The following is a 55191-nucleotide window of genomic DNA, read 5'->3' on the forward strand; positions in this document are numbered from 1 at the left end:
CCGCACTGACCTTGGGCCCGTTACGCGCATTACCATCTGCGCCCATAGGGGTCCCCCCGCCCGCCCCTCCCCGCAGAAGGACTGACATGGCGAGCAAGTCCAGCAACACCCAGGACCACTCCCGCAAGGCGCGCATAGCCGACATGCGCCGGGCCGAGAAGTCCCGCGACCGGCGCAACAAGATCCTGGTCATCACCGGCTCCACGGTCCTCGTCGCGGGCCTGCTCGGCTTCGGCGGGTACATGCTGAAGAACCAGGCGGACAAGGAATCGGCCAAGAAGAGCGCCCCGCTGGCCGCCGTGACCGACCCGGTGACCGGCGTGGCGAGCTGGGACGCGAAGAAGCTGGGCCGCCAGCACGTGGAAACCCCGGTGAAGTACCCGATGAACCCGCCGGTCGGCGGGGACCACAACCCGCGCTGGATGAACTGCAACGGCGACGTGTACAAGAACCCGCTGCCCGAGGTGAACGCGGTTCACTCGCTGGAGCACGGCGCGGTCTGGGTCACGTACAGCGACAAGGCCGCCAAGGCCGATGTGGACGCGCTCGCGGCGAAGGTGGCCAAGACCCCGTACACGCTGATGAGCCCGGACAAGGAACAGTCCGGCGCGATCATGCTGAGCGCGTGGGGCAAGCAGCTCACCGTGGACAAGGCGACGGACCCGCGCGTGGACACGTTCTTCAGTACGTACGTCCAGGGCGCGCAGACCCCCGAACCCGGCGCGGCCTGCACGAGCGGCCTGGACCAGAAGTGAGCCGCACGTACTGGGCGGCGCTCGGCGCGGTCTTCCTGGCCCTGATCTTCGCGGCCGGGGCGACGATGATCGCGGCGGCGAACGGGAACTCCCCGGGCGGGACGGACGACGGCGGCCGGGTGCCCGCCGTGTCCTCCCCGGACGCGGGGTTCGCCCGGGACATGGCGGTGCACCACCAGCAGGCGGTGGAGATGTCGTTCATCGTGCGCGACCGGACCCAGGACGAGGCCGTGCGCGGCCTGGCCTACGACATCGCCAACACGCAGGCGAACCAGCGCGGGATGCTGCTGGGCTGGCTGGACATGTGGGGGCTGCCGAAGGTGACGCCCGCCGATCCGCCGATGGCCTGGATGAGCGGCGGCGACACGGCCGGCATGGCGGGCATGGAGGGCATGGGTGACATGCCGGGGCACGCCATGGGCGGGGTCCCGGCCAAGCCCGGCGCGCTGATGCCCGGGATGGCCACCAAGGAGGAGCTGGCGCAGCTGACCGGCGCCCAGGGCCGGGACGCGGAGGTCCTCTACCTCCAGCTGATGACCGACCACCACAAGGGCGGCGTCGCGATGGCGCGCGGCTGCGCGACGCTGTGCCGGACCCCGGCCGAGCAGAAGCTGGCGCAGGGCATGGTCGAGTCCCAGCAGTCGGAGCTGTCACTGATGGCGGACATGCTCCGCCGGCGCGGGGCCGCGCCGCGCCCGTAGGGGACGGGCCGTGCGGCCGGGCCGCGGGACGGGCCGTACGGGCGCGTTATCACCCGTACGGCCGCGTGCGCTCGCGCCCGCCGAACGGGTGACCCAGGATGGACGGGCGGCGCCGCTACGGACGCACCCGCGCCCGGCGAACCGGCGCGCTCAGGAGGTTGACGCGATGACCACCGCCGGAGAGATCATGCACGCCGGGGCCCAGTGGATCCCCGCCACCGAGACCCTTGACCGGGCCGCGCAGCTGATGGCCCGCCTGGGCGTGGGCGCGCTCCCGATCAGCGACACCGACCAACGGCTCTGCGGCATCCTCACGGACCGGGACATCGTGGTGGGGTGCGTGGCCAAGGGCCACGACCCGGCCAGGATCACGGCCGGGGACATGGCCCAGGGCACTCCCCGCTGGATCGACGCGGGCGCGGACGTGTCCGAGGTGCTGGACGAGATGCAGAGCCACCAGATCCGGCGGCTGCCGGTCATCAAGGACAAGAAGCTGGTCGGGATGATCAGCGAGGCCGACCTGGCCCGGCACCTGTCGGAGGAGCAGATAGCGCTCTGGGCCGAGAAGGTCTACGCACGCGGCTAGTGCCGTGACCGGCCACAGCACTAGGCCGTCGACGCTGCGCGGACCGCCCGGGCCACCTGGTCCGGGCGGTCCAGCATGACCAGGTGGCCCGAGGGGTCCGCGACCTCGAAGCGGGCGCCGAGGCGGTCGGCGAGGGCGGCCTGGCGGGCGAGCCAGCGCAGGGCGCCGGGGCGCGCCGAGCCGTCGTAGCCCGCGAGGACGGTGACGGGCGCGCCCAGCGGGCGTTCGGCGCGCAGGGCCAGGACCTCGGCGGCCAGGTCGGGGTAGCGGGAGTTCTCCAGCAGCGCCCCCTGCCAGACCCGGCCGGTGCGGTAGCAGCGGCGTACGAGGTCCCGCGCGGCCGGGTCGGCGCCGCCGGTCCGGGAGGCCCTGATCCCGGCGCGGCGGACCAGCGGGCCGAGCGCGGCGGGCAGCCCGGCGGCGGTCAGCGCCCGGCCCAGCGCGACGGCGGCGCGCTCGCGCACGGCGGCCGGGAGCCGGGGCGGGCGGGGGTCCTCCTCGACGCTGGTGTCGACCAGGACCAGGGCGGCGGTCCGGGCCGGGTACAGCCGGGCGAAGGCCTCCGCGTGGAACCCGCCCATCGAGTGGCCGACGACGGTGACGGGATCCCGGCCCGCCGGGCCGAGGGCGTCCAGCAGCCCGGCGACGCGACGGGCCTCGCCCGTGGCGGTCGGCGGCGCGGCGGCGGGCCCGCTGAGCCCGTGGCCGGGGCGGTCGTAGCGGACGACGGTGCGGTACGGGGCCAGCAGCGCCACCACCGGGTCCCAGTCGAACCAGCCGAGCCCGAGCCCGGCGCCGAGCACGCAGACCGGGCCCCGGCCCTCCACGACCAGGTGCACCGGGACCCCGTCGGCGGATCGGACGAACCCCTCGTACGCGGACGGCGCCGCTCTCCCCGCTCCCCGCGCGCCGCTCACGTGCGGCGCTCCTCGTGGACGGAGTGCGCGAGCAGGCCGAGCCAGACCGCGACGAACAGCACCTGGAGCCGCTGGCCCGCGCCGAGCGCCCAGGTTCCGCGCCCGGCGGTGAACAGGGCGATGGCGCCCAGGGTCCAGACGGTGGCCAGGAGTTCGAGGGCGACGAGCACCGGCCCGTACCGGGCGAGCGGGGCCCACCAGCCGTAGCGGCGGGCGGCGACGGTGAGCGCGACGATGCCGACGAGGGCGCCGGTCATGGCCAGGCTGCTGCTGATGGCGTGGGCCTGGTGGGTGGCGGGGACCAGGCCGGCGGTCTCGCGGGCGGCGCATTCGGGGTCCACGGTGGGGGTGCAGCTGAGCGGCAGCCAGGCGTCGGCGGCGGTGGCCGCGCCGAAGAGGGTGACGCCCGCCCAGCCGACGACCGCCCAGGGGCGGCGGGACGCGGCGTGCGCGCGGAGCCGGAGCAGGGCGAACAGGCCGCCCACGAAGGCCAGGAGGCCCGCCGTGAAGTCGGTGGCCCGGAAGAGGCCGCCGAGCGGCTGGTCCTGGGCGGCGAGTTCGCTGACGTAGGTCTCGATGGGGTTGAGGCCGGTGGACAGGACGACTTCGAGCACCCACGCCGTGTAGGCGGCGGCGCCGAGGCCGATGAGGGCGGCTACGCGCCGTGTGCCATGGGGGGACATAGTGGGACCAATCCTAAACAAGGGCGGAGCCGATCCGATCATCGGATACCCACCCGGGGTAGGGTTTCCGGCATGACGCGCCCCGCACCCTCAGCCACGCGAGCCGCCCGGTGGTCCCGGGCGGCGCTGCTCGCCGTGCTGCTGCTGGGCATCGTCACCATGCACACGCTGGGTCATCCGAAGGGCTCGCACACCGGGCAGGACGCACCGGCCGCCCACTCCGTTGCCCACGGGGCGGCGACGACCGCGGCGGCCGGGATGACGGGGATGTCCGCGACAGCCGCGCTGACGGCGGAGCACCGGGTCGCGCCGGACCCCCGGGCCCCCGCCGCCGGGCCCGCGGCCCCCGTGGCCGGGTCCGGGGCCCCCGTGGCCCGGGTGCCGGACGGCCGGATGGCGATGGACCCGATGGCGGTGTGCCTCGCCGTACTGCTGGCCGGGATCACCCTGCTGACCGTGCTCGCCCTCGCCCGTACGGCGGCGGGACCGCCCGCACCCCTCGCGGCCCGGCCGGGCCGGGCCCACGGCGGCCCCGATCCGCCGTCGGCGCGCGAACTCCTCACCCGGCTGGCCGTGCTGCGCGTATAGGGCGGGCCCCGCCGTCCCTCCCGCACGCCCGCGGGACGACGGCAGACGGCGCCCACCACTCACGCGTCACCACACCCACGAGGTGCGTCTCCATGCGCTCCAAGCACTCCACGCAGTCCCCTTCGTCCGCCCGCGTCCCCGCCCCGCCCTCCGCCCCGGCCCCCGCCCGGCGCGCGCTCCTCGGCGCTTCCGTCGCCGTCGCCGGAACCGCGCTGCTCGGCGCCTGTTCCAGCGGCTCCGGTACGGGCTCCGGCATGGACCACGCGTCCATGGGCCACGGATCCGCCGCCGCGCCCCCGCGCACCCCCGGCGGCTACGTCGACCCCGCCGGGCCCGAGGTCCGGGCCGCCGAGGCCGCCCGCAAGGCCACCGGCCCGGTCACCACGGTCCGGCTGACCGCCACCGCGACCCCGCTGGACCTCGGCGCGGGCCTGACCGTACGGTCCTGGGCCTACGGCGACCGGCTGCCGGGCCAGGAGGTCCGGGTCACCGCGGGCGGCACCCTCGCCCTGACCCTGGCCAACCACCTCCCCCAGGCCACCTCCCTGCACTGGCACGGCCTGGCCCTGCGCAACGACATGGACGGGGTGCCCGGGCTGACCCAGCGGGACATCGCCCCGGGCGCGGCCTTCGACTACCGCTTCGCGGTCCCGCACCCGGGGACGTACTGGTTCCACCCGCACTCCGGGGTCCAGCAGGACCGCGGGCTGTACGCGCCGCTGATCGTCGAGGACCCGAAGGAGCCGCTCGCCTACGACAAGGAGTGGGTGGTGGTCCTGGACGACTGGCTCGACGGGGTCGACGGCTCCACCCCGGACGCCGTCCTCGCCGAGCTGCGCAAGGGCATGGGCACGGGTACGGGTACGGGTAGGGGCACCAGCACGGGCGGCGGCGGGCACGCGGGCCACGACATGGGCGCCATGTCGGCGCCGCCCGCCACGCCCGGCGCCCCCGCCGGGCCCTCCCGCATGCTGATGGGCGGCGAGGGCAGCCCCGTGCTCGGCAAGGACACGGGTGATGTCGCCCACCCGCACTACCTGGTCAACGGGCGGGTCCCGCAGGATCCGCCGTCCTTCGCCGCCCGCCCCGGCGACCGGATCCGGCTGCGGATCGTCAACGCGGGCGGGGACACCGCCTTCCGGATCGCCCTCGGCGGCCACGAACTGACGGTCACGCACACGGACGGCTTCCCGGTCGAGCACACGAAGACGGGCTCCCTGCTCATCGGCATGGGCGAGCGGTACGACGTACTCGTCACCGCGGGGGACGGGGTGTTCCCGCTCACCGCGCTGGCCGAGGGCAAGGGCGCGGCGGCCTCGGCCCTCGCGCTGCTGCGCACCGGGACGGGGGCCGCGCCCACCGCCGCGACCCGGCCCGCCGAACTGGCCGGCCCGCCGCTGACCGCCGACCGGCTGCGGGCGGCGGAACCGGCCGCCCTCGCCGCCCGCGAGCCCGACCGGACGCTGCGGATCAAGCTGACCGGCGGCATGGCGGCGTACGACTGGGCCTTCGACGGGCGGCCGTACGCACCGGACCAGCGGCATCCGGTGACGGCAGGTGACCGGGTCCGGCTGGAGTTCGAGAACTCCACCACGATGTGGCACCCGTTGCACCTGCACGGGCACACCTTCGCGCTCGGCGGGCGGCCCGGCGGGGCCCGCAAGGACACGGCGGCGATCCTGCCCGGCGGGACGCTGACGGCCGACTTCGACGCCGACAACCCGGGGCTGTGGATGCTGCACTGCCACAACGTCTACCACTCGGAGGCCGGGATGATGACGGTGCTCGGCTACCAGCGCTAGCCGGTAGCAGCCCGGAATCGGCTTGGGCGGGGGGTGCGGCACGTGGCAGGCTTGAAGATCACGCGCCGCACCTTCACCCGATCACCTGAGGATTTCCGTTGGACCTGAGCAAGCCCTCGAACCCGTCCGAGCCCGAGGACGCGCCCACGTCCGCCCCAGCGCCCGCCCCCGCGCCCGAGCCGACGTCCGGGCCGACGCCCGAGTCCACCATCGCGCCCGCGCCGACGCCCACCGTGACGACGCCGCCGACGCCCGCGCCCTCCCCCTTCGCGCCGCCCTCGCCCTCCCCCTTCGGACCGCCGACGGCGGGCGGCCCGGCCGGGTCCGGCATACCCGGCCGGCAGCCCCAGCCCCAGTCGCCGCCGCAGCCGCCCGCGAACCCGTGGGGCCAGCCGCCCGGCGGCTACGCCCAGTTCCCCTACCCGGGCACCCCGCAGGCCCCTTCCAGCAACGGCATGGCCATCGCCGCACTGGTGCTCGGCGTCATCAGCGTGCCCGTCGGCTTCATCCCCTTCTTCTTCTGGGCGGGCGCCCTGCTCGCGCTGGTCGCCATCGGCCTCGGCATCGCGGGCATGGTCCAGGGATCCAGGGGGGCTCCGTACAAGGCTCTGGCCATCAGCGGGACCGTGCTCGGCGTCCTCGGCCTGTGCGCGGCCGGGGTCGGCGCCTTCCTCACCGTGAAGATCGCCAAGGGCATCGACGACCAGGCCAACAAGGGCCTCCCGCCGTCCCGCAGCGAGCCCTGGTCCCGGCCCCGCACGGACCCGAGCCCCGGCCCGAGCACCAAGCCCGACGTCCCCGGCAAGACCTCGGCGCTGCCCTTCGGCCAGACCTACCGCTACGACGACGGGGTCGAGGTCACCGTCAAGGAGGCCACCGGCTACGCCCCGGAGCCCAACAAGTACGACCCGGACCGCCCGACGTTCGCGGCGAAGGTGACCGTCACCATCGTCAACAACGCCTCGGAGAAGGTCGAGCTGCGATCCGCCCTGCCGTCCGCCCGTGACGAGAAGGGGTTGGAGTCGAAGCGGATGTACGACGTCAGGGTGGAGAAGCCGTTCTCCGGCTCGCTGCTGCCGGGCCAGTCGGCCACCGCCGTCTTCGCCTTCGGCCTGTCCGAGGGCGCCAAGGGCATCCAGTTCGAGATCGCTCCGAACATCGGCGAGTACGAGGGTGCCATCTGGAGCGGCACGCTCGGCTGATCCGCTCGGATCTACTCCGGCCCGATCCGAGGCCGCCGTCCTGGGATGCGCACGGGGGTCCCAGGACATCGCGTCAGAAAGACGATTACACTGGTCCCGTGCCTCAACTTCGCCTCGCTCTGAATCAGATCGACTCGCACGTCGGCAACATCGCCGCGAACGCCGACTCGGTCGTCCACTGGACCCGGCACTCCGCCGAGCAGGGCGCCCACCTGGTGGCGTTCCCCGAGATGGTGCTGACCGGATATCCCGTCGAGGACCTCGCCCTGCGCGGGTCCTTCGTCGACGCCTCGCGCGCCGCGCTGAGCGCCCTCGCGGAGCGGCTGGCCGCCGAGGGCTTCGGCGAGCTGCCGGTGATCGTCGGCTACCTCGACCGGACCGAGAAGGCCGTGCCCCGGTTCGGCCGCCCGGCCGGTTCCCCGGAGAACGCGGCCGCCGTCCTGTACGGCGGGAAGGTCGCGCTCCGCTTCGCCAAGCACCACCTGCCCAACTACGGCGTCTTCGACGAGTTCCGGTACTTCGTGCCGGGCGACACCCAGCCGGTGATCCGGGTGCGCGGCGTGGACGTGGCCCTGGCCATCTGCGAGGACCTCTGGCAGGACGGCGGCCGGGTCCCGGCCACCCGGTCCGCCGGGGCGGGCCTGCTGGTCTCGGTCAACGCCTCCCCCTACGAGCGCAACAAGGACGACCTGCGCCTCGAACTGGTCCGCAAGCGCGCCCAGGAAGCGGGCTGCACCCTCGCCTACCTGGCGATGATCGGCGGCCAGGACGAGCTGGTCTTCGACGGCGACTCGATCGTCGTCGACAAGGACGGCGAGGTGATCGCGCGCGCCCCGCAGTTCTCCGAGGGCTGCGTGCTGGTCGACCTGGACCTGCCCGCCGCCTCGGCGACCCCGGCCGAGGGCGTGGTGGACGACGGGATGCGGATCGACCGGGTGATCCTGTCCGAGGAGCCGGTGGAGCCGTACGAGCCCGTGGTCCCGGGCGGGTACGCCGAGCGGCTCGACGACGACGAGGAGATCTACGACGCGCTGGTCGTGGGGCTGCGCGCGTACGTGAAGAAGAACGGCTTCCGCTCGGTCCTGATCGGTCTCTCCGGCGGCATCGACTCCGCGCTCGTCGCCGCGATCGCCTGCGACGCGATCGGCGCGCAGAACGTGTACGGCATCTCGATGCCCTCGAAGTACTCCTCGGACCACTCCAAGGGCGACGCGGCCGGGCTGGCCGAGCGCACCGGCCTGCACCTGCGGACCGTCTCGATCGAGCCGATGTTCGACGCGTACATGAACTCGCTGGGCCTGACGGGGCTGGCCGAGGAGAACCTCCAGTCCCGGCTGCGCGGCACCATGCTGATGGCGGTCTCCAACCAGGAGGGCCACATCGTGCTGGCCCCGGGCAACAAGTCCGAGCTGGCCGTCGGCTACTCGACCCTCTACGGCGACTCCGTCGGCGCCTACGGCCCGATCAAGGACGTCTACAAGACGGACGTCTTCCGGCTCGCCCGGTACCGCAACCGGGCCGCCGAGGAGCGCGGCGAGACCCCGCCGATCCCGCTCGCGTCCATCGAGAAGCCGCCGAGCGCGGAGCTGCGCCCCGGCCAGGTGGACACGGACTCGCTGCCGGACTACCCGGTGCTCGACGCGATCCTGGAGCTGTACGTCGACCGGGACCAGGGCCTGGAGGCGATCGTGGCGGCCGGGTACGACGCCGGACTCGTCGCGAAGATCCTGCGGATGGTGGACACGGCGGAGTACAAGCGCCGGCAGTACCCGCCGGGCACCAAGATCTCCGCGAAGGGCTTCGGCAAGGACCGCCGCCTGCCGATCACCAACGGCTGGCGCGAACAGGCGTAGGGCCGGTCCAGGACGTACGGACGCCGGTGCCCCCCGGCCGCTTCCCGTGGAGGCGGCCGGGGCACCGGCGTCCGTGTCCGTGCGTCCCGCGGCGGACCGGCTACGGCCTGACCGTGACCCGGGCCGCGATCGGGAGGTGGTCGCTGCCGGTGCGCGGCAGGGTCCAGGAGGCCTCGGGCCTGATCCCGCGGACCATGATCTGGTCGATCCGGGCCATCGGGAACTGGGACGGCCAGCTGAAGCCGAAGCCGTCGCCCGCCGCGCCCTGGGTGGAGCGCATCTGCGAGGTGACCTCGGACAGGGCGCGGTCGTTCATGGTGCCGTTGAGGTCGCCGAGCAGGAGGACCTTCTTCAGCGGTTCACCGGCGAGCGCGGCGCCGAGCGCACCGGCGCTGTTGTCGCGCTGGGTGGCGGTGAAGCCCGCGTTCAGCTTCACCCGGACCGAGGGCAGGTGGGCGACGTAGGCCGCGACCTGGCCGAAGGGGGTGTCCACGGTGGTCCGCATGGCGCGGGTCCAGCCCATCTTGATGTCGACGGCCTTGCTGGAGGACAGCGGGTACTTGCTCCACACGCCGACCGTGCCCTCGACGGCGTGGTACTTGTACGTCCCGGCCAGCGCCTTCTCGTAGACCGGGACCGCGGCCGCCTTCAGCTCGGTCAGGGCCAGTACGTCGGCTCCGGACTTCGCCACGGACTGACCGGTGCCGAGCGGGTCGAGGTTGTCGGCGTCGACGTTGTGGGTGGCGACGGTGAGGTTGCCGCCGGAGCCGGACTTGTCGGTGATCAGACCGCCGAAGAAGTTCACCCAGACCACCGACGTCACCACGATCATGATCAGCGCGGTCGCGGACTTCCGGACGACGCCGATGACCAGCAGCAGGACCACGGGGATGCCCAGCCAGGGCAGGAAGGTCTCGGTGAGGCTGCCGAGGTTGCCGACGTCATTGGGCAGCCGGGCGTGGAAGACCATCACGAGTGCGATCAGGGCGGCGAAGGCCGCGGTCACGATGCCGCGCCTCCAGATCCCCGGGTCCTTGCGCAGGTCGGCCAGTCGGCGCCGGAGTCCGGATCCGGAGGGCTCAGGCTCCGAGCCGCCGTTCCCCGTCTCCGTCATGTACGCCTGTGCCATACCCATGCCCTCACTGCCGTGCTCGCGCTCCGTCCCCGCCCATTGACCCTAGGCGATGTCGGGAGCCATGCATGCCGTCCGTCCCGGCATGTACATCTCGGAGGACGAACGACCGTACGGCGAAGGTTCCGCTTGTCACGAAACGCGCACATTGGCTCGGGCGCGCCTCGCGGGGGGCTGGGGCGCGTCCGCGACCGGGCCGAAGTGTGACGGACCGGTCACCGCGGTACTTCCGCCGCGGGCCGCGGTGGTGCCACCATGGTGGGTGAGTCCGGGGACGCCGTGAGGGCGCCTCGAGATGACACAAGGAGCAGTTGCAATGACGCATGCCGTTTCGCCTGCCCGCGAACCCCGTCAGACGGCCACGCTCTACGGGGGCAAGGGCAGCAGGCGCATCACCGTCCGGGACCTCACTCTCGCCAAGGAGCGCGGCGAGAAGTGGCCCATGCTCACCGCCTACGACGCGATGACGGCGTCCGTCTTCGACGAGGCCGGGATCCCGGTCATGCTCGTCGGCGACTCGATGGGCAACTGTCACCTGGGATACGAGACCACCGTCCCCGTGACGATGGACGAGATGACCCTGCTCTCCGCGGCCGTCGTACGGGGCACCAGCCGGGCCCTGATCGTCGGCGACCTGCCGTTCGGCTCGTACCAGGAAGGCGCGGTCCAGGCGCTGCGCAGTGCCACCCGCCTGGTCAAGGAGGCCGGGGTCGGTGCGGTCAAGCTGGAGGGCGGCGAGCGTTCGCTGGCCCAGACGGAGCTGATCGTGCAGTCCGGCATCCCGGTCATGTCCCACCTGGGGCTGACCCCGCAGTCCGTGAACGCCATGGGATACCGGGTGCAGGGACGCGGGGACGAGGCCGCGCACCAGCTGCTGCGGGACGCGAAGGCGGCGCAGGACGCGGGTGCCTTCGCGGTGGTGCTGGAGCTGGTGCCCGCCGAGCTGGCCGCCGAGGTCACCCGGTCGCTGCACATCCCGACGGTGGGGATCGGGGCCGGGTCCGAGTGCGACGCCCAGGTCCTGGTGTGGACGGACATGATGGGGCTGACCGGCGGGAAGATGCCGCGCTTCGTCAAGCAGTACGCGAACCTGCGGGCGACGATGACGGACGCGGCGAAGGCCTTCGCCGAGGACGTGGTCGGCGGAACGTTCCCGCTGGAGGAACACGCCGTCCACTGACGGTCCCCCGCGGCCACAGGACCGACAGCCCGCCGACAGCGGGCTGTCGGTCGGCTGTCGGTGCTTTGTCAGTGACGTCTGGTCCCATGGTGGACATGACGCGAAACGACAACACCCCCGGCCGTGGGGCACACGGCACCCACGCGGTGGAAGTACGGGGACTGGTCAAGCACTACGGCGAGACCAAGGCCCTGGACGGCGTGGACCTCGATGTCCGCGAGGGCACGGTCCTCGGGGTGCTCGGCCCGAACGGCGCCGGGAAGACCACCCTGGTCCGCTGCCTCTCCACGCTGATCGTCCCGGACTCCGGCACCGCGGTCGTCGCGGGCTTCGACGTGGTCCGCCAGCCGCGGCAGCTGCGCCGCACCATAGGCCTGACCGGCCAGTACGCCTCGGTCGACGAGAAGCTCTCCGGCTGGGAGAACCTCTACATGATCGGGCGGCTGCTCGACCTCTCCCGCAAGGACGCCCGCCGCCGCGCGGACGAGCTGCTGGAGCGGTTCTCGCTGACCGAGGCGGCCAGGAAGGCCGTCATGAACTACTCCGGCGGCATGCGGCGCCGCCTGGACCTCGCCGCGTCCATGATCGGCAGCCCGGCCGTGCTCTACCTGGACGAGCCGACCACCGGTCTGGACCCCCGTACCCGCAACGAGGTGTGGGACGAGGTGCAGCGGATGGTCGCCGAGGGGGCGACTGTCCTGCTCACCACCCAGTACATGGAGGAGGCCGAGCAGCTCGCCAGCGAGCTGACGGTCATCGACCACGGCAAGGTCATCGCGACCGGCAAGGTCGACGAGCTGAAGGCCCGCGTCGGCGGCCGCACCCTGAAGATCCGCCCCGCGGACCCGGCCGACCTGCCGGGCATGGCCCGCTCGCTCGCCGAGACCGGCCTGGACGGCGTCGCCGGTTCCCAGGCGGTGCCGGACGAGGGCGTGCTGCTGGTCCCGATCCTCAGCGACGAGCAGCTGACCGCGGTGGTCGGCCTGCTGGCCTCCCGCGGCTACGCCATCGCCGACCTGGGCACCTACCTGCCCAGCCTCGACGAGGTCTTCCTCTCCATCACCGGCCACAAGGCCACCACCGTCGACGCCCACCAGACCGAGGAGGTCGCGGCATGAGCACCGTCACCACGAAGCCCACCCCCACCCGCACCGCCCCGGTCTCCGGACCGCCCGCCGCGAGCGACGAAGGCCGCCTGGGCCTGCGCGCCCACCTGCGCCACATCGGCGCGCTGGCCCGCCGCAACGTCCTGCAGATCAAGCAGGACCCCGAGTCGATGTTCGACGTCCTGCTGATGCCGATCATCTTCACGCTGCTGTTCGTGTTCGTCTTCGGCGGCGCGATCTCCGGCAAGGGAAACCAGCAGGAGTACGTCAACTACGTCGTCCCCGGCCTGATGGCCATGATGGGCATGAACATCGCGATGGGCGTCGGCACCGGCGTCAACGACGACTTCAAGAAGGGCGTGATGGACCGCTTCCGGTCCATGCCGATCGCCCGCTCCTCGGTGCTCATCGCCAAGATCGTGGTCGAGGTCGGCCGCATGATGGTCGCCATCGCGATCCTGCTCGTCGTCGGCTTCACCCTGGGACTGTCCATCAAGACCTCGGTCCTGGACCTGCTCCTGTCCATCGGTCTGGCGGCCGTCTTCGGCGCCTCCCTGATGTGGATCTTCATCCTGCTCGGTCTCACCATGAAGACCGCGCAGGCCGTCCAGGGCATGGCGATGCTGGTCCTGATGCCGCTCCAGTTCGGCAGCTCGATCTTCGCCCCGCCGACGACGATGCCCGGCTGGCTGCAGTCCTTCACCGACTACAACCCGCTGTCCAACCTCGCCGACGCGGCCCGCGCCCTGATCAACGGCACCCCGATGGGCAACTCCGTGTGGATCACCCTGGCCTGGTCGGTGGGCATCACCGCGGTGACCATGCCGATCGCGGTCCGCAAGTTCCGCAACAAGACCTGAGGACCTGATCCGGGCAGCACCGGATCGCGTCCCGGCTCTGCCGCAGGATCAGACGAGGGCGGTGGCCTCCTCCACAGTGAGGCCGCCGCCTTCGGCGCGCGCCGCCTCGTACGCGGCGTCACCCAGCTCCGCCCGCGCCTTCTCCTCGGCCCTGGCGGAGCTTTCCCGTTCGGTGGAGACGGGCACATGGCCGTCCGGCAGCAGGGCCCGGTAGGCGCCGAGCAGCCGCGCCGCTTCCCGGGCGTGCTCCTCGCCGCCGAGTCCGGCGAGGGCGTCGGCCGCGGTCAGCAGGTGCACCGCGGGCATCTGCGGCGCGACCATCAGGGTGAGCGGGTCCAGCGCGGCGTTCAGCGCCGACCTGACCTGGACCAGGCTGTCCGCGTACTTGCCCTCCTCGTTGTCCAGCCAGGCCAGCATGCCGCGCAGGAACCCGTCGAAGATGGCGTAGGCGCCGTACGCGAACTCCTCGCGCAGCACCTGGAGCTGGGCGCGGGCCTCGGGGACCCGGCCGGTGCTGCCGTAGCGGGTCGCGAGGAACATCCGGGCCGCGGGCTTGGCCTCGTTGCGCACGCTCCGGTTGGCTTCGAGGGCCCCGACGAGCAGTTCCTCGGCCCGCTGGCCCTCGCCGTTCTCCAGGAAGACCCCGGCCATGCGCACCCGCAGCACCAGGACCTGGCCCTTGGCGCCCAGCCGTTCGGCGTGCCCGATGGCGGCCGTGTAGTCCTCGGCGGCCAGGGTGTACTCGCCGCGTTTCTCCCGGGACTCCGCCCGGGCGGAAAGGGCCTCCGCACAGCCCCAGTCGTCGCCCAGGTCCTGGTAGATCGCCAGGCTCTCCTCGGCGTCGCGGGCAGCGTTCCCGGCCCAGTCGGCGCGGTTGGCCAAGATGTTGGCGCGCAGCTGGAGGGCGGCGGCCAGTTCCCAGCGGTAGCCGAGCCCCCGGGTGGCCTCCACGGTCTCGTCGATGCTCCGGCGCAGCAGCTCCGGGTCGCCGTAGATCATCAGGGCGTAGGTCCACAGGGCGCCGGGGTTGCGGCAGGCCTGGGGCAGGCCCGGCGAGTACGTGGCGACGACGGCCTCGATCCCGGGGCGCACCGAGGGCGAGTGCCAGCTCTCGTTGCTGTGGTCGCGGGCGGCGAGCTGGATCAGCCGGATGCCGCGCCAGCCCTCGGTGAGCAGTTCCCCGGTGTAGGGCGGGGGCGTGTCGACGATCTGTTCGTGGACGGGCGGGGCGGGGGTGAACGGCGGCCGGAAGGGGTCGGGTCCCAGGGCCGCGGCGGCGTCGGCCCAGTGGCGCATCTCGACGCGCAGGTCCTGCATCTGCCAGTACCAGGACAGGGAGTGGACCAGGCACATGACCTCGCCGACGTCGCGGGCGGCGACGGCCCGGCGCAGCGCGCTGCGCAGGTTCTCGTACTCGGTGGCGAGCCGTCGGGTGGCGGCCAGCTGGCCGCGGCCGCGCAGCAGCGGGTCGGTGGTGCGGGCGAGTTCGCGGTAGTGGGCGAGGTGGCGGAGTTCGGTGGCGGCGCGGTCGGCGGGGACCTCGGCGGCCCGCTCGGCGGCGTACTCGCCGACGGTCTCCAGGAGCCGGTAGCGCATGTCCCCCTCGGGGGCCGGGGTGGCGACGACCAGGGACTTGTCCACCAGAGCACCGAGGGTGTCGGCGACGTCGATACCGGTGTTGCTGGTGCTGGTGCTGGTGCTGGTGCTGGTGCTGGTGTTGCTGTTGGTGCCGGCGTGGGTGTTGGCCGCGGGGGCGTCGGGTCCGGCGCAGACCGCTTCGGCGGCGGTGAGGTCGCAGCCGCCCGCGAAGACGGAGAGCCGGCGCAGGACCGTACGTTCGGACGCGTCCAGCAGGTCCCAGGACCAGTCGACCACCGCGCGCAGGGTCTGCTGCCGGGGCAGCACCGTACGGCTCCCGCCGGTCAGCAGCCGGAACCGGTTGTCCAGCCGGTCCGCGATCTGGCGCGGGGTGAGCAGCCGCAACCGCGCCGCCGCCAGCTCGATCGCCAGCGGCAGCCCGTCCAGGCGGCGGCAGATCTCGGCGCCGGCGGCCGGATCGTCATCCGCGGTGAAACCGGGGCGCGCGGCGGCGCCACGCTCCGAGAACAGGCGCAGGGCCATCGGGTCGGGCAGCGGTTCCACGGGCCGCAGGACCTCCCCCGGCACCCCGAGGGGTTCACGGCTGGTGGCCAGGATCCGTACGCCCGGGCAGTGCGTGAGGAGCCGCTCGGCCAGTTCGGCGGCGGCTCCGATGACGTGTTCGCAGTTGTCCAGCAGAAGGAGCAGGCGGCGCCCGGAGCAGTGTTCGGCGAGCCGCTGCAGGGGCTGCTCCCCGGTCTGGCCGGTGAGTACGCGCAGTTCCTCGGCGGCGGCTCCGCGCAGCTTGGTCTCGCGGGCGCCGAGCGCGGCGAGGACGACTTCGGGTACGTCCTCGGGGTCCTCGACCGGGGCGAGTTCGACGAGCCAGGCCCCGTCGGGCCAGTCGCTCCCCCCGGCGCCGCCCGCGTGGGCCTCGGCGGCCTCCTGGGACAGCCGGGTCTTGCCCGCTCCGCCGGGGCCGAGGAGGGTGACCAGCCTGGCCCGGGCGAGGTCCTCGCCGATGACCCGGATGTCGTCCTCACGGCCGACGAAGGTGGTGAGGCGGGCCCGGAGGTTGCCCGCCGGGACGGCCGGGGCGGACCTTTCCGGGGCGGTCTCCGGGGCCACCGGGGCGGGCGCGGCGGGCGCCGGGGCCAGCAGTTGGGAGTGCAGGGCGCGCAGCGCGGGTCCCGGGTCGGTGCCGAGCCGGGCGGCGAGGTCACGCCGTACGCCGTCGTAGGCGTCCAGGGCCTCGGCGGTGCGGCCCGCGTCGCGCAGGGCCCGGATCCGCAGGACGTGCAGGGGCTCGTCCAGGGGCAGTTCGGCGCTCAGGGCGGCCAGTTCGGGCAGCGCCCGCTCCGCTTCGCCCAGGGCGAGGGCGGCGGCGAGGCGGCCCCGGCGCGCGTCCAGCCGTACGGACTCCCAGCGCGCGGCCTCGGCGGCCGCGTCCGGCAGGTCCGCGAGGGCGGGCCCGCGCCACAGCGCGAGGGCCTCGTCGTACAGCTCGGCGGCCCGGTCCGGCTCGGCGGTCTCCAGGTGCCGGGCGGCGGCGCGGGCGAGGCGGTCGAAGCGGTAGAGGTCGATGTCGTCGCGTTCGGCGGTGAGCCGGTAGCCGCCGCCCCCGGAGGCGACGGCGTCGTGCCCGGCGGCCCGGCGCAGCCGCCCGATCAAGGCCTGCAGGGCGCCGGAGGCGTCCTGGGGCGGGTCCGCACCCCACACCTCGTCCACCAGGACCTCGGCGGTGACCGACCGCCCCGGGCGCAGCGCGAGCGCGGTCAGGAGCGCGCGCAGGCGTGCTCCGCCGAGGGCGACGGGTGTTCCGTCGCCGCGGACTGCCTGGGCACTGCCGAGAATCGCGTAACGCACCGGCCCATTGTCACCGGCCCGGAGCGCGAACCCACCGGGATTTCGCGGTGGGCCGCCGCGCGGGCGGTGCCGCGGACCCCCTGGGATAGGTTTCGGGGCATGGTTCAACAGGGTGACCGCGGTGAGCGGCGGATCAGTGCGGTGTTCCTCGGGATCGCCGCGGTCATGGGCGTCACCGGCTGGGCCGTGTGGACCGGTTACGCGGCGAGCACGGGGCTCGCGGTGTTCCTCTTCGTCACGTCCGCGTGGATCGTCTCGCTGTGCCTGCACGAGTACGCGCACGCCCGCACCGCCCTGCACAGCGGAGACCTCTCCGTCGGCGCCAAGGGCTATCTGACCCTGAACCCGCTGAAGTACACCCACGCGATGCTGAGCATCGTGCTCCCGGTGATCTTCGTGATCCTGGGCGGGCTGGGCCTGCCCGGCGGGGCCGTGTACATCGAGCGCGGGCGGATCCAGGGACGTTGGAAGCACAGCCTGATCTCGGCCGCCGGGCCGCTGACGAACGTGGCCTTCGCGGTCGTGTGCACGGCGCCGTTCTGGCTGGACGCGCTGGACGGGGTGCCGTTGGCCTTCCGGTTCGCGCTCGGTTTCCTCGCGCTGCTCCAGGTCTCGGCGGCGATCCTGAACTTCCTGCCCGTGCCGGGGCTGGACGGTTACGGGGTGATCGAGCCCTGGCTCTCGTACAAGGTCCGCCGAGAGGTGGCACCGCTCGCGCAGTTCGGCCTGATCGCGGTGTTCGCGCTGCTGTGGATCCCCGAGGTCAACGGTTTCTTCTTCGACTTCGTGAACGCGGTGCTCGGCAAGCTCGGCGTCTCGGACCTGGAGACCTACTGCGGCCGGGAGCTGTACATGTTCTGGCAGGACGGCAGCTCCGTCTGCGACGTCAGCGGCTGACCCGGGCCTTGAGCCGGGCCCTGCGCACGTAGAACCACGCCATGTTGGAGGTCACTCCGGCGAGCAGCACCCAGATGATGCCGAGGAAGCTTCCTTCGACGAAGGCGACGACGGCCGCGGCGACGGACAGGACGCAGACCACGATGGCGAACACGGCAAGGCGGGGCATGGGTCGAACTCCTCGGGAACGCTGATCGGGGTCGAGCCCCTCCAGTGTCCCCCATCGGGACGTGCGGTCATGTCCGGGGCGTACGGGCCGCCGCGACTGACGGCGGCCCGTGCGGCGGACCGTACGGCGGTCCGGCGGACCGGTGGCTCAGACGTCCGTGACGCGCAGGCCCGCGTGCGCCTTGTAGCGGCGGTTGACCGAGATGAGGTTGGCGACCAGGGACTCGACCTGGTGGGCGTTGCGCAGCCGGCCCGCGAACACCCCGCGCATGCCGGGGATGCGGGCGGCCAGGGCCTGGACGACGTCGGTGTCGGCGCGGACCTCGCCGAGGACCATCACGTCGGTGTCGATCTCCTCGACCGACTCGTCCTGGAGCAGGACCGCCGACAGGTGGTGGAAGGCCGCGGTGACGCGGGAGTCGGGGAGGAGCAGGGCGGCCTGCTGGGCGGCGCTGCCCTCCTCGGGCTTGAGGGCGTACGCGCCCTGCTTGTCGAAGCCGAGCGGGTTGACGCAGTCGACGACGAGCTTGCCCGCCAGTTCCTCGCGCAGGCCTTCGAGGGTCTTGGCGTGGCCGTCCCACGGCACCGCGATGATCACGATGTCGCTGCGCCGGGCGCACTCGGCGTTGTCGGCGCCCTCGACGCCGAGGCCCAGTTCGTCGGCGGCGGACCGGGCGCGGTCGGCGGCACGCGAGCCGATGATCACCTTCTGGCCCGCCCGGGCGAGCCGGTAGGCGAGGCCGCGGCCCTGGTCCCCGGTGCCGCCGAGGACGCCGACGACGAGGCCCGAGACGTCGGGGAGGTCCCAGGGGTCCTTCGCGGCGGGCTTCTGGGTGCTGTCTGTGGAAGTCATGGGGGCGAGAGTACTGCCGGGTAGCGAAAGGCCGAACGGGTGAGCCGCCCCCGTCCTCGCCCGCTTGGGCCGTCCGTGGTGCAGGATGCCGCCCATGGACGCCGTCAGGGTCGCGCTGCTGCGCGAGGTGCTCGCCGGTACGGAGTGGCCCGGGGCCGCCCGCCGTTTCGCCGCCTCGCTGCGGCGCTCGGTGGCCCCGGGCGACGGGAAGCTGCTGCTGGTGGGCACGGAGGGGTACGAGCCCTGGCACCTGGCCGCGCACCTGGTGGACGAGGCCGCCTGGTCGGGGCTGCCGCAGCTGGCGCCGACGCTGGTGCGCCACCGGGTGCGGCCCGGGGAGCCGCCGCACCTGTCGGTGGGGCTGGGTCGGCTGGCGGTGGCCGGGCGCGGGCACACCCTGCTGGTGGTGGCTCCGGAGCGGCCCGGTGCGGGGCTGCTGGAGCGGGTGTACGACGCGCGGCGCGCGGGGGCGACCGTACTGTCCCTCGACGGCGGGGACCGGGAGCTGGGCGCGCTGGCGCACGACGCGCTGTCGGTGCCGGTGCCGGTGTCCGGGCCAGTGCCGGAAGGCGCCGGTCCGGCGGGTCCGACAGGTCCGGAGGGGCTGGACCTGGACACGGTGCAGCACCTGGTCAGCGCGGCGGCCGGGGAGAACGGCGTTCCGGCGCAGCGCGGCCCGCGCCGGTTCCGGGACCGGCTGGCGCGGCTGGCCGAACAGCTGACCGCCCCGCCGCCCAGCCGCTGGTAGTCCGGCCCGCACGCCCTCCCCCGCGCCTCCCGCCCCTAAGGAGCGCTCTCGCCTTCTTCGCGGGTCTTGTCGTTCCATTTCGGGTCGTTCTGCCACTCCAGGTTCCGCTCCTGGGCGGTCTCCATCGCGTGGTTCGCCTCTTCGGGCGTGGCGTACGGACCGAACCGGTCCTTCGCCGGACAGTCCGGCCCCTCCTCCACCTTCTTGTGGACGAGGCAGTAGTACCACTCGCCCGGTTTGCCCACCTGGCGCTTCTTGAACAAAGCCATTCGGTGCTCCTTCCTCTGCGGCCATGCTGCCCGATCCGCGCTGGATACACTCGTTCGCATGTCTGGCCAGTCACTGCTCGTTCCCGGCGAGCTCTCCCCCGCCCTTTCCGTTCCCGGCAACATCCGCCGGCCCGAGTACGTGGGCAAGCCCGCTCCCACCCCGTACACCGGACCGGAGGTGCAGACGGCCGAGACCATCGAGGCGATGCGCATCGCCGGCCGCATCGCCGCGCGGGCGATGGAGGAGGCCGCGAAGCTGATCGCCCCCGGGGTCACCACCGACGCCCTGGACCGGGTCGCGCACGCGTACATGTGCGACCACGGCGCCTACCCGTCGACCCTCGGCTACCGGGGCTTCCCCAAGTCCCTGTGCGCCTCCGTCAACGAGGTCATCTGTCACGGCATCCCGGACTCCACGGTGCTGCGCGACGGCGACATCGTGAACCTCGACGTCACGGCGTACATCGGTGGTGTGCACGGCGACAACAACGCCACCTACCTGTGCGGTGACGTAGACGAGGAGTCGCGCCTGCTGGTCGAGCGCACCCGCGAGTCGCTGAACCGCGCCATCAAGGCGGTCAAGCCGGGCCGCCAGATCAACATCATCGGGCGCGTCATCGAGTCGTACGCCAAGCGCTTCGGCTACGGCGTGGTCCGTGACTTCACCGGCCACGGCATCAATACGTCGTTCCACTCCGGCCTGATCGTCCCGCACTACGACAGCCCGCACGCCACCACCGTCATCGAGCCCGGCATGACCTTCACCATCGAACCGATGCTGACGCTGGGCACGCACGAGTACGACATGTGGAAGGACGGCTGGACCGTCGTCACCAAGGACCGCAAGCGCACGGCGCAGTTCGAGCACACGCTCGTGGTGACGGACACCGGAGCGGACATCCTGACGCTGCCGTAGAACGACCCGCTGACAGGGCGGCGGTGAAGGCGTACGGTTTTACCGACAGGACGTCGGTAACCAATTGACTTAGGTAAGCCTAAGTAGAAAGATCGGCCGTACGCCTTCCCGCCCCCGGTCTCTGGAGGTCCGTCTTGGACGCCTTCTCTACGGTCATCCGCGTCGCCTCGCACGAGCAGCACACGGAGGCCGAGACCTCGTCCTTCATGAGCGACCTGCTCGGCGGCCGGCTCGGCGTCGACGCGTACACCCGCTACACCGAACAGCTCTGGTTCGTGTACCGGGCACTGGAGGACGCGGCCGAGTCCCTCCGCGACGACCCGGTCGCGGGCCCGTTCGTCCAGCCGGAGCTGATGCGGGTCGCCGAGATCGAGCGCGACCTGGCCCACCTGCGCGGCCCCGACTGGCGCGGGAGCGCGGTGGCCCTGCCCGCGACCCGCGCGTACGCCGACCGGGTGGCCTTCTGCGCCGCCGAGTGGCCCGGCGGTTACGTCGCCCACCACTACACCCGCTACCTCGGCGACCTCTCCGGCGGGCAGATCATCCGCGACAAGGCGGAGCGGACCTGGGGCTTCGAGCGCAAGGGCGACGGCGTGCGGTTCTACGTCTTCGAGGCCATCGGCAACCCGGCCGCCTTCAAGCGGACCTACCGCGAACTGCTGGACGCGATCGGCGCCGACGACCTGGAGAAGCAGCGCATCGTCGACGAGTGCAAGCGGGCCTTCGACTTCAACGGAGCCGTGTTCCGCGAACTGGGCGCCCAGTTCCCGCTGAGCGCGTAAGCGTCCCGCCCGGCGGCGGTCCGGCCCTCAGGACGCGGCGAGCACCCGGGCGACGAGCACCACGAAGACCAGCACGGCGTACCAGCCGAGGGTGAGCAGGACACCGAGCACACCCACGGTGGTGCGCGGGCCCCGCGAACTCGGCCCGGGTATGTACTCAGTTGCCGCCCGCGCGGGGCGAGGCGAAGCGGACGCGGCCGCCGATGTCGATCGTGCCGTCCGGGCCCGGGGCGGTGAGGATCTGGGAGCCCGCGCCCTGGATGATGTTGAGGGCGCGGTTCAGCTGGGCCGTCAGCAGCAGCGCCGCCGAGCCCGTGGCCTCGTCCTCCACGACGGCCCCGTCCGGACGGCGCGGGAAGCCGCGGGCCCGGATCCGGCCCGCCCGCTCGTCCTCCCAGGCCCACGCGTACAGCCAGCCCTCGCCGGGCGGCGGCGCGGGCAGCGCCTCGACCTCGGCCGCGCTCGCGTACTGCTCGGTCCGCTTGCCCTCGACCCACTCGGCCCGGGCCGTGATCCAGGTGAACTCGCCGTCGTCGCGGGCCCATACGGCGCCCGCGGGCGGCCGCAGTTCCTCGATGTCCAGCAGCCACGCGACCCCGACGAGCGGGTGCCCCGCGAAGGCCATCCGGGTGCCGGGGGTGCGGATGTCGACGACCCCGCGCTCGGGGTCGTCGACGAACACCGTCTCGCTGTAGCCGAGTTCGGCCGCCAGTGCCTGCCGGGACGCGTCATCGGGGCAGCTGCTGCCGTCCCGCACGACGCCCAGGAGGTTGCCGTACCGCCCGTCGCCCGCGCAGAACACCTTGAGCACGTCGAGATCGTTCACGCGGGCATTCAAGCACGGGTCAGCCGCGGACCGTACGCCGCCCGCGCGCGACGAACACCGCGCCCGCACCGGCCGCGATCACCGCGCCGGAGGCGGTCGTCCGCTTGACCTCCACTTGACCTTTACATGGGCAACCCATGGGGAATCTGTGACGGGTCCGTGTCCGGCGCCGGAAGGTGAGAGCTGAATCACTGGACGGGTGGACATCGGTGAGGTAAGCCTCGGTTAAGTTAGGTCCGCCTCACCAGCCTTCGCCCAGCCAGGAGCTTCCATGCGATCCGCCGCCCGCTTCACCGTCTTCACCGCGGCCGCCGCCGTGGCCGCGCTGACCGCCGTGACGGGATGCGCCCAGAAGAACGACGCGGGCGGCGACGGGGCGATCAAGGTCGCCGCTTCGGACACGGCCTGCGAGATCTCCAAGAAGGAGGTCCCGTCGGGCAAGGTCCAGTTCGAGCTGGAGAACAAGGGCTCCAAGGTCACCGAGCTGTACGTGTACTTCCCGGACGGCCGGATCGTGACCGAGAAGGAGAACATCGGCCCGGGCACCAAGGCGAGCATCACCGCCGAGATCAAGCCCGGCTTGTACGAGGTCGCCTGCAAGCCCGGCATGAAGGGCGACGGCATCCGCCAGCCCCTGAAGGTCACCGGCGAGGGCGGCGAGAAGCGCAGCCCCGAGCTGGACGCGGCCGTCGCCGAGTACCGCAAGTACGTCCAGGCGCAGGCCGACGAGACCCTGCCCAGGACCCAGGCCTTCGTGGACGCGGTCAAGGCGGGCGACGTCGAGGCCGCCAAGAAGGCGTACGCGCCGTCCCGCATCGGCTGGGAGCGCACCGAGCCGGTCGCGGAGTCCTTCGGTGACATCGACCCGAAGACCGACGTCCGCCAGGACGGCCTGGAGGCCGGACAGACCTGGACCGGCTGGCACCGCCTGGAGAAGTCCCTGTGGGCCGACAACAAGATCGGTGACGACGAGAAGAAGCTCGCCGACCAGCTGATGACCGACGTCACCGACTGGCAGAAGCGCGTCGGGACGGCCGAGATCACCCCCACCTCGATGGCGAACGGTGCGAAGGAACTCCTCGACGAGGTCGCCACCGGCAAGGTCACGGGCGAGGAAGAGGCCTACAGCCACACCGACCTCGTCGACTTCAAGGGGAACGTCGAGGGCGCGCAGAAGGCGTTCGAGCTGCTGAAGGCGGTCGCCACGAAGAACGACCCGGCGCTGGTGACGCGGCTGGACACCCAGTTCGCCGCGCTGAACACGCTGCTGGACAAGTACCGCGCCGACAAGACCGGCTACGAGTTCACCTCGTACGACCAGGTCGGCGCGCCGGAGCGCAAGGAGCTCTCGGACGGCGTGAACGCGCTGGCCGAGCCGCTCTCCAAGCTCGCCGCTGCCGTCGCGAAGTAACGCGAAGCGATCCGGGAGACTGCGATGTCCGACGACGACATGACGACGCCCACGGCCCACGAAGGCACCGGCACCCCCGGCGACGACACCGCGGCGGGAGCGCCCTCGCGGCGCTCCGTGCTGGGCTGGGGCGGGGCCGGGCTCGCGCTCGGCGCCGCCGCGGCGGGCGGTACGGTCGCCGCCCTCAGCGGCGGCTCCGACCCGGTCCCGGCGGCCGCGTCGGGTTCCGCGGTGCCCTTCCACGGCGAGCACCAGGCCGGTATCGCCACGGCGGTCCAGGACCGGCTGCACTTCGCCGCGTTCGACGTCACCACCAAGGACCGGGCCGAGCTGGTCAAGCTCCTCAAGGACTGGACCGAGGCGGCCCGGCGGATGACCGCCGGTCAGGTCGTCGGCGAGGGCGCCTTCGGCGGTCTCGCGCAGGCCCCGCCGGACGACACGGGCGAGGCCGTCGGCCTCAAGCCGTCCCGCCTCACCCTCACCATCGGTTTCGGCCCCAGCCTGTTCGCCAAGGACCGCTTCGGCCTGGAGGGCAGGCGCCCCGACTCCCTGGTGGACCTGGAGCTGTTCCCCCGCGACAACCTGGACCCGGCCCGCTCCGGCGGCGACCTGTGCGTCCAGGCCTGCGCCGACGACCCGCAGGTCGCCGTGCACGCCATCCGCAACCTGGCCCGGATCGGCTTCGGGAAGATCGCGGTGCGCTGGTCCCAGCTGGGCTTCGGCAAGACCTCCTCGACCACCCCGGACGCGCAGACCCCGCGCAACATGATGGGATTCAAGGACGGCACCCGCAACGTCTCGGGCACCGACACCGCGGCCCTGGACAAGTTCGTGTGGGCGGCCGCCTCCGACGGCAGCGACTGGATGGCCGGCGGCTCGTACCTGGTCGCCCGCCGGATCCGGATGCACATCGAGACCTGGGACCGCACCGGCCTCCAGGAGCAGGAGGACGTCTTCGGCCGCGACAAGGGCGAGGGCGCCGCCGTCGGCAAGTCCAAGGAACGCGACGAGCCGTTCCTGAAGGCGATGAAGCCGACGGCGCACGTGCGCCTCGCGCACCCCGACAGCAATGACGGGGCGACGATCCTGCGCCGCGGCTACTCCTTCACCGACGGCACGGACGGACTCGGCCGCCTCGACGCGGGCCTGTTCTTCCTCGCCTACCAGCGCGACGTGCGCAAGGGCTTCGTCCCGGTCCAGCGTCGGCTGGCGAAGAACGACGCGCTCAACGAATACATCCAGCACGTGGGTTCGGCCGTCTTCGCCGTCCCGCCGGGCGTCCGCGACAAGGACGACTGGTGGGGCCGGACGCTGTTCGCATAGGGACGGGGAGGAACGACCGTGTTCAGCAATTACCTGATCGGACTGCGCGAGGGGCTGGAGGCCAGCCTCGTCGTCTGCATCCTCATCGCCTACCTGGTGAAGACGAACAACAGGGACAAGCTGGGGCCGCTGTGGCTCGGCGTCGGCCTGGCGGCCGCCCTCTCCCTCGCCTTCGGCGCGGGGCTGGAGTTCGGCACCTCGGAGCTGACCTTCCAGGCCCAGGAGGCCATCGGCGGCAGCCTGTCCATCGTCTCGGTGGGCCTGGTGACGTGGATGGTCTTCTGGATGAAGCGCACCGCGCGGAACCTGAAGAACGAGCTGCAGGGCAAGCTCGACGCGGCCCTCGCGATGGGCACCGGCGCGCTGGTGACGACCGCGTTCCTCGCGGTCGGCCGGGAGGGCCTGGAGACCTCGCTGTTCGTGTGGCGCTCGGTGCACGCGGCCGGTGACGGCGCGGGCCCGCTGATCGGCGTGCTCCTCGGCATCGGCACCTCGATCGTGCTGGGCTGGCTGTTCTACCGGGGCGCGCTGAAGATCAACCTGTCGAAGTTCTTCACCTGGACCGGCGGCATGCTCGTGGTCGTCGCCGCGGGCGTGCTCGCGTACGGGGTGCACGACCTCCAGGAGGCCGACATCCTGCCCGGCCTGAACAGCAGGGCCTTCGACGTCAGCGGCACGATCCCGCCGGACAGCTGGTACGGGACCCTGCTGAAGGGGACGTTCAACTTCCAGCCGGACCCGACCGTCCTCCAGCTCTCCGTGTGGGCGCTGTACCTGGTGCCGGTGCTGGCGCTGTTCCTCTTCTCGGCGAAGTCCCCGGCCCCCCGCAAGGCCGCGGTGAGCGCCGAGAAGTAGCGGGTGGGCGGGGGCCGGGTCACCAGAGCCGGTCGACCGTCCCCGGGTACAGGCCGATCCGGGTCCCCGCGAAAGCGGCGGCCGGGTCGGCCCGCGGCGTTCCCGGGGCTGGCCGCGGGCCGGTTCCCGGCCCTGTTCCCCGGCCTGTTCCCCGGTCGCCGAAGAAGGCGGCCAGGACCACCTTGTCGAAGCCCGGCGCGTCCGTGGCCAGCGGCTCCTCGGGGGTACCGCCGACCAGGACCGCCCCGGGCAGCCGCTGGAAACCGGCCGCCTCGTAGAACGGCGCGAGGTCCCGGTCGCAGCTGAACAGCGCCAGGTCCAGACCCGGTACGTCCGCCAGCGCGGCCCGCGCCGCCGCCACCAGCCTGCCGCCGTGGCCGCGCCCGCGCGCGTCCTCCCGGGTCACCACCGCGCTCAGCCCGGCGGCCCGGTACGTCCGCCCCGCGTGCCGGATCTCCTTGTGCAGCAGGGCCAGGGCGGCGGCCACCGCCCCCTCCCCGTCGAGCAGCAGCATCACGCGGGGCGCCAGGGCGGGGTCGTGGCCGGGCCTGGAGCCGGGCCAGGCGTGCTCCTCCAGGGCGGCTACCTGCGCGGCCAGGTGCTCCGGCAGGGCGGCCTCGTCGTACGCGAGCACGTCGTCGGGCGGGGTCACCGAAGGCCGGGTCACCGAATGCCGGGTCACGGGATGCGGACTCCGGCTCCGCCGACCCGCACCCGGGGCTCGCCCGCGCGCAGCTCGACCGTGAGCACGCCGGGGCGGCCGAGGTCCTCGCCCTGGTTCAGGGTCAGCACGGCGTCGGCCGGGACCAGGCCCAGCTCGCGCGCGTACGCCCCGAAGGCCGCGGCGGCGGCTCCGGTGGCCGGGTCCTCGACCACCCCGCCGACCGGGAAGGGGTCGCGGACGTGGAAGACGGCGGGCCCGGCCCGGTGCACCAGCTGGAGCGTGGTCAGGTCCAGACGCACCATCAGCGCGGCCAGCCGGTCGAAGTCGTACGCGAGGTCCGCGAGGCGCTCACGGGTGGCGGCGCCGAGCACGAGGTGCCGGGCTCCGGCGTAGGCGATCTTCGCCGGGAAGGCGGGGTCGAGGTCGGCGGTGGCCCAGTCGAGCGCGGCGAGCGCCTCGGCGAGGTCGGCGTCGGCGACCTCCTCCAGGCGGGGCTCCACGCTGGTGAGGACGGCGCGCAGGCCGCCGCCGTCGGTGGCGGTCACGGTGACGGGCACGGTTCCGGCCGGGGTCGCGAAGACCAGCTCGCCGGGACCGATCCGCTCGCCGAGGGCCACGGCGGTGGCGACGGTGGCGTGCCCGCAGAACGGCACCTCGGCCTTGGGGCTGAAGTACCGGACGGTGAAGGCCCGCCCGGGCTCCCCTTCCAGCCCCTCGGGCGGGGCGGTCAGGAACGCGGTCTCGCTGTAACCGAGCCCGGCGGCGATCTCCAGCATCCGCGCGTCGTCGAGCCCAGTCGCGTCGAGCACCACGCCGGCCGGGTTGCCGCCGGCGGGATCGGCGGAGAAGGCGGTGTAGCTGAGGATCTCTGTAGTCATGCCGCCTCAACCCCCCACCGGTGTCCCCCATTCCCGCAGGGCGGCCCGGCGCCCTCAATCGCCGGGCACCCCAGCCCCGCCGGCGTTTGAGGCACCCCCCGGGAGGGGGCGGTCAGCCGCGCCCGATGTACGGCATCGCACTCGCCATCACCGTCGCGAACTGCACGTTCGCCCCCAACGGCAGCTCCGCCATGTGCAGCACCGTCCGGGCCACGTCCCCCGCGTCCATCACCGGCTCCACCGCCAGCTCCCCGTTCGCCTGCGGGATCCCGGTCCGCATCCGTTCCGTCATGTCCGTCGCCGCGTTGCCGATGTCGATCTGCCCGCACGCGATCCGGTACGGCCGCCCGTCCAGCGACAGCGACTTCGTCAGGCCCGTCATCGCGTGCTTGGTCGCGGTGTACGCGATCGAGTTCGGGCGCGGCACGTGCGCGGAGATGGAGCCGTTGTTGATGATCCGGCCGCCCTGCGGGTCCTGCCCCTTCATCAGCCGGAAGGCCCCCTGCGCGCACAGGAACGCCCCGGTCAGATTGACGTCGACGACCTGCTTCCACGCCTCGTACCCGATGTCCTCCAGCGCGACCCCGCCCGGCCCGAAGGTGCCCGCGTTGTTGAAGAGCAGGTCGAGCCGCCCGTACCGGTCGGCCACGGCCGCGTACAGCGCGTCCACGTCCCCCGGATCGCTCACGTCGGTCCGTACGCACAGGACCTGCGCCCCCTCCCCGGCCGCCGCGGCCGTCTCGTCCAGGGCTTCGCGGCGGCGGCCCGCCAGGGCCAGGTTCCAGCCCGCGCCCGCCAGGGCGAGGGCGACGGAGCGCCCGATGCCGGATCCCGCGCCGGTCACCACGGCGGTCTTCCTCATGCTTGCGTTCATGAGGCCGCAGGCTACGTCAGAGTCCGCGCCGGTCCCGGGGCGTTCCGATAGCTGAGAGCATGGGTCGGTCAGGGGTGTGAAGAGAAGATAAAAGGACTGGAGTTTCGTATGCCGGAGAGAGGTCCCGCGACGGCCCCCACCCCCACCAGCGGCACCACGGGATCCGCGCCGGCCACCGTCACGGCCGCCCGCCGGACCGGGCTGCTCGTCACCTTCGTACTCGGCGGGCTCACCGCCCTCCCGCCGCTGTCCATGGACATGTACCTCCCGGCCCTGCCCGCCGTGACCAGCTCCCTGAACAGCCCGGCCGCCACCGTCCAGCTCACCCTGACGGCCTGCCTCATCGGCATGGCCCTCGGTCAGCTCGTCATCGGGCCGATGAGCGACAAGTGGGGGCGGCGCACCCCGCTGCTGACCGGCATGGTCGTCTACGTCCTGGCCACCGCCGTCTGCGCCTTCGCGCCCACCGTCGAGCTGCTCATCGGCTTCCGGCTGGTCCAGGGACTCGCCGGGGCGGCCGCGATCGTGATCGCGCGGGCGGCCGTACGCGACCTGTACGACGGGGTCGAGATGGCCCGCTTCTTCTCCACCCTGATGCTCATCTCCGGCGCCGCCCCCATCGTCGCCCCCCTCGTCGGCGGCCAGGTGCTGCGCTTCGCCGACTGGCGCGGGGTCTTCCTCGTGCTGACCGGCGTCGGCGCCCTCCTCACCGTCCTGGTCTGGCGCGGACTCGGCGAGACCCTGCCGCCGGAGCGCCGCCAGACCGGCGGGGTCGGCGCGGCCCTGCACACCATGCGCGGGCTGCTCGCCGACCGGGTCTTCGCGGGCTACACCCTGGCGGGCGGTTTCGCCTTCGCCGTCCTCTTCTCCTACATCTCCGCCTCGCCCTTCGTGATCCAGGAGATCTACGGCGCCTCCGCGCAGGAGTTCAGCCTGCTCTTCGGCATCAACTCCGTCGGCCTGATCATCGTCGGCCAGATCAACGGCAAGCTGCTGGTGGGCCGGGTCAGCCTGGACAAGGCCCTCGCGGTCGGGCTCGCGATCATCACGGCCGCCTCGGTGGCGCTGCTCGCGATGTCGAGCGGGGTCTTCGGCAAGGCCGGGCTCGTCCCGGTCGCCGCCGCGCTGTTCGTGCTGATGTCGGCGATGGGTCTGCTGCTGCCCAACACCAACGCGCAGGCCCTGATGCGGACCCCGCACGCGGCGGGCTCCGCGTCCGCCCTGCTGGGCACCTCCTCGTTCCTGGTCGGCGCGATCGCCTCGCCGCTCGTGGGGATCGCGGGCGAGCACACGGCGGTGCCGATGGCCGTGGTCCAGCTGGTGTGCTCGCTGCTGTCGGCGGCCTGCTTCCTGGGGCTGTGCCGCCCCTGGCGGGCACGGGAGTCCGCGGCCCCGGCCGCGCCGTAAACTCTCGGGGTGAACCCCTCTGTACCCACCTCCGCCGAAACCCTCCGCTCCGCCCTCGGCGGGCTCCTCGACGGACTCCCGCCGAAGCAGGCCACGGCCGCCGTCGAGCGGCTGATCGCCAGCTACCGGGGGCAGACCCCGACGGACACCCCGATCCTGCGCGACCGCTCCGACGTCGCGGCGTACGCGGCGTACCGGATGCCCGCGACCTTCGAGGCGGTACGGGCGTCCCTGGACGCCCTCGCGGCCGCGGTCCCGGACTGGGCGCCCGCCTCGCACGTGGACGTCGGCGGCGGGACGGGATCCGCCACCTGGGCGGTCGACGCGACCTGGGGCGGGCCCCGGCGGACCACCGTGCTGGACTGGGCGGAACCCGCGCTGACCCTCGGCCGTGAACTGGCGGGGGCCTCGTCCTCCGAGGTGCTGCGCGGCGCCGACTGGCGGCGCGCGGTGATCGGGGCCGGACTGGAGCTGCCCGAGGCCGATCTGGTGACGGTGTCGTACGTCCTGGGCGAGCTGACCCCCGAAGCGCGCGCGGCCGTGGTCACGGAGGCGGCCCGGGCCGGGCAGACCGTGGTGGTCGTCGAGCCGGGCACCCCCGACGGCTACCTGCGGATCCGCGGGGCCCGGGACCTGCTGATCGGGGCGGGGCTGCGGGTCGCGGCGCCCTGCCCGCACGACGGGACCTGCCCGGTCGTGGTCGGCGAGGACTGGTGCCACTTCTCGGCCCGGGTCAGCCGTTCCTCCCTGCACCGGAAGGTCAAGGGCGGGTCCCTGGCGTACGAGGACGAGAAGTTCAGTTACGTCGCCGCGACGCGGGTCCCCGTGACGGCGGCCGCCGCCTCACGGATCACGCGCAGGCCGCAGATCCGCAAGGGGCTCGTCCTGCTGGAGCTGTGCGGACCGGAGGCCGGCGCCGCCCCGGGGCTGTCCCGGGCGACCGTGACCAAACGCCACGGCGACCTGTACAAGGCCGCTCGGGACGCCGACTGGGGCCAGGAGTGGCCGCCGCCCCCGGTCCGCGAGGGTTAGGCCGTCCCCCCCTCGCTCGCGGGGCGCAGCTCCTGGGTGCAGCACTTCACGCTGCCGCCGCCCTTGAGGAGTTCGGTCAGGTCCATCGGGACCGGCTCGAAGCCCCGTGCGCGCAGCGGGCCCATCAGTCCCTGCGCGGCCTGCGGGAGCAGGACGTGCCTGCCGTCGGAGACGGCGTTGAGCCCGAGGGCCGCCGCGTCCGGAGCGGACGCCAGGAGGGCGTCCGGGAAGAGGCGGCGCAGGACCGCCCGGCTGCCGGGCGAGAAGGCCTCCGGGTAGTACATGACCTCGTCGCCGTCCAGGACGCAGAGCGCGGTGTCCAGGTGGTAGTAGCGCGGGTCGATCAGGTCGAGGCCGATCACCGGGCGGCCGAAGAACTCCTGGGCCTCGTCGTGGGAGAGCGGGCTGGAGCGGAAGCCCCGGCCCGCCAGGACGTAGGACCGGGTGACCGCGAAGTCCCCCTCGCCCTCGTTGATGTGGGACGGTTCGTGCACCTCCGTGTAGCCGTGCCCGCGGAACCAGTCGAGGTGGGCCTGCGCCTCGGCGGCGCGCTCCGGATAGGCGAAGCGGGCACCGAGGACGCGGCCGTCGATGACGGTGGCGCCATTCGCCGCGAAGACCATGTCGGGCAAGCCGGGTTGCGGCCGGAGCGTCTCGACGGTGTGGCCGAGGGAGCGGTACCGGTCCCTCAGGTCTTCCCATTGGGCGAGTGCGAGGGGCAGGTCGACCGGTTTCGTGGGATCCATCCACGGGTTGATCGAATACGTGACCTTGAAGTGCGCGGGTGGGCACATCAGGTAACGCCGGGGTGTGGCGTCTCTGCGCAAAGAAAGCTCCTCACGACGGACAGGGGCCGAGTGTGAAGAGAATCGTCTCTCCTCCACGAGGACAGCGCACTGAACTGATGGGGTGGTTTCCGGTGCGGGATGGCGTCATGAGCAAGACATCTGACGCACGCGTTCACGGACGCGCTCGTGGACCGGGTGCTGGGCGGCATCGCGTTGCGGTGAAGGGCACCTGATGCGCGGGGTGTCGAAAGTCACCGGGGGCCATCGGTGGGTACCTGTGCGCGAACGGCTGAGAAGGCATGGCTGAAATGTGTGGTTGTGTAGGGGTTCCGGGTGGATCGGGAGTCCCCCTCCGGAGCCCCCCGGTCGCGGAACGCGGTCAGACGGGGCGCAGGATGGTGGGACCATGGTCGGGTCTTCCGGGACAACGGTGAGGTGAGGGGATAGATGGGGTCTGAGTCCGACCGCGTCGTGCGCGGTCCGCAGAGCAGGATGTCCCAATGGCTGCGCCGTCGGCCGAAACCGGCCGCCGAAGACCCCGGACGCGAGCGTGAAGCGCTGCTCCTGGCCGTCGCCGCCGCGGGCCTGCCGCTCTCCCCCGCCGCGCATCCCGCCGGTTACCGATGTTCGTGCGACCGCATCGGCTGTCCCACCCCGGCGCGGCACCCGATCTCCTTCGCCTGGCAGACGCAGTCGACCACCGACCGCGCGCAGGTGGAACGCTGGGCCCGCAACCAGCCCGAGGCCAACTTCATCACCGCGACCGGCATGGTCCACGACGTCCTGGACGTCCCGCTGGAAGCCGGGCACAGCGCGTTGGCGCGGCTGCTGGCCGCCGGGATCGACGTCGGGCCGGTCGCCGAGTCCGGGGGGACGGGCGACCAGGCCCGGATGCTGTTCTTCACCGCGACGCGGGGGACGCCGGAGGACGAGGACGAGTGGTGGCCGTGCGAGCTGGACTGCCATCCCGAGACGATGGACGAGCATCCTGGGCTGCGGTGGCACTGCCGGGGCAGCTACGTGCTGGTGCCGCCGGCCGCCCTGCCGGGTGACCTGGCGGTCAGCTGGCTGCGGGGCATGGAGCATCCGCTCCCCGATCCCCTCACGTTGCTGGAGACCCTGACGGACGCGTGCGCGCAGTACGCGGGGACCGCCGACCAGGCCCCCCAGGCGGTGGCCTGGCCCCTGGGCCGCTAGCCGCTCCCCCACCCCGGGCCACGCCTCACCCACCGGCGGCCCGACCTTCCCGGCCCAGCCCCGCCGCCGCCGACGGACAGCCCGAGCCGTATCCAGCCCCGGCGGCGACGGACGGCCCGAGCCAAATCCAGCCCCGGCGCCTTCCGACGGCCCGAGCCATATCCAGCCCCGCCGGCGATTGAGGCGCCGCCGGAGGCACCAGCAGCCGAACCGGCTCCTCCACGCCTCCGGCGGGCCCTCAAACGCCGGGCAGGCTGGGATTTGCCGGGCACAGCCCACAGGAGCACCCCCGGCGGGGCCTCACGCGCCCCTGCCCGGTGCGCGAGGTCAGTGGATGTGGGTGACGATGACGTCCAGGGGCCACGCCTTGGCCGGCTTCGCGGGGCGTTCCGCCTCGACCGCGTAGCCCAGGTCCCGCAGGGCCGTGACCAGTTCCGCGGGATCGGCGGGGATGGCCCCGGTCAGGAGCAGGTCACGGACCAGCCGGCCCTTGGTCGCCTTGTTGAAGTGGCTCACCACCGACCGCTTCTCCACCCCGTCCACCACCTGCGCGTGCAGCACCCGCACGGTCGCCGTCCGCCCCGCCACCTCCCCCTTCGGCTTCCACGCGGCCCCGTACGCCGCCGACCGCAGGTCCAGGACCAGCCCCGTCCCCGCCGCCTCCGGCATGACCTCCGCCATCGGGCCCCGCCAGTACGCGCCCAGCCCCCCGAGCCCCGGCAGCTTCACGCCCATCGAGCAGCGGTAGGAGGGGATCCGGTCCGTCATCCGCACGGCGCCCCACAGCCCCGAGAACGCCAGCAGCGAACGGTCCGCCAGCGCCCGCGCCGCCGGGGTCAGGTCCGCCAGCCCGAGGGCGTCGTAGAGCACCCCGGTGTAGATCTCCCCCGCCGGGCGCGCGGCAGCGGACCGCAGGCCCGCGTTCTTGGCGACCTCGCCGCGCAGCCCCTCGCTCAAGCCCAGGACCTCCCGCGCCTTGTCCTCGTCGCCGACGCACAGGTCGACCAGTTCCTCCAGTACCGCCGCCCGGGCCGCGGCCAGTCCCGGCAGGGACAGCCCCTCGGCATCGAGCGGTCCGCCGGAGCCGCCCGCGGCCTTTCCTTCGGACGGCGGCAGCAGCACGAGCACGGTGGTTCTCCTTCGGTCACGGCACAGCGCGGGGGGTGCGGCCCCCCGGCCAGGGTAGACGGCTCGCCGCGCCACCCCGCCGCACCCGCCATAGGCTCGGTCCATGCCACGCCGTCACATGCACATGACCGGAGCGGACGGGGCCGCGCTGACGGCCGCGCTGCGCGACCTGCGGACGAAGCTGGACGTACCCGGCGACTTCCCCCCGGAGGTACTCGCGGAGGCCGAGCGGGCCGCGAAGGCGCCCAGGCCGCCCGGGCCCGCCCTGGACGCCACCGACATCCCGCTGTTCACCATCGACCCGCCCGCCTCGGTCGACCTCGACCAGGCCATGCACCTGGCCCGGCGGCCCGGCGGCGGCTTCCGGGTGCACTACGCGATCGCGGACGTGGCCGCCTTCGTCACCCCGGGCGGCGCCCTGGACGCCGAGGCGCACCGCCGGGTGACGACCCTGTACTTCCCCGACGGGAAGGTCCCGCTGCACCCGCGGGTCCTCTCGGAGGGCGCGGCCAGTCTGCTGCCGGACCAGGACCGCCCGGCGCTGCTGTGGCGGCTCGACCTCGACGCGGCGGGGCGGGTCGTGTCCACGGACGTCCGGCGGGCGCTCGTACGGAGCCGGGCGAAGCTGCACTACGAGGGCGTCCAGCAGGCCATCGACGACGGGACCGCCGAGGAGTCCCTGGCCCTGCTGAAGGACGTCGGGACCCTGCGCGAGGACCTGGAGACCGAGCGCGGCGGGATCTCGCTGAACGTCCCCGAGCAGGAGATCGTCGAGCGGGACGGCTCGTACACGCTGGCCTACCGGGCCCCGCTCCCGGCCGACGGCTGGAACGCGCAGATCTCCCTGATGACGGGCATGGCCGCGGCCGATCTGATGCTCGCGTCCGGCACCGGCATCCTGCGGACCCTGCCCACGGCCCCCGACGGCGCGGTCGGGCGGCTGCGGCGGACCGCGCAGGCGCTGCACATCGACTGGCCGCACCACGTCCCGTACGCGCAGCTGGTCCGCTCCCTGGACCCGCGCCGCCCCGCGCACGCCGCGTTCCTCCAGGAGTGCACGGCCCTGCTGCGCGGCGCCGGGTACACGGCCTTCACCGGTGGTGAGGTCCCGTCCCCCGCGCTGCACGCGGCGGTCGCGGCGCCGTACGCGCACTGCACGGCCCCGCTGCGGCGCCTCGTCGACCGGTACACGGGCGAGCTGTGCGTGGCCGCGGTGGCGGGCGAGGACCCGCCGGAGTGGGCGGTGGCCGCGCTGGCGACCCTGCCCGAGGAGATGGCGGACGGCACCCGGCTGGCCAACGCGGTGGAGCGGGGCTCGGTGGATCTGGTGGAGGCGGCACTGCTCAAGGACCGGGTGGGCGAGACCTTCGAGGGCACCGTGATCGACGTCAAGGACCGGGAGCCGACGGTCGGTACGGTCCACCTGGCCGACCCGGCGGTGGTCGGCCGGATCGAGTCCCCCGCGGCGCCGCTCCCCCTGGGTTCCCGGCTGCGGGTCCGGCTGGTCACGGCGGACCCGGGCACGGCGGGCGTGGTCTTCACGGTGGCGTAGCGGGGGCGGTCCGCTCCCGCAGGGCCGTGACCAGCGCACGCGGATCGTCGGCGTGGAAGCGTACGGTCCGGGCCCGGCCCGAGGCGCCGAGCGGGCGCAGGAAGCCGACCGGGGCGGTCAGTTCGACCGTCACCGAGGTCTGGCCGCCCACGATCAGGTCGAGGGTGCCGTCATCGGCGAGGGTGACCAGGCGGCCCTCCGGGTAGCGCCGGTCCACCCGCACCGATGCGATCCGGTCCGCCGGGAGACGCAGGTCGAAGAGGGCGCCGTAGCGGATCCGCAGGGAGCCGTCGGCGCCCACCACGTGCGGGCGGGTGACACAGGCCGCGTGCAGGGCCAGGACGACCACGATCCCGTACAGGTCGAGGACCAGCACGATCCGGTGCACGGCGGGCCAGGGGATCAGGACGGCCAGGCCGACCGTCTCGATGACGGAGACGAAGAGCAGGCCGTACATCATGGCCGTCTGCGGGCCGGTGTAGGCGGCGGTCAGGTCCCCCTCCCCCACCCCGTGCGTACGCCGGGCCGCCCACCGGCCCAGGGAGGCCGCGCCGCGCAGTTCGTGCAGGAACAGGCGGCGCACCGGCAGCGGTACGACCGCGGCCGCCGCGATCCGGGCGGCGCGTACCGCCCCTGTCCCGCCGCTCACGGCCGGTTCCCTTCCCCGCACGGCCGGTCGGTGAAGGCCGCCATGAGCCGGCGGACCACTTCGGCCTGCGCGGGCGGATAGTCCGCCAGCAGGGCCTCCTTGAGGCCCTGCGCCGACGGGCCCTCCGAGGCGGCGGGCATGGCGGCGAACACCTCGGCGGGGACGGCGGCGACCAGTTCGGCGGCCAGGTCCGGGATGCGCGGGTCGTCGGCGGGCGCCCCGGCGAGCGCGTCGAGGCGCTCGTACAGGGCGAGGACGTCGCGCACCTCGTCCAGGCTCAGGCCCAGCTCGGTGAGGCGGCGTACGCGCGCCAGCAGCACGGCGTCGCGCACGCTGTACGCGCGGTATCCGTTGGGGCGCCGCTCCGGTTCCGGGGGCAGCCCGACATGGTGGTAGTGCCGGATCGCCCGGGTGGTGACCCCGACGAGTGCGGCGATCTCTCCGATCCGCATGGCTCCAGTAGAAACCCTGCCGCTGCGTCAAGGTCAAGGACCCCCGGAGGGGGCGGGTAGCATGGTCGCAGCGCAGATCGACACGAGCGGGCGGCCGCGTCGGGATCCCCGGATCCCGCCGAGGAACGTCCGGGCTCCACAGGGCAGGGTGGTGGCTAACGGCCACCCGGGGTGACCCGCGGGACAGTGCCACAGAAAACAGACCGCCAGGGGCTCCGGCCCCCGGTAAGGGTGAAACGGTGGTGTAAGAGACCACCAGCGCCTGAGGTGACTCAGGCGGCTAGGTAAACCCCACCCGGAGCAAGGTCAAGAGGAGTCGTCTCCGGACGGCTCTGCGCGGACGTTCGAGGGCTGCCCGCCCGAGTCCGCGGGTAGACCGCACGAGGCCGGTGGCAACACCGGTCCTAGATGGATGGCCGTCTCCCCGGCGATCGCGAGATCACCGGGCGACAGAACCCGGCGTACAGCTCGCGTCGGTCTGCGCGCCTACTTGAGCAGGACCTGCGGAACGCGCGGGACACGTACGACCCGCAGAAACGCCTCCGGCCCGCACTTCGGTGCGGGCCGGAGGCGTTTCGCGGGTCCCGCGTCCCGTGCCTACGGGCGCAGGTGCGAGGTGTCGTTGAGCAGCCGCACCGAGGCGTTGCCGTCGGCGTAGTAGGCCACCGCCGAGAGGGAGGCCGCGGCCAGCTCCATCCGGAACAGGGATTCCGGCGGGGCGCCGAGGGCGAGCCGGACCAGGGTCTTGACCGGGGTCACGTGCGTGACCAGCAGGGCGGTGCGGCCCGCATGTGCGGTCAGGAGCCGGTCACGGGCGGCCGCGACCCGCTGGGTGACGGTGGCGAAGCTCTCGCCGCCGCCCGTGGGGGCGGCCTCCGCGGAGTTCAGCCAGGCGTCGAGGTCGGCCGGGTGGCGGTCGCGGACCTCGGCGAAGGTCAGGCCCTCCCAGGCACCGAAGTCGGTCTCGCGCAGGCCCTCTTCGACGGTGACGGGCAGCCCGAGCCGGTCGGCGACCGCTTGCGCGGTCTCGCGGCAGCGGCGCAGCGGGGAGCTGACGACGGCCTCCACGGTCCCGCGGGCGGCGAGCGCGGCGGCGACCGCCTCCGCCTGCCGCCGTCCGGCCGGGGACAGCTCGGGGTCGCTGCCGCCGCTGCCGGAGAAACGCTTCTGCGGGGTCAGCGCGGTCTCGCCGTGCCGCAGCAGGACGAAGGTGGCGGGCGTCCCGAGGTCAGGCGCCCCCCACCCGGGCCCGTCGGCCGCGGCCGCCGGGGCGGCTTCCGTGACCGGGGCCGGGGCGGCTTCCGTGACCGGGGCCGCCGGGGCCGCTTCCGTGACCGGGGCCGCCGGGGCCGGGAACAGGGCGTCCGGCTCCGGGAACAGGGTGTCCGGCTCCGCGGGCGCGCTCTCGGCCCGGGCCGCGGACAGGGCCGCGCGGGCCGCCGCGGCGCCCGCCGCCGCGTCTCCGGGCGGGCCCGACGGAGGCGGCGTGGACAGCGCGCGGGCGGCGGTGCGCGCGGCGCTGTGGTCCAGGGCCGCCGAGGAGCCGGAGGGCTCCCACCGCACGCCCCGCTTGCCCGCGTCCATCGCCTCGTTCGCGAGCCGGTCCGCGTGCTTGTTGCGCTCGCGCGGGATCCACTCGTACGTCACCTGCGTGCGCGGCAGGATCCGCGCGGCCTCGGCCGCGAGGGGCTTCATGTCCGGGTGCTTGATCTTCCAGCGGCCGGACATCTGCTCGACGACGAGCTTGGAGTCCATCCGGACCAGCACCGTGGCGTCGGGGAAGAGGTCACGGACCGCCGCCAGGCCCGCGACCAGGCCCTTGTACTCGGCGACGTTGTTGGTCGCGACACCGATGTACTCGGCGCGCTCGGCCAGGGTCTCGCCCGTCACCGGGTCGAGGACCACCGCGCCGTAGCCCGCGGGCCCCGGATTGCCCCGGGACCCGCCGTCCGCCTCGACGACCACACGCGGCATCAGATGCCCGAGTCCGCCGTACGGACCAGGATGCGGCCGCAGTTCTCGTGCCGGACGACCTGGTTGCGGGCCGCGGTCCTGATCTCGTTGACCTCGGCCATGTCCAGCTCCAGGCGGCAGCCCTCGCAGCGGCGCTGGTAGAGCTTGGCCGCGCCGACGCCGTTCTGCTTGGCGCGGATCTTCTCGTACAGCGCCATCAGGTCGGCCGGGATGGAGGCGACGATCAGCTCGCGGTCCTTGGCGACCTTCGCGGCGTCCACCTCGAAGGCGGCGAGGGCGGCGTCACGGCGCACGGTGGCGTCGTCGGCCTGGCCCTGGAGCGCGGTGACGCGGGCGCCCAGCTCGGCGACCCGGCCCTGCGCGGACTCGCGGCGCTCCATGACCTCCAGGACGACGTCCTCCAGGTTGGCCTGGCGCTTGGCCAGCGAGACCAGCTCGCTCTGGAGGTTCGCCAGGTCGCGGGCGGAGACGCCCACGCCGGAGTCGAGGCGGGCCTGGTCGCGGGTCGTGCGGGTGCGGACCTGGTCGACGTCCTGCTCGGCCTTGACCTGCTCGCGAGCGGCGTCGCTCTCCTGGGTCTGAGCGGCGACCAGGAGGTCGCGCTGCTGGGTCAGGTCGCTGGTCAGGGACTCCAGCTCAAGGTGCTCGGGCAGCGAGTTGCGCTTGTGGTCGAGCTGGGACAGCCGCACGTCCAGGGCCTGGACGTCGAGAAGTCGGATCTGGTCGGCGGGCTCGGCGTTCAGTTGGGGGCTCCAGGGAGAGAAGGGGCGGAAACGGACGGCGCGTGCGCCGTCCAGGGGTCGGTGACCGTGCGCGAGACATGGGTACGCAGACCCCAGCCCCGTCGTTCGGAGATCGCGTCGAGCTGCGCTGCGGCCTGCTCGCACCATGGCCACTCGGTGGCCCAGTGAGCGGCGTCGACGAGGGCGAGCGGGGAGCGCTCGCGGGCCTCGGACGCCGGGTGGTGGCGCAGGTCGGCGGTGAGGAAGGCGTCCACACCGGCCGCCCGCACCTGGTCGAAGAGGCTGTCGCCGGAGCCGCCGCTGACGGCGACGGTCCGGATCAGGGCGTCGGGGTCCCCGGCGGCGCGGATGCCCTGCGCGGTGTGCGGCAGCCGGGCGGCGGCGCGGGCGGCGAACTCGCGCAGGGTCTCGGGGTGGTCCAGCTCGCAGATCCGGCCGAGGCCGCGACGGCCGTCGGGGTCGGTGGCGTCGGGCACGAGCGGCCCGGTGACGCGCAGGTCCAGGGCGCCCGCGAGGGCGTCGGAGACCCCGGGGTCGGCGCTGTCGGCGTTGGTGTGGGCGACGTGCAGCGCGATGTCGTTCTTGATCAGCATGTGCACGACGCGGCCCTTGAAGGTGCCCGCCTCGACGGTGGTGGTGCCGCGCAGGTAGAGGGGGTGGTGGGTGATCAGCAGGTCGGCGCCCAGCGCGATCGCCTCGTCGGCGATCTCCTGCACGGGGTCCACCGCGAACAGCACCCGGGAGACCTCGGCGTCGGGGTCGCCGCAGACGGTGCCGACGGCGTCCCACTGCTCGGCCCGCGAGGGGGGCCAGAGAGCGTCCAGCGCGGCGATGACTTCAGAGAGACGGGGCACGGGCCCAGGCTACCGTCCGTGGCGCACCCCCCGCCGACCAGCGGGGGGTGCGGGGACCGGCCGCGGGCGGCCGCACGGCTCGCACCGCCCCGTACGGCGTTACTTGACCAGGAAGCCGCGCAGGTCGTCGAGGACCTTGTCGGCGGCGATCACCCCGAGACCGAGGTACCAGGTCTCGTCCGGTACACCCTTGACCTGGCCCTTCTTGACGGCGTCCAGGTTCTTACCAGAGCGGGTTGCCCTCGGCGGAGCCCCGCTTGGTCTCGTTCTTCGCGCCGTAGACCCCGGCTTCGCGCCGTAGACCCCGGCCTAGTGACGGTCGGCCCGTGCTCGCCGAGGTCGCCGAGGTCGCCGCCGAACTTCGCCCGGTACGCGTCGAGTTTGGCCCTGGCCTCGGCCTCTTGTCCAGCGCGGCCGCGTTCGCCTCAGCCCAAACGCCCCGGTATCGCACAGCACAACCGCCTCCCTGTGCACGGGAGAACCGCCGGGCGGCCACCCGTACGTGTGAAGCGGGAGTGGTCGTGCCGTTCGGCTGGACGTGCGATAACTAACTTCCTCACCGGAGGTGACGCACAGATGACTGCCTGTGCTGTTGAGGACCCGGTGACGGAACCGGCCACGGAGCCCGCCGCGGAGCCGGTCCCGGATCGCGCCGCGGACGGGGCGACGGGGGCGGCGACCTCGCCGTACCCGGTGGACTCCGCCGCGCTCACGATCGCCGCGGACGGTTCGTACGCGGCCCGCCTGGCCGGGGTGGGCGACGCCCGCTACCCCGAGCGCTGGACCCTGGACGGGCCCGAGCCGTACGCCGTCCCGCTCCCCCTGGAGCAGCCCGAGGAGGCCGACTCCGAGGTGCTCCCGCTGGCCGACGGGCGGGTCCTGATCCACCGCCGGGTGGCCGGGCACCACGGCTTCTCGCTGCTCTACCCCACCGGCCCCCGGACCGGGCAGCTCCCGCTGGGCGCCGTCGAGTGCGAGCGGCTGACCCTGCTGCCGCCGGCGCCGGACGGGCGGAGCGCGTACGCCCTGGCCGTCGGCGACACCGCCACCACGGTGTGGCAGGTGGCCGGGTGCGCCTTCGGGCCCGAGCGGGTGGCCGAGGTGCCCGGGCGCTGCTCGGGCGGCGTCTGGCTGGACCGGGAGGGGCGGCTGCTGGCCCTGGACCGGGAGCGGGAGGGGCGCACCAAGGCCGTCGTGGTGGACCTGGGCCGGGGCGGGGAGGTCTCGCCGCTGCTGCAGATCACCGAGGTCAGCGACGACCGGCTGCTGCTGGCCGACCCGGACAGCGGGCTGCTGCTGATCCGCTCGGACGCGCCGTCGCCGGGCGAGGGGGCGCGGCTGGGCTGGGGGGTGCTGGGGAGCGCGCGTCCGGTGCGCTTCCCGGAGTGCCTGCGGACCGCGGGCGCTTCGGCGGTGCCGTTCGCGGTGCAGCCGGGGCAGATGCTGATGCCGGAGAGCTGCGCGGTGGCGCTGCGGATCGGCGAGGCGGGTCCGGGGGCCGCGGCGGGCGCGGCCGGGATCGCGCTGTGGCGTCCGGCCGACCGGCACGTCTTCCGGCTCGGGGCGCCCATGGGGTGGCTGGGGACGGGGCTGTGGTCGCGTGAGGGGCGCCTGCGGCTGCCGTACGCGACCCCGCAGGTCACGTGCGGTGTGGTGAGCCTGGGGCTCCCGCAGAGCCCCCCTCCGGCGCCGCCCGCGGACCCCGGACCGGTGGCCGCGGCCGCGCTGCGGCCCGTACCGCTCCAGCAGGCGCCGCTGCGGTAAGCCGGGCCGATCGATCGTCGTACCGCGTCACAGGTCTGTTCTGCGCGCCCATTTATATGATAGGTAAGTTTCCTAACATTAGCGGAGCGCATCAACTCACCCCTGGAGGCGTTGTGTTGACCCCCACCCGCATCATCGGATCGCGTCGTACGAGGCTGGCTATCGGAGCCCTGCTCGGTTCGGCGGTCCTCGCCGTACCGGTCGCGGCCCACGCCACGCCCGCCGCCGCCCCGGCAGCCGTCGCTCCCCACTCGGCGGCCGCGTTCAGCAGCGCCGCGGCGACCGGACTGGACGATCCCGCGAAGAAGGACATCGCGATGCAGATCGTCTCCAGCGCGGAGAACTCCTCGCTGGACTGGAAGTCGCAGTACAAGTACATCGAGGACATAGACGACGACCGCGGCTACACGGCCGGGATCATCGGCTTCTGTTCCGGCACCGGTGACATGCTCGACCTCATCGAGTACTACACGAGCGTCAAGCCGGACAACATCCTCGCCAAGTACCTGCCCGCCCTGCGCAAGGTCGACGGCACCCCCTCGCACAAGGGCCTCGACCCGAACTTCACCAAGGACTGGGCCAAGGCGGCCTCCGACAACACCTTCAAGCAGGCCCAGGACCACGAGCGGGACCGGGTGTACTTCAACCCGGCCGTCAGCCAGGGCAAGGCCGACGGCGTCGGCACGCTCGGTCAGTTCACCTACTACGACGCCATCGTCATGCACGGCGACGGCACCGACTCCACCAGCTTCCGCAACATCCGCAAGCGCGCCCTGACCAAGGCCAAGCCCCCGGCCCAGGGCGGCAACGAGACCACCTGGCTCAACGCCTTCCTCGACGCCCGCGTCTGGGCGATGAAGCAGGAGGAGGCGCACAGCGACACCAGCCGCGTCGACACGGCGCAGCGGGTCTGGCTGAAGAAGGGCAACCTCAACCTGAACACCCCGCTGGACTGGAAGGTCTACGGGGACCCGTTCCACATCGGCTGATCCGGCCGGGCAGGACGTGAAACACGGGTGCCGGGGGCGGATGTGCGCCCCCGGCACCCGCGCGTCGCGGTTCCGACAAGATCTGAGAGAGATGGCCTAGCCGTGCTTGAGTCCCAGCACCTCCGAGGCCGCGAAGGTCTCGTTCGCCGGGCGGGAGTCGTAGTGCGGGGTCAGGACCTCGTCCAGCTCCTCGTAGGAGAAGGCCTCCTTCGTGGTGTCGAACTTGGCCGCCACCCTGGGGCGTTCCATCACCACCACGATCCCGCCGTGCACGACGAACAGCTGCCCGTTGGCCTTCGCCGAGGCGGGCGAGGCCAGGTACCCCACCAGCGGGGACACGTGCTCCGGGGCCAGCGCGTCGAGCTTGCCCTCCTCCGGGACCTGGAAGCCCGCGAACACGTCCTGCGTCATCCGGGTCCGGGCGCGCGGGCAGATCGCGTTGGCGGTGACCCCGTACTTGCCCAGCGCCAGCGCGGTGGAGGTGGTGAGGCCCACGATGCCGCCCTTGGCCGCCGCGTAGTTCGGCTGACCCGCCGAACCGCCCAGGAAGGCCTCCGAGGAGGTGTTGACGATCCGGCCGTACACGGGGCCGCCCGCCGCCTTGGACCGCTCCCGCCAGTGCACGGAGGCGAAGTGGGTGGTGTTGAAGTGGCCCTTGAGGTGGACCCGGATCACCGAGTCCCACTCGGCCTCCGACATCGAGAAGACCATCCGGTCGCGCAGGATGCCCGCGTTGTTGACCAGGATGTCGAGCTTGCCGAAGCCGCTCACGGCGAGCTCGACCAGCTCGCGGGCCTGCTCGAAGTCGGCCACGTCACCGAGGTGCGCCACCGCCTGGCCGCCGGCCGCGCGGATCTCGGCCGCGACCTCCTCCGCCGGAGCGGCGGAGGCCTCGCCCGTACCGTCCCGGCCCGGCTGGCCGAAGTCGTTGACGACCACGCTCGCGCCGAGCCGGGCGAGTTCGAGTGCTTCGGCGCGCCCGAGCCCCCGTCCGGCTCCGGTGACGATCGCGGAAAGTCCCTCTAGGGGGAGCGACATGGTGCCCGTTCCTCTCGGAAATCCGCATATCAGCGGTCAGCGTTTGTGAATCAGCGGTGAGACGTCACAGTTCGATGCAGGTGCGCAGGGCGACACCGGTGCGCATCTGGTCGAGCGCGTCGTTGATCTCGGCCAGCCGCACCCGGTGGGTGATCAGGCCCGCCAGGTCCACCCGGCCCGCCCGCCACAGGCCGATGGTCCGCTCGTAGGAGCGCAGTACGTCTCCGCCGCCGTACATCGAGGGCAGGATCTTCTTCTCGTCGAAGAACAGCGAGAACATGTTGATCGAGTAGTTGTCGTCGAGCGCGCCCGCGCCGACCACCACCACCGACCCGCCGCGCCGGGTCATCTCGTACGCGGTCCGCGTGGTCTGGGACTTGCCGACCACCTCGAAGACGTAGTCGAAGCCCTCGCCCGCCGTGATCCGGTTCTTGGCGTCGGCGAACGCCTCCGGCGGGACCGCCTCGGTGGCCCCGAACCGCAGCGCCGCCTCGCGCCGCGACTCGACCGGGTCCACGGCGATGATCTGGGCCGCGCCCTGCACCTTGGCGCCCTGGATGACGGAGATGCCGACCCCGCCGCAGCCGATGACCGCCACCGAGGAACCGGCCTCCACCTTGGCCGTGTTGATGGCCGCGCCGAGCCCGGTGGTGACCCCGCAGCCGATCAGGGCGGCGATGTCGAAGGGGACGTCGTCCGGGATCGGCACCGCGCAGCCCGCCGGGACCACCATCTCCTCGGCGAAGGTGCCGGTTCCGGCGAAGCCGAAGATGTCGCTGTCCCCGCGCCGGAAGTTGGGCGTGGCGACGTTCCCGAAGGCCTCCAGGCACAGGTGGCCCTGGCCGCGCTTGCAGGAGGGGCAGTGCCCGCACGGCGGCAGCCAGCAGACGAGCACCCGGTCGCCGATCGTGTGGCTGGTGACCCCGTCACCGACGTCCACGACCTCGCCCGAGCCCTCGTGGCCGGGGATGAAGGGGGCGGGCTGCGGCAGCACCCCGCTCATCGCGGAGAGGTCGGAGTGGCACAGACCCGTGGCCTTGATGCGGATCTTCACCTTGCCGGGGCCGAAGCCCACGGCCTCCATGTCCTCGACGACTTCGAGCTTGTCCTGGCCGATCTGGCTCTGGAGTGCTGCGCGCACGGTGCGGCTCCTCTTCTCGCTTCAGTCGTTCTGGCGTTCCGTAATTCAGGCGTTCCGTCGTTCCGGCGCTCCGTGATTCCGTCGTTCCGGCGCTACGCGTGGTCGACGACGGTGTCCGCGAGGACCGGCGCATCGTCCCGTTCGACGGCGGTCACGGACACCTGGACCCGGCCGGGCTCCTGCCACATCCGGATGCGGAGCGTCTCGCCCGGGAAGACGATCCCGGCGAAGCGCGTGCGGTAGGCGCGCACCCGGGTCACGTCCCCTTCGAGGAGCGTGTCGACCACGGCCTTGAGGGTCATGCCGTACGAGCACAGCCCGTGCAGGATCGGCCGGTCGAAGCCGGCCAGCTTGGCGAACTCGGGGTCGGCGTGCAGCAGGTTCCAGTCGCCGGAGAGGCGGTACAGCAGCGCCTGCTCCTCGCGGATCAGCCGCTCCTCGACCCGGTCGGGCGCGCGCTCGGGCGCCCGGCCCGAGGCGGAGGGCCCGCGCTCGCCGCCGAACCCGCCCTCACCGCGCACGAAGAGCTGCGCGTCGGAGGTCCACAGCGGGCCGTCGGCGTCGGCGACCTCGGAGCGCAGCACGATGACGGCCGCCTTCCCCTTGTCGTAGACGGCGGCGACCTTGGAGCTGGAGGTGGCCCGGCCCTTCACCGGGATGGGCCGGTGCAGCTCGATGGAGTGCCCGCCGTGCAGCACCGAGGCGAGGTTCACCTCGATCCCGGGCGCGGCGAGGCCGCCGAGCATGGCCATGCCCGCGCCCGCGACGGTGGCGAAGCTGGGCAGGACGTGGAGCTTGGACTCCAGGGTGTAGCGCAGCTCGTCGGGATCGGTGGCGGGCAGGCCCGCGCCGAGGCCGAGGTGGTAGAGCTGGATGTCCTTGTGGTCCCAGCCGATGTCCCCCACGCGGGGGTCGGCGGCGAGGGCCTTGGCGGCATCGATCGGCATGAGGATGCTGCTCCTTGTTCGTCGTTCCACAACGTGGAAGACCTCGGTGCGTCCGTCCGCACCGTCGGCCGCACCGAGGTCGTATTCGGATCGGTCCCCGACCGCGCTCCGCACTATCTAGAACGCGTTCTAGGACTGATGAAGGAATGTATAACGCACGCCCCACCACTTGGGAAGGCTCCTGACCTGTCGTCAGTTGTAGCTGCGGCGCCGTGTGTTGTACGCCGCGGGGCGGGCCGCCGGGCCTACCCTGACCCGGTGAACGAAATGCCCCGGGAGCACCGGCCCGCGAAGTCCCTGCGGGTGCTGCTGGCCCCGCCGGACCCGGCCCTCGCCCTGCGGCTCGGTCTCCAGCCGGACATCGAAGTGGTGGCCTCTGCCCTGGCCCGCCCGGCGGTGGCCCTGGTGGAGGACCTCGCCGAGGTGGCGGCCGTACACGGCGAGGACCCGCAGTGCCCGGTCCTGCTCCTGACGGGCTCGGCCCGCCCCGGCCTGCTGGACGCGGCCCGCGCGGCGGGAGCCGCGGGCGTGATCCCCCGCGACCTCCCGGACGAGTCCCTGGCGGAGGCCATCCGCCGCGCCTCGATGGGCGAAACGGTCATCGACCCGGCGTTCACCCGACCGGACCCGACCGGCGTCTAGGGCTGTGAGAAGTCCCGCCCGGCCCGCGACGGCGTGGGGGGGCGCCCCCGGAGGGCGCACTACCGGCGCAGCAGCGTCACCACGGCGGCCCCACCGAGCCCGATGTTGTGCGCCAGCCCCACCCTGGCTCCCGCGACCTGCCGCGCCCCCGCCTCCCCCCGCAACTGCCACACGAGTTCCGCGGCTTGCGCCAGCCCCGTGGCCCCCAGCGGGTGCCCCTTGGAGATCAGCCCCCCGGAGGGGTTGACCACCCAGCGCCCCCCGTACGTCGTCGCCCCGCTCTCCACGAGCTTCCCCGACGCCCCGTCCTCGCACATCCCCAGCGCCTCGTACGTCAGCAGCTCGTTCACCGAGAAGCAGTCGTGCAGCTCGATCACGTCCACGTCCTCGATCCCGAGCCCGGACCGCTCGTACACCTGCCGCGCCGCCGCCGCCGTCATCGGCTTGCCGACCACGTCGATGCACGACCCCGACGCGAAGGACTCGCCCGTGTCCGTGGTCATCGACTGCGCCGCGATCTCCACGGCCTGCTCCCCCAGCCCGTGCGCCTCCACGAACCGCTCCGACACCACCAGCGCCGCCGCCGCGCCGTCCGAGGTCGGCGAGCACTGGAGCTTCGTCAGCGGCCGGTGGATGGTCTTCGCCGCGAGGATCTCCTCGACCGTGTAGACGTCCTGGAACTGCGCGTTCGGGTTGTTCGCCGAGTGCCGGTGGTTCTTCGCGCCCACCGCCGCCAGCTGCGCCTGGGTGGTCCCGTACCGCTCCATGTGCTCGCGCGCCGCGTTGCCGAAGATCTGCGCGGTCGGCGGGGTCATCTCGAAGCCGTGCCCGGCGGCCATGACCCCGTAGTGCCGGGCCACCGGCGAGGTCGCGAAGTCGCCCCCGTCGGAGCCGCCGCCCAGCGCGCCCCGCTTCATCTTCTCGAAGCCCAGGGCGAGCACGCAGTCGTTGAGGCCGCCCTCGACGAACTGCCGGGCCATCATCAGCGCGGTCGAGCCCGTCGCGCAGTTGTTGTTCACGTTGTAGACGGGGACCCCGGTCAGGCCCAGTTCGTACACGGCCCGCTGTCCGGCGGTGGAGGCCTGGAAGCAGTACCCCACCGGGACCTGCTCGACCAGCCCGTAGTCCACGCCCGCGTCGGCCAGCGCCGCGCTGCCGGCCTCCTTCGCCATGTCCCAGTACTGCCAGTCCCGTGACTCCGGCTTCTCGAACTTCGTCATGCCGACGCCCACGATGTACGACTTCATGTCCGTGCTGCCTTTCGGTCGGATCAGTCCCGGGGAAGGCCGAGGATGCGCTCGGCCACGACATTGAGCTGGACCTGCGTGGTGCCTCCGGCGATGGTCAGGCAGCGCGACATGAGCATGCCGTGCACGGCCCTGGCCCCCGCTCCCTCGCACACCGCTCCCGCCGGGCCGAGCAGTTCGAGCGCCAGCTCGGCGGTCCGCTGCTGGTGCGGGGTCTGGACGAGTTTGCGTACGGACGCCCCCGCGCCCGGCTCCAGCCCGGACACCTGCTGGAGGGTGGTGCGCAGCCCGATGCAGGCCAGGGCGTGCGCTTCGGCGGCGAGCGCCCCGATCCGGGCGCGGCCCGCGCCGTCGAGGTCGGCGGAGCGGGCGATGAGCGCTTCGAGGCCGGTGTCGAAGGTCATCTGGTCTGCCATGTGGACGCGCTCGTTGCCCAGGGTGTTGCGGGCCACCTTCCAGCCGCCGTCGGGGGCGCCGACCAGCGCGTCGGCGGGCAGCTCGACGTCGTCGAAGTACACCTCGTTGAAGAGGGCCTCGCCGGTGATCTCCTTGAGGGGGCGTACGTCGATCCCGCGCGCCCCCTTCATGTCGACGACGAAGTAGCCGAGCCCCTTGTGCTTGGGCGCGGCCGGGTCGGTGCGGGCGAGCAGGATCCCGAAGTCGGCGCTGTGCGCGGAACTCGTCCACACCTTCTGCCCGTTGACCTTCCAGGTCCCGTCCTCGGCCCGTTCCGCCCTGGTCCGCAGGGAGGCGAGGTCGGAGCCCGCGCCCGGCTCCGAGAAGAGCTGGCACCAGGTGACGTCCCCGCGCAGGGTGGGCAGCAGGTAGCGCTCCCGCTGCGCGTCGGTCCCGTACGCCAGCAGCGAGGGCACCACCCAGGTGGCGATGCCGAGGTCGGCGACCTTCACCCCGGCCTCCTTCAGCTCCTGCTGGACCACGAGCTGCTCGACCGGGCCCGCCCCGAGCCCGTACGGCGGGGGCAGGTAGGGGGCGGCGTAGCCGGTGGGCGCCAGTACCCGGCGGGCGGCGGCCGGGTCGAGGCCGCGCGCGTCCGCGATGGCGGCCCGGGCCCGCGCGCGGTGGGTCTCGGCCTCCGCCGGGAGTTCGAGGCGCAGTTCGCGCCGGGTCCCGGCCGCCGCGAGGCGTACGGCCCGTACCCGGTGGCCGTCGCCGGAACCGAGGAGCTGGCGGGCGACCAACGCCCGCCGCAAGTAGATGTGGGCGTCGTGCTCCCAGGTGAAGCCGATCCCGCCGAGTACCTGGATGCAGTCCTTGGCGCAGGAGTAGGCGGCGTCCAGGGCGGTCGCGGCGGCGAGCGCGGCGGCCAGGGACCGTACGTCGGGTGCCTCGTCCATGGCCTGGGCCGCGTCCCAGGCCAGCGCGCGGGCCTGCTCCAGGCGCACCAGCATGTCGGCGATCAGGTGTTTGACGCCCTGGAACTGCCCGATGGGGCGGCCGAACTGTTCGCGCACCTTCGCGTACTCGGCGGCGGTGTGCAGCGCCCAGGCGGCAGTGCCGCAGGCGTCGGCGGCGAAGAGCGCGCAGGCCGCGTCCCGGACGAGGGCCGCGTCCAGCGGCAGCAGCCGCCCGGCCGGTACGGAGACCCCGCGCGCCCGCACCTCGGCGGTGGGCCGGGTCGGGTCGGCGCTCTCGTGGCTCCGCACGTCCAGCGCGGCGGCGTCCACGGCGAACCACAGGGTGCCGTGCGCGGCCTCGGCGGCGAGCAGGACCAGGTCGGCGTCGCCCGCGCCGAGGACCGGGGGCGCGGTCCCGTCGAGCAGGTGCCCGCCGCCCTCGACGGCCACGGCGGTCAGCGTGCCGGGTCCGAGCGCGACGGCCCCGGTCCGCTCGCCGAGCGGACCGGCCCCGGCCCGCTGGAGGAGTACGGACGCCAGCGCGCTCGGCAGGTACCCGCCGGGCAGCGCGGCCCGGGCGGCCTCCTCGACGACGACGGCGAGGTCGAGGAGGGTGCCGCCCTCCAGGTGCGGGGCGAGCAGCCCGGATTCGAGGAGCGCGTCCCAGTAGCCGGGCCGCGCCCCGGCCCTCGGCGCGGAGTCGAGCAGCTTCCGCACCTCCTCGGGCGGCACGACCCGCGCCACCCACCCGCGCATCGCCTCGGCCAACTCCCGCTGTTCCTGTGTGATTCCGATGCCCATGCGCGGCACACTAGAACACGTTCCAGTCTGACGGAAGGTCAGAAATGAAACATGTTCTCGGTCGGGGGCGCCCGGTCGGGCCGTCGGATCAGCGTTGGTAGGGGTACCCGTCACCGTGCGCGGGTCCCACGTTGTGCTGGATCCCGCTCGGATCGCTCCTGGTGAAGTACGACGCGTCCAGGCCGCCGCAGAGCTGGCTGTTGCCGGACCGGCCCTGGTCCACCGTCCCGGCGCCGACGTTGACCCGGCCGCCGCCGTTGGTCACCGACACCACCCTGGCCGTGAACTCGCAGTGGCCCATCTGGGTCTCGGCGATCAGGCGGACGGCCCCGGACTTGGCGATGACCACCGTGTCCGGCTGGCCGATGTTGAACTGGCCCGCGTAGCTCCAGGAACCGACGAAGTACGAGGGGACCGCGCCGCTGTCGGAGGAGCCCCCGGCACTCGGCGTACCGGAGCCGCCGGGGGTCGAGCCCGAGCCGCCGCCCTGGGCTCCCCCGGCGGCGGCGCCTCCCGCGGCCGCGCCGGAGCCCTTGGTCGGGTTGGTGCCCGTACCCCCGGCGCCGCCGCCGGGCGTGCCCGCACCACCCACGGCCGCGCCGGCCGCCGCCGCGCCGCCCTGCGCGCCCCCTTGAGCGGCGCCGCCCGGGCCCGCGGCCCCGCCGACCTGGCCCGCCGGCTGCCCCGGGACGGCCGGGTTCGGGGACCCGGGCGCCCCCGGGGTCGGCGAACCGCCCGCCCCCACCGGGGAGCCACTCACGCCACCGGGGGTCACGGGAGCACCGGCGGCCGGAGGCGAGGCCTTCCCGGCGTCCGCACCACCGCTGCCGAACGGCTGGATCAGCGCCACCGTGCCGCCGCCGACCGTGAACACGAGGACGGCCGGCACGGCGACGGTCCACCGCCGCCGCGCCCTGCGCTCACCCGTGGGGGCCGTGCCACCGGCCACCGGGACGACCACGGGCCCTACGAGCGCACCGGGCCCCGGCTCATCGGCCGCGTCCTTCTTCCGCAGGTCGACCGTCGCCCGGTCGGTGGGCGCGGCCTCCTCCCGCTCGGGCGGCGCCGCCTCCGCGTCGAGCAGCCGCGCCGCCTGCCGGGCGAGGCGCGCCACCACCGTGGGCGGCAGCCACGACCCGCCGGACGTCGCCGGACGGACCCGCTCCGGGTCCTCCAGCAGCTCCGCCACCCCGGGCCGCTCGTCGACGCCCTTGACCAGGCAGCGGCCGATGAACGCCCGCAGCGCCTCGTCCCCGACCTTCTCCAGGGCGGCCTCGCCCTCCACGATCTGGAACATCACGGCGTGCTGGTTGCTGGCCCCGTGCCCGAACGGCAGCTCGCCCGTGGCCGCGTACATCAGGACGCAGCCGAGGGTGAACACGTCGCTCTTCACCCCGGCGCGCTGCCCGCGGACCTGCTCGGGCGACATGAACCCGGGCGAGCCGACGACCATGCCGGTGCTGGTGAGCAGCGACTCGACGGAGGTCTCCAGCGCGCGCGAGATGCCGAAGTCGATGACGCGGGTGCCCTCGACCGTCAGCATCACGTTCGACGGCTTGAGGTCGCGGTGCACGATCCCGGCCGCGTGGATGTCCTCCAGCGCCCGCAGCAGCCCGTCGGCGAGGGCGTGCACGGAGTCCACGGGCAAGGGCCCGTACCGCCGCACGATCTGCTCCAGCGAGAGCCCGGGCACATACCCCGTGGCCACCCACGGCCGGTCCGCGTCGGGGTCCGCCTCCAGGACCGGCGCGGTGTAGCGCTCGCCCACCCGACGGGCGGCGTCGATCTCGCGGCGGAAGCGGGCACGGAACGCGGCGTTCGAGACGTGCTCCTCGTGCACCACCTTCACGGCGACCGTACGCCCGCTCCCCGACCGGGCGAGGTACACCCGCCCCATGCCCCCGGCGCCGAGCCGCCCGAGCAGCAGGTACGGCCCGATGCGGGCCGGGTCCGAGGCCGCGAGCGGCTTTATGCCCCCGTCGGCGTTGTCGTCATCGTTTAACGCACTGCTCATGCTGCCCGTCCCCCGTGCTCCCCTGTGGTGGTCCGACCCGGCCTGACCGATCGAACACGCATCAGGGTAAAGGGGGGTTGGATGCAGGATGAAGGCAAGGGCGGCGGACACCGCCACCGCTCCGGGCCGCCACGGGGCGCCCGGAGCAGCGCCGCGCCGTCAGAGACCGCGCACGAACTCCGTGAAGGCGGCGGGGCTCACGGTGAAGGCGGGCAGCTCGGGGTTCTTGGAGTCCCGCACGGCGATCCGGTGCGGCTGCGCGGCGACCTCGACGCAGTCACCGCCGGTGTCACCGCTGTACGAGGACTTCTGCCAGTTCGCCCCGGCGAGCGGCGCGCACTCGACGCACTGACCGCCGGTGTCCGAGCTGTACGACGACTTACGCCACCGCGCGCCCGACAGGTCCTGGATGGTGTCCATAGCGTTCCTCCATTACACGGGCGATCCGCGCCGCCGAGTCCTCCACGGAGAGGGCGGCGGCCTGCAAGTGATCGTAACGGAGCGAACCTTCCCTGAAGGCTTGCGGATTGGCCGTCATATGGCCCTGGACGAAGTCCTCCGTGTAGACGAGATCGGGGTCGTCGTCGAACCGCAGCAGGTTGAACGATCCCATCAACCCAGCGTGGGCGCCCGCCTCGAAGGGCAGGATCTGCACCTTCACCCACTCCCGCTCCTCCAGCGTCAACAGGTGAGCGAGTTGGTTCCGCATGACCTCCCGGCCGCCGATCTCCTGGTGCAGTACGGCCTCGCTCAGCACCACCCACATCAGTGGCGGGTTCTCGCGCTGGAGGATCCGCTGGCGGTCCATCCTCGCCTCCACCTTCGCGTCGAGCGCCTTGTCGGTCCGCGCTCCCAGCACAGCTCGCGCGTACTCCGGAGTCTGGAGGAGCCCGTATACCAGCTGCGCTTGAAACGACGAGATGTACGCCGCCCGGGCCTCCATCTCGGCGTACGCCTGGAACCACACCGGCAGTTGGCTGCGCAGCACCAGCCCCACCAGCCGGGAGAACATCCCGTCCGTACCCAGCGCCGCGTCCACGCGTTCCGAGAAGTCCCGGGTCGGGACCTTCCTCGCCGTCTCGATCTGCCCGATGAGGGAGCCCGTACAGAAGATGATGCCGCCGAGCGCGCCCTGTTTGAGGCCTGCTTCCAGTCGCAGGCGGCGCAGTTCCGAGCCGTAGTAGTCCAGCGGTGAGGCGCTGGGATCCAGATCGCGGATGTTGACCATGAGCGGTCACCCCCAAGTACACGCCGTCAGGCGTTCGTTTCGGTCCGTAGCCGAGGGTAGTCAGCTCACTCCACTCTGGTGACGTGAATCACGTAACTGACTTCTCAGCCAGCCAAGTTGACGGCACCTACCGGATGGGCTTCACGGTGGGTGAGCATTCCGCCCGGCACATGCGGCGGATCCTGCGGATGCTGCTCAGCCGCTGGGAGCTGACCGCGCTGGCCGACGCGGCAGAGCTGGCGCTGACCGAGCTGGTCGCGAACGTCGTGCGGCACGTGCCGGGGCGCGGCTGCGCGGTGCTGATCCTGCTGCGGCCGCAGGGGCTGCGGGTGGAGGTGGCGGACGGCTCCCCCTCGCCCCCGCGCCCGGCGTCCGGCCCCGCGCCGCTGGCCGAGGGCGGGCGGGGGCTGCTGCTGGTCGAGGCCGTCACGGACCGCTGGGGCTCGGACGCGACCGCGAACGGCAAGACGGTGTGGTTCGAGTGCGACCGCCCCGGCCCCCGGCGCGGGACCCGGGCATGGCGCCCTACCGGGCAGTAGGGCAGCATGGGCCGCCACCCGCCCCGCAGCACCCGTACCGCACCACCATCTGGAGGAACACCATGGCCAGCCCCAAGCCGGAGACCCTCGCCGCCTTCGAGGCCGCCAAGGGGTTCATGCCCGTACGCGAAGGCCTCGCCCTGCACGCCGCCGCCACCGAGGCGGCCGCACTCGGCCTCCCCCTCCTGGAGGTCGGCACGTACTGCGGCCGCTCCACCATCCTGCTCGCCGACGCGGCCCGCGAGGCCGGCGTGAGCGCGATCACCGTCGACCACCACCGCGGCAGCGAGGAGCAGCAGCCGGGCTGGGAGTACCACGACCCGACGGTCGTGGACCCGGAGGTCGGCCTCATGGACACCCTGCCGACCTTCCGCCGGACCCTGCACAAAGCGGGCCTGGAGGACCACGTGATCGCGATCGTCGGCCGCTCGCCGCAGGTCGCCGCCGCCTGGGGCGGCCCGCTCGGGCTGGTCTTCATCGACGGCGGCCACACGGACGAGCACGCCACCGGGGACTACGAGGGCTGGGCCCCGCACGTCGCCCCCGGCGGCACCCTGGTCATCCACGACGTCTTCCCGGACCCGGCCGACGGCGGCCGGGCGCCGTACCGGATCTACCGCCGCGCCCTGGCCTCCGGCGCCTTCGAGGAGGTCTCCGTGACGGACTCCCTCCGCGTCCTGCGCCGCACCGGCACGGGCATCTGAGCTGCCCCGCTGCCGCCACCCGGCTCCGCCCGGCCCCATCCGGCCGTCCGCCCGGCCCTCGAACGGGTCAGGGTCCGCACGCGGGACGGAGTCGGGGTCTAGCATCGCGACGTGCCGTACGACGACAGTGCCCCGCAGCCCGAGTCCGCCTCCTCGCTCGATCCCGACCGGCCGTGGTTCACCCGCCGCTCCACGCTGGCCGTGGCCGTCGCCGCGCTCGCGCCGCTCGGCCTCGCCGGATGGCTGCTGGTGGAGGTGACCTCGGGGGCGGGCGCCGACGACGGTCGCCCCCCGGCCGTCGCCCTGCCGTCCGCCAAGGCTTCCTCCCAGCCGCGCCCCCAGGGCAGCGCCTCCCCCACCACCGCGCCGAGCCTCTCCGCGGGCGCGTCCACCAGCCCGTCCCCGGGGCAGCTTCCCGCGAAGGGCCCGCTGGCCGGACGTACCGTGGTCATCGACCCCGGCCATAACGCGGGCAACTTCAAACACACCGGTGAGATCGACAAGCAGGTCGACATCGGTACCACCCGCAAGGAGTGCGACACCACCGGCACGACCACCAACGCCGGTTACATGGAAGCCGAGTTCACCCTCGACGTGTCCCGTCGCCTGGGCGCGATCCTGGAGGCCAAGGGCGTCAAGGTGGTGTTCACCCACCAGGCCGACCGTCCGTTCGGCCCGTGCATCGACGAGCGGGCCCGGATCGGCAACGCCGCGAACGCCGACGCGGTGGTCT

53 protein-coding genes, 1 other RNA gene and 1 pseudogene (1 of these 55 cut by a window edge) are annotated in these 55191 nt (G+C 73.2%); 28 read left to right on the forward strand and 27 right to left on the reverse strand.

The window, feature by feature from the left end:
- The first annotated feature begins 86 nt into the window (after positions 1 to 86).
- The 3 genes from QMF80_RS19515 to QMF80_RS19525 all read left to right on the forward strand — a co-directional run bounded on the left by QMF80_RS19515 (position 87) and on the right by QMF80_RS19525 (position 2042).
- Positions 87 to 755 (forward strand): thioredoxin-like domain-containing protein, encoded by a 669-nt coding sequence (locus QMF80_RS19515; RefSeq protein WP_283455034.1) that lies wholly within the window; start codon positions 87 to 89, stop codon positions 753 to 755.
- Between the two features lie 65 nt (positions 756 to 820).
- Positions 821 to 1456, forward strand: coding sequence for a DUF305 domain-containing protein (locus QMF80_RS19520; RefSeq protein ID WP_502962883.1), 636 nt, complete (start codon positions 821 to 823; stop codon positions 1454 to 1456).
- Positions 1457 to 1622: 166 nt separating this feature from the next.
- Complete coding sequence (locus tag QMF80_RS19525) at positions 1623 to 2042, forward strand: CBS domain-containing protein (protein WP_283455038.1); 420 nt, start codon at positions 1623 to 1625, stop codon at positions 2040 to 2042.
- A gap of 20 nt (positions 2043 to 2062) precedes the next feature.
- Here QMF80_RS19525 and QMF80_RS19530 read toward each other — a convergent pair whose 3' ends face one another.
- Positions 2063 to 2959 (reverse strand): alpha/beta fold hydrolase, encoded by an 897-nt coding sequence (locus QMF80_RS19530; RefSeq protein ID WP_283455040.1) that lies wholly within the window; start codon positions 2957 to 2959, stop codon positions 2063 to 2065.
- On the reverse strand, positions 2956 to 3642 hold the full coding sequence (locus QMF80_RS19535; RefSeq protein WP_283455042.1) for a DUF998 domain-containing protein: 687 nt from the start codon (positions 3640 to 3642) through the stop codon (positions 2956 to 2958). The genes QMF80_RS19530 and QMF80_RS19535 overlap by 4 nt, the downstream gene beginning before the upstream one ends.
- Positions 3643 to 3714: 72 nt before the next feature.
- On the opposite strand from QMF80_RS19535, the gene QMF80_RS19540 reads away from it, so the two are divergent.
- From QMF80_RS19540 to QMF80_RS19555, 4 genes are all read left to right on the forward strand, one after another.
- Positions 3715 to 4230, forward strand: a complete 516-nt coding sequence (locus QMF80_RS19540) for a hypothetical protein (RefSeq protein ID WP_283455044.1) — start codon at positions 3715 to 3717, stop codon at positions 4228 to 4230.
- Positions 4231 to 4322: 92 nt separating this feature from the next.
- Entirely contained in the window at positions 4323 to 6032 is a 1710-nt protein-coding gene (locus QMF80_RS19545) for a multicopper oxidase family protein (protein WP_283455045.1), read from the forward strand.
- A 98-nt stretch (positions 6033 to 6130) separates the two neighbouring features.
- Positions 6131 to 7234: a DUF4190 domain-containing protein gene (locus QMF80_RS19550; RefSeq protein ID WP_283455046.1), complete on the forward strand. Its 1104-nt coding sequence runs from the start codon at positions 6131 to 6133 to the stop codon at positions 7232 to 7234.
- Positions 7235 to 7332: 98 nt separating this feature from the next.
- Positions 7333 to 9087, forward strand: a complete 1755-nt coding sequence (locus QMF80_RS19555) for an NAD+ synthase (protein WP_283455048.1) — start codon at positions 7333 to 7335, stop codon at positions 9085 to 9087.
- Between the two features lie 100 nt (positions 9088 to 9187).
- Here QMF80_RS19555 and QMF80_RS19560 read toward each other — a convergent pair whose 3' ends face one another.
- Positions 9188 to 10216: an endonuclease/exonuclease/phosphatase family protein gene (locus QMF80_RS19560; protein WP_283455158.1), complete on the reverse strand. Its 1029-nt coding sequence runs from the start codon at positions 10214 to 10216 to the stop codon at positions 9188 to 9190.
- 319 nt (positions 10217 to 10535) lie between these two features.
- Between QMF80_RS19560 and panB the strand changes: the two genes are divergently transcribed.
- The 3 genes from panB to QMF80_RS19575 all read left to right on the forward strand — a co-directional run bounded on the left by panB (position 10536) and on the right by QMF80_RS19575 (position 13365).
- A complete protein-coding gene (gene panB / locus QMF80_RS19565; RefSeq protein WP_283455050.1) occupies positions 10536 to 11399 on the forward strand; it encodes a 3-methyl-2-oxobutanoate hydroxymethyltransferase in 864 nt (287 codons plus the stop codon).
- A gap of 86 nt (positions 11400 to 11485) precedes the next feature.
- Positions 11486 to 12517, forward strand: coding sequence for an ATP-binding cassette domain-containing protein (locus QMF80_RS19570; RefSeq protein WP_283455052.1), 1032 nt, complete (start codon positions 11486 to 11488; stop codon positions 12515 to 12517).
- Positions 12514 to 13365 carry an ABC transporter permease gene (locus tag QMF80_RS19575; protein WP_283455054.1) on the forward strand — a complete coding sequence of 284 codons (852 nt, stop codon included), beginning with the start codon at positions 12514 to 12516 and terminating at the stop codon, positions 13363 to 13365. The genes QMF80_RS19570 and QMF80_RS19575 overlap by 4 nt, the downstream gene beginning before the upstream one ends.
- 48 nt (positions 13366 to 13413) lie before the next feature.
- On the opposite strand, the gene QMF80_RS19580 is transcribed toward QMF80_RS19575, so the two are convergent.
- Complete coding sequence (locus tag QMF80_RS19580) at positions 13414 to 16809, reverse strand: AfsR/SARP family transcriptional regulator (RefSeq protein WP_283455056.1); 3396 nt, start codon at positions 16807 to 16809, stop codon at positions 13414 to 13416.
- 99 nt (positions 16810 to 16908) lie between these two features.
- On the opposite strand from QMF80_RS19580, the gene QMF80_RS19585 reads away from it, so the two are divergent.
- Positions 16909 to 17706 (forward strand): site-2 protease family protein, encoded by a 798-nt coding sequence (locus tag QMF80_RS19585; protein ID WP_283455058.1) that lies wholly within the window; start codon positions 16909 to 16911, stop codon positions 17704 to 17706.
- On the opposite strand, the gene QMF80_RS19590 is transcribed toward QMF80_RS19585, so the two are convergent.
- Positions 17696 to 17875, reverse strand: a complete 180-nt coding sequence (locus QMF80_RS19590) for a hypothetical protein (RefSeq protein ID WP_283455060.1) — start codon at positions 17873 to 17875, stop codon at positions 17696 to 17698. The genes QMF80_RS19585 and QMF80_RS19590 overlap by 11 nt on opposite strands.
- A gap of 147 nt (positions 17876 to 18022) precedes the next feature.
- Complete coding sequence (gene npdG / locus QMF80_RS19595) at positions 18023 to 18727, reverse strand: NADPH-dependent F420 reductase (protein WP_283455062.1); 705 nt, start codon at positions 18725 to 18727, stop codon at positions 18023 to 18025.
- Between the two features lie 94 nt (positions 18728 to 18821).
- Between npdG and QMF80_RS19600 the strand changes: the two genes are divergently transcribed.
- Positions 18822 to 19475 carry a hypothetical protein gene (locus QMF80_RS19600; RefSeq protein ID WP_283455063.1) on the forward strand — a complete coding sequence of 218 codons (654 nt, stop codon included), beginning with the start codon at positions 18822 to 18824 and terminating at the stop codon, positions 19473 to 19475.
- Positions 19476 to 19510: 35 nt separating this feature from the next.
- On the opposite strand, the gene QMF80_RS19605 is transcribed toward QMF80_RS19600, so the two are convergent.
- Positions 19511 to 19744: a hypothetical protein gene (locus QMF80_RS19605; protein WP_283455065.1), complete on the reverse strand. Its 234-nt coding sequence runs from the start codon at positions 19742 to 19744 to the stop codon at positions 19511 to 19513.
- 58 nt (positions 19745 to 19802) lie between these two features.
- Here QMF80_RS19605 and map point away from each other — a divergent pair, with 58 nt between their 5' ends.
- The gene (map, locus tag QMF80_RS19610) at positions 19803 to 20660 is read left to right on the forward strand and encodes a type I methionyl aminopeptidase (protein ID WP_283455067.1); all 858 of its coding nucleotides are present in this window, start codon (positions 19803 to 19805) and stop codon (positions 20658 to 20660) included.
- Between the two features lie 134 nt (positions 20661 to 20794).
- Positions 20795 to 21442, forward strand: a complete 648-nt coding sequence (locus tag QMF80_RS19615; RefSeq protein ID WP_283455069.1) for a biliverdin-producing heme oxygenase — start codon at positions 20795 to 20797, stop codon at positions 21440 to 21442.
- A gap of 157 nt (positions 21443 to 21599) precedes the next feature.
- On the opposite strand, the gene QMF80_RS19620 is transcribed toward QMF80_RS19615, so the two are convergent.
- Positions 21600 to 22268, reverse strand: coding sequence for a PhzF family phenazine biosynthesis protein (locus QMF80_RS19620; RefSeq protein WP_283455071.1), 669 nt, complete (start codon positions 22266 to 22268; stop codon positions 21600 to 21602).
- Between the two features lie 271 nt (positions 22269 to 22539).
- Here QMF80_RS19620 and efeO point away from each other — a divergent pair, with 271 nt between their 5' ends.
- The 3 genes from efeO to efeU are packed head-to-tail and all read left to right on the forward strand — an operon-like array spanning position 22540 to position 25857.
- Positions 22540 to 23679, forward strand: coding sequence for an iron uptake system protein EfeO (gene efeO, locus QMF80_RS19625; protein WP_283455074.1), 1140 nt, complete (start codon positions 22540 to 22542; stop codon positions 23677 to 23679).
- 39 nt (positions 23680 to 23718) lie between these two features.
- Positions 23719 to 25002: an iron uptake transporter deferrochelatase/peroxidase subunit gene (gene efeB / locus QMF80_RS19630; RefSeq protein ID WP_502962884.1), complete on the forward strand. Its 1284-nt coding sequence runs from the start codon at positions 23719 to 23721 to the stop codon at positions 25000 to 25002.
- Between the two features lie 18 nt (positions 25003 to 25020).
- Positions 25021 to 25857: an iron uptake transporter permease EfeU gene (efeU, locus tag QMF80_RS19635; RefSeq protein WP_283455078.1), complete on the forward strand. Its 837-nt coding sequence runs from the start codon at positions 25021 to 25023 to the stop codon at positions 25855 to 25857.
- A 19-nt stretch (positions 25858 to 25876) separates the two neighbouring features.
- Here efeU and QMF80_RS19640 read toward each other — a convergent pair whose 3' ends face one another.
- The 3 genes from QMF80_RS19640 to QMF80_RS19650 form a co-directional block, all read right to left on the reverse strand.
- Positions 25877 to 26509 carry a GNAT family N-acetyltransferase gene (locus QMF80_RS19640; protein WP_283455080.1) on the reverse strand — a complete coding sequence of 211 codons (633 nt, stop codon included), beginning with the start codon at positions 26507 to 26509 and terminating at the stop codon, positions 25877 to 25879.
- Positions 26510 to 26535: 26 nt separating this feature from the next.
- On the reverse strand, positions 26536 to 27399 hold the full coding sequence (locus QMF80_RS19645; RefSeq protein ID WP_283455082.1) for a PhzF family phenazine biosynthesis protein: 864 nt from the start codon (positions 27397 to 27399) through the stop codon (positions 26536 to 26538).
- A 112-nt stretch (positions 27400 to 27511) separates the two neighbouring features.
- A complete protein-coding gene (locus tag QMF80_RS19650; RefSeq protein ID WP_283455084.1) occupies positions 27512 to 28273 on the reverse strand; it encodes an SDR family oxidoreductase in 762 nt (253 codons plus the stop codon).
- A 108-nt stretch (positions 28274 to 28381) separates the two neighbouring features.
- Between QMF80_RS19650 and QMF80_RS19655 the strand changes: the two genes are divergently transcribed.
- Positions 28382 to 29680, forward strand: a complete 1299-nt coding sequence (locus QMF80_RS19655) for a multidrug effflux MFS transporter (protein WP_283455086.1) — start codon at positions 28382 to 28384, stop codon at positions 29678 to 29680.
- A gap of 9 nt (positions 29681 to 29689) precedes the next feature.
- A complete protein-coding gene (locus QMF80_RS19660) occupies positions 29690 to 30712 on the forward strand; it encodes a small ribosomal subunit Rsm22 family protein (RefSeq protein WP_283455088.1) in 1023 nt (340 codons plus the stop codon).
- Here QMF80_RS19660 and ddaH read toward each other — a convergent pair.
- Positions 30709 to 31596 carry a dimethylargininase gene (ddaH, locus tag QMF80_RS19665; protein ID WP_349372222.1) on the reverse strand — a complete coding sequence of 296 codons (888 nt, stop codon included), beginning with the start codon at positions 31594 to 31596 and terminating at the stop codon, positions 30709 to 30711. The genes QMF80_RS19660 and ddaH overlap by 4 nt on opposite strands.
- 351 nt (positions 31597 to 31947) lie before the next feature.
- Between ddaH and QMF80_RS19670 the strand changes: the two genes are divergently transcribed.
- Complete coding sequence (locus QMF80_RS19670) at positions 31948 to 32697, forward strand: bifunctional DNA primase/polymerase (RefSeq protein ID WP_283455092.1); 750 nt, start codon at positions 31948 to 31950, stop codon at positions 32695 to 32697.
- Between the two features lie 327 nt (positions 32698 to 33024).
- On the opposite strand, the gene yaaA is transcribed toward QMF80_RS19670, so the two are convergent.
- Complete coding sequence (gene yaaA, locus QMF80_RS19675) at positions 33025 to 33825, reverse strand: peroxide stress protein YaaA (protein WP_283455094.1); 801 nt, start codon at positions 33823 to 33825, stop codon at positions 33025 to 33027.
- 103 nt (positions 33826 to 33928) lie between these two features.
- Between yaaA and QMF80_RS19680 the strand changes: the two genes are divergently transcribed.
- Positions 33929 to 35377 carry an RNB domain-containing ribonuclease gene (locus tag QMF80_RS19680; RefSeq protein WP_283455096.1) on the forward strand — a complete coding sequence of 483 codons (1449 nt, stop codon included), beginning with the start codon at positions 33929 to 33931 and terminating at the stop codon, positions 35375 to 35377.
- On the opposite strand, the gene QMF80_RS19685 is transcribed toward QMF80_RS19680, so the two are convergent.
- Positions 35364 to 36026: a hypothetical protein gene (locus QMF80_RS19685; RefSeq protein WP_283455098.1), complete on the reverse strand. Its 663-nt coding sequence runs from the start codon at positions 36024 to 36026 to the stop codon at positions 35364 to 35366. The two genes, QMF80_RS19680 and QMF80_RS19685, sit on opposite strands and share 14 nt — an antisense overlap.
- Positions 36023 to 36478, reverse strand: a complete 456-nt coding sequence (locus QMF80_RS19690; protein WP_283455100.1) for a MerR family transcriptional regulator — start codon at positions 36476 to 36478, stop codon at positions 36023 to 36025. Before QMF80_RS19690 ends, QMF80_RS19685 begins: the two co-directional genes overlap by 4 nt.
- Positions 36479 to 36556: 78 nt before the next feature.
- On the opposite strand from QMF80_RS19690, the gene rnpB reads away from it, so the two are divergent.
- Positions 36557 to 36958, forward strand: an RNA gene (rnpB, locus tag QMF80_RS19695) — RNase P RNA component class A.
- A 117-nt stretch (positions 36959 to 37075) separates the two neighbouring features.
- Here the strand turns inward: rnpB and QMF80_RS19700 are convergent.
- The 4 genes and pseudogenes from QMF80_RS19700 to QMF80_RS19715 form a co-directional block, all read right to left on the reverse strand.
- Positions 37076 to 38452 carry a bifunctional RNase H/acid phosphatase gene (locus QMF80_RS19700; RefSeq protein ID WP_283455101.1) on the reverse strand — a complete coding sequence of 459 codons (1377 nt, stop codon included), beginning with the start codon at positions 38450 to 38452 and terminating at the stop codon, positions 37076 to 37078.
- A complete protein-coding gene (locus QMF80_RS19705) occupies positions 38452 to 39195 on the reverse strand; it encodes a zinc ribbon domain-containing protein (RefSeq protein WP_283455160.1) in 744 nt (247 codons plus the stop codon). Before QMF80_RS19705 ends, QMF80_RS19700 begins: the two co-directional genes overlap by 1 nt.
- Entirely contained in the window at positions 39192 to 40049 is an 858-nt protein-coding gene (locus QMF80_RS19710) for a Nif3-like dinuclear metal center hexameric protein (RefSeq protein ID WP_283455102.1), read from the reverse strand. The genes QMF80_RS19705 and QMF80_RS19710 overlap by 4 nt, the downstream gene beginning before the upstream one ends.
- 99 nt (positions 40050 to 40148) lie before the next feature.
- A pseudogene (locus QMF80_RS19715) lies at positions 40149 to 40335 on the reverse strand (ABC transporter substrate-binding protein); the annotation flags it as partial.
- Between the two features lie 290 nt (positions 40336 to 40625).
- On the opposite strand from QMF80_RS19715, the gene QMF80_RS19720 reads away from it, so the two are divergent.
- Positions 40626 to 41813 (forward strand): hypothetical protein, encoded by a 1188-nt coding sequence (locus tag QMF80_RS19720; RefSeq protein WP_283455103.1) that lies wholly within the window; start codon positions 40626 to 40628, stop codon positions 41811 to 41813.
- Positions 41814 to 41968: 155 nt separating this feature from the next.
- On the forward strand, positions 41969 to 42802 hold the full coding sequence (locus QMF80_RS19725; protein ID WP_502962885.1) for a chitosanase: 834 nt from the start codon (positions 41969 to 41971) through the stop codon (positions 42800 to 42802).
- A gap of 96 nt (positions 42803 to 42898) precedes the next feature.
- Here QMF80_RS19725 and QMF80_RS19730 read toward each other — a convergent pair whose 3' ends face one another.
- The 3 genes from QMF80_RS19730 to chsH3 all read right to left on the reverse strand — a co-directional run bounded on the left by QMF80_RS19730 (position 42899) and on the right by chsH3 (position 45928).
- On the reverse strand, positions 42899 to 43840 hold the full coding sequence (locus QMF80_RS19730; protein ID WP_283455107.1) for a 3-oxoacyl-ACP reductase: 942 nt from the start codon (positions 43838 to 43840) through the stop codon (positions 42899 to 42901).
- A gap of 64 nt (positions 43841 to 43904) precedes the next feature.
- Positions 43905 to 44981, reverse strand: a complete 1077-nt coding sequence (locus tag QMF80_RS19735; protein WP_283455108.1) for a Zn-dependent alcohol dehydrogenase — start codon at positions 44979 to 44981, stop codon at positions 43905 to 43907.
- Positions 44982 to 45073: 92 nt separating this feature from the next.
- A complete protein-coding gene (chsH3, locus tag QMF80_RS19740) occupies positions 45074 to 45928 on the reverse strand; it encodes an enoyl-CoA hydratase ChsH3 (protein ID WP_283455110.1) in 855 nt (284 codons plus the stop codon).
- Between the two features lie 267 nt (positions 45929 to 46195).
- Between chsH3 and QMF80_RS19745 the strand changes: the two genes are divergently transcribed.
- Positions 46196 to 46570 (forward strand): response regulator, encoded by a 375-nt coding sequence (locus tag QMF80_RS19745; protein ID WP_283455162.1) that lies wholly within the window; start codon positions 46196 to 46198, stop codon positions 46568 to 46570.
- Positions 46571 to 46629: 59 nt separating this feature from the next.
- On the opposite strand, the gene QMF80_RS19750 is transcribed toward QMF80_RS19745, so the two are convergent.
- From QMF80_RS19750 to QMF80_RS19770, 5 genes are all read right to left on the reverse strand, one after another.
- Positions 46630 to 47817, reverse strand: coding sequence for a lipid-transfer protein (locus QMF80_RS19750; protein WP_283455112.1), 1188 nt, complete (start codon positions 47815 to 47817; stop codon positions 46630 to 46632).
- A 23-nt stretch (positions 47818 to 47840) separates the two neighbouring features.
- Positions 47841 to 49973 carry an acyl-CoA dehydrogenase family protein gene (locus QMF80_RS19755; RefSeq protein ID WP_283455114.1) on the reverse strand — a complete coding sequence of 711 codons (2133 nt, stop codon included), beginning with the start codon at positions 49971 to 49973 and terminating at the stop codon, positions 47841 to 47843.
- A gap of 88 nt (positions 49974 to 50061) precedes the next feature.
- Positions 50062 to 51987 (reverse strand): serine/threonine-protein kinase, encoded by a 1926-nt coding sequence (locus tag QMF80_RS19760; protein ID WP_283455116.1) that lies wholly within the window; start codon positions 51985 to 51987, stop codon positions 50062 to 50064.
- Positions 51988 to 52146: 159 nt separating this feature from the next.
- Positions 52147 to 52407: a DUF397 domain-containing protein gene (locus QMF80_RS19765; protein WP_283455119.1), complete on the reverse strand. Its 261-nt coding sequence runs from the start codon at positions 52405 to 52407 to the stop codon at positions 52147 to 52149.
- Positions 52367 to 53215 (reverse strand): helix-turn-helix domain-containing protein, encoded by an 849-nt coding sequence (locus QMF80_RS19770; RefSeq protein ID WP_283455121.1) that lies wholly within the window; start codon positions 53213 to 53215, stop codon positions 52367 to 52369. The genes QMF80_RS19765 and QMF80_RS19770 overlap by 41 nt, the downstream gene beginning before the upstream one ends.
- A 134-nt stretch (positions 53216 to 53349) precedes the next feature.
- On the opposite strand from QMF80_RS19770, the gene QMF80_RS19775 reads away from it, so the two are divergent.
- The 3 genes from QMF80_RS19775 to QMF80_RS19785 form a co-directional block, all read left to right on the forward strand.
- Positions 53350 to 53754, forward strand: coding sequence for an ATP-binding protein (locus QMF80_RS19775; RefSeq protein ID WP_283455163.1), 405 nt, complete (start codon positions 53350 to 53352; stop codon positions 53752 to 53754).
- 62 nt (positions 53755 to 53816) lie between these two features.
- A complete protein-coding gene (locus QMF80_RS19780) occupies positions 53817 to 54458 on the forward strand; it encodes a class I SAM-dependent methyltransferase (protein ID WP_283455123.1) in 642 nt (213 codons plus the stop codon).
- Between the two features lie 111 nt (positions 54459 to 54569).
- Positions 54570 to 55191: the 5' portion of an N-acetylmuramoyl-L-alanine amidase gene (locus QMF80_RS19785; protein ID WP_283455125.1), read on the forward strand. It continues 365 nt past the right edge of the window; the window shows 622 of its 987 coding nt (coding positions 1-622); the start codon lies at positions 54570 to 54572; its stop codon lies beyond the right edge, outside the window.

Source organism: Streptomyces sp. G-G2 (genome assembly GCF_030063135.1).
Lineage (GTDB): Bacteria > Actinomycetota > Actinomycetes > Streptomycetales > Streptomycetaceae > Streptomyces.

What these genes read in the sequence shown, in the direction of transcription:
- QMF80_RS19515 (WP_283455034.1), top strand. Translation starts at nt 87, where the DNA reads ATGGCGAGCAAGTCCAGCAACACCCAGGACCACTCCCGCAAGGCGCGC.
- QMF80_RS19520 (WP_502962883.1), top strand. Translation starts at nt 821, where the DNA reads ATGATCGCGGCGGCGAACGGGAACTCCCCGGGCGGGACGGACGACGGC.
- QMF80_RS19525 (WP_283455038.1), top strand. Translation starts at nt 1,623, where the DNA reads ATGACCACCGCCGGAGAGATCATGCACGCCGGGGCCCAGTGGATCCCC.
- QMF80_RS19535 (WP_283455042.1), bottom strand. Translation starts at nt 3,642, where the DNA reads ATGTCCCCCCATGGCACACGGCGCGTAGCCGCCCTCATCGGCCTCGGC.
- QMF80_RS19540 (WP_283455044.1), top strand. Translation starts at nt 3,715, where the DNA reads ATGACGCGCCCCGCACCCTCAGCCACGCGAGCCGCCCGGTGGTCCCGG.
- QMF80_RS19545 (WP_283455045.1), top strand. Translation starts at nt 4,323, where the DNA reads ATGCGCTCCAAGCACTCCACGCAGTCCCCTTCGTCCGCCCGCGTCCCC.
- QMF80_RS19560 (WP_283455158.1), bottom strand. Translation starts at nt 10,216, where the DNA reads ATGGCACAGGCGTACATGACGGAGACGGGGAACGGCGGCTCGGAGCCT.
- panB (WP_283455050.1), top strand. Translation starts at nt 10,536, where the DNA reads ATGACGCATGCCGTTTCGCCTGCCCGCGAACCCCGTCAGACGGCCACG.
- QMF80_RS19570 (WP_283455052.1), top strand. Translation starts at nt 11,486, where the DNA reads ATGGTGGACATGACGCGAAACGACAACACCCCCGGCCGTGGGGCACAC.
- QMF80_RS19575 (WP_283455054.1), top strand. Translation starts at nt 12,514, where the DNA reads ATGAGCACCGTCACCACGAAGCCCACCCCCACCCGCACCGCCCCGGTC.
- QMF80_RS19585 (WP_283455058.1), top strand. Translation starts at nt 16,909, where the DNA reads ATGGTTCAACAGGGTGACCGCGGTGAGCGGCGGATCAGTGCGGTGTTC.
- QMF80_RS19590 (WP_283455060.1), bottom strand. Translation starts at nt 17,875, where the DNA reads ATGCCCCGCCTTGCCGTGTTCGCCATCGTGGTCTGCGTCCTGTCCGTC.
- npdG (WP_283455062.1), bottom strand. Translation starts at nt 18,727, where the DNA reads ATGACTTCCACAGACAGCACCCAGAAGCCCGCCGCGAAGGACCCCTGG.
- QMF80_RS19600 (WP_283455063.1), top strand. Translation starts at nt 18,822, where the DNA reads ATGGACGCCGTCAGGGTCGCGCTGCTGCGCGAGGTGCTCGCCGGTACG.
- QMF80_RS19605 (WP_283455065.1), bottom strand. Translation starts at nt 19,744, where the DNA reads ATGGCTTTGTTCAAGAAGCGCCAGGTGGGCAAACCGGGCGAGTGGTAC.
- map (WP_283455067.1), top strand. Translation starts at nt 19,803, where the DNA reads ATGTCTGGCCAGTCACTGCTCGTTCCCGGCGAGCTCTCCCCCGCCCTT.
- efeO (WP_283455074.1), top strand. Translation starts at nt 22,540, where the DNA reads ATGCGATCCGCCGCCCGCTTCACCGTCTTCACCGCGGCCGCCGCCGTG.
- efeB (WP_502962884.1), top strand. Translation starts at nt 23,719, where the DNA reads ATGACGACGCCCACGGCCCACGAAGGCACCGGCACCCCCGGCGACGAC.
- QMF80_RS19645 (WP_283455082.1), bottom strand. Translation starts at nt 27,399, where the DNA reads ATGACTACAGAGATCCTCAGCTACACCGCCTTCTCCGCCGATCCCGCC.
- QMF80_RS19650 (WP_283455084.1), bottom strand. Translation starts at nt 28,273, where the DNA reads ATGAACGCAAGCATGAGGAAGACCGCCGTGGTGACCGGCGCGGGATCC.
- QMF80_RS19655 (WP_283455086.1), top strand. Translation starts at nt 28,382, where the DNA reads ATGCCGGAGAGAGGTCCCGCGACGGCCCCCACCCCCACCAGCGGCACC.
- QMF80_RS19670 (WP_283455092.1), top strand. Translation starts at nt 31,948, where the DNA reads ATGGGGTCTGAGTCCGACCGCGTCGTGCGCGGTCCGCAGAGCAGGATG.
- QMF80_RS19680 (WP_283455096.1), top strand. Translation starts at nt 33,929, where the DNA reads ATGCCACGCCGTCACATGCACATGACCGGAGCGGACGGGGCCGCGCTG.
- QMF80_RS19690 (WP_283455100.1), bottom strand. Translation starts at nt 36,478, where the DNA reads ATGCGGATCGGAGAGATCGCCGCACTCGTCGGGGTCACCACCCGGGCG.
- QMF80_RS19700 (WP_283455101.1), bottom strand. Translation starts at nt 38,452, where the DNA reads ATGCCGCGTGTGGTCGTCGAGGCGGACGGCGGGTCCCGGGGCAATCCG.
- QMF80_RS19720 (WP_283455103.1), top strand. Translation starts at nt 40,626, where the DNA reads ATGACTGCCTGTGCTGTTGAGGACCCGGTGACGGAACCGGCCACGGAG.
- QMF80_RS19730 (WP_283455107.1), bottom strand. Translation starts at nt 43,840, where the DNA reads ATGTCGCTCCCCCTAGAGGGACTTTCCGCGATCGTCACCGGAGCCGGA.
- chsH3 (WP_283455110.1), bottom strand. Translation starts at nt 45,928, where the DNA reads ATGCCGATCGATGCCGCCAAGGCCCTCGCCGCCGACCCCCGCGTGGGG.
- QMF80_RS19745 (WP_283455162.1), top strand. Translation starts at nt 46,196, where the DNA reads ATGCCCCGGGAGCACCGGCCCGCGAAGTCCCTGCGGGTGCTGCTGGCC.
- QMF80_RS19750 (WP_283455112.1), bottom strand. Translation starts at nt 47,817, where the DNA reads ATGAAGTCGTACATCGTGGGCGTCGGCATGACGAAGTTCGAGAAGCCG.
- QMF80_RS19755 (WP_283455114.1), bottom strand. Translation starts at nt 49,973, where the DNA reads ATGGGCATCGGAATCACACAGGAACAGCGGGAGTTGGCCGAGGCGATG.
- QMF80_RS19760 (WP_283455116.1), bottom strand. Translation starts at nt 51,987, where the DNA reads ATGAGCAGTGCGTTAAACGATGACGACAACGCCGACGGGGGCATAAAG.
- QMF80_RS19765 (WP_283455119.1), bottom strand. Translation starts at nt 52,407, where the DNA reads ATGGACACCATCCAGGACCTGTCGGGCGCGCGGTGGCGTAAGTCGTCG.
- QMF80_RS19770 (WP_283455121.1), bottom strand. Translation starts at nt 53,215, where the DNA reads ATGGTCAACATCCGCGATCTGGATCCCAGCGCCTCACCGCTGGACTAC.
- QMF80_RS19775 (WP_283455163.1), top strand. Translation starts at nt 53,350, where the DNA reads ATGGGCTTCACGGTGGGTGAGCATTCCGCCCGGCACATGCGGCGGATC.
- QMF80_RS19780 (WP_283455123.1), top strand. Translation starts at nt 53,817, where the DNA reads ATGGCCAGCCCCAAGCCGGAGACCCTCGCCGCCTTCGAGGCCGCCAAG.